The following is a 55808-nucleotide window of genomic DNA, read 5'->3' on the forward strand; positions in this document are numbered from 1 at the left end:
GAGAAAAAAATCGAAGACGGCAAAATTCTCGACGATGCGGCTGGGCGTGACCGATTTGGGGATCACGACCAGTCCATTGTCGATATGCCAGCGAATGATGACCTGGGCCGGCGTCCGTCCATGCTTGGATGCGACGCGCCCGATCACGGGGTCTTCCAAAAGCTGGCCTTGCCCAAGCGGGCTCCAGCATTCCGTGAGGATCCCGCGTTCCTTGTGGGCGTCGCGCATTCTCCTTTGCTGGAACCGGGGATGGAGCTCGATCTGGTTGAGAACCGGTCGCTCACCCGTTTCGGAAATGATCCGGTCGAGGTGCTCGACGTCAAAGTTGGAAACGCCGATCGAACGCGTGAGACCTTCCTCTTTCGCCTTGATGAGCGCCCGCCAGGTATCGAGATAGAGACCGCGAAAAGGCGAAGGCCAGTGAATGAGATAAAGATCCACGTAGTCCGTTCCGAGGCGCTTCAAGCTCTCGTCCAGGCTCCGCAAAGTGCTGTCGTAGCCCTGGTCGTCATTCCAGACCTTGGTGGTGAGAAACACATCCTCGCGAGGAACACCCGAAGAGCGGAGGCCTTCGCCAACGCCCTCTTCATTCTCATAGAGCTTGGCCGTGTCGATGTGGCGATAACCTGCTTCGAGCGCAGTCCTGACGGCGGTCACCGCCACGTCATTGGGCGTTCTCCAGACGCCGAGCCCGATTTGGGGAATAGATCGGCCGTCACTAAAAGTGAGATGAGGCTGGTTCATCAGCAGGTCCTCAATTCGAAGATGAGATGGATTTGAGAGTCAAATGAGACCCTGCGTAGATAGGTCCCCCACTCCCCATTTAAAGGACCAATCGCTTGCACACAAAAAGCCCACAGAGAAACCTTGCCTATTTTGCGCGCAAGCTATAGTCCGCCCGGGAAATGAGCTGACGGCCCGGAAACAGCGTGGACCAGCAGTCGCTTGTCGCCGGATTTCAACAGAGCTACGGTTCGAATTCCTTCTCCAGCAGTCCAACCCATGGATGGCCCCATGAAAAAGTCCCTCGTTCTAAGCGCCTTCGCCCTCTCCCTGTCCGCCGGTGCTGCATCCGCACAAACCCTCACGATTTCCTGGTGGGGCTATAATGGCGAGAAGCTGGACGCGAATGTCATCCAGCCCTTCAAGGAGATCTGCAACTGCGACATCGTGTTCGAGACGGGCAACAACGCTGACCGCCTGAACAAGCTCAAGGCGCGCGGCGGCAAGGGCGTCGACGTGATCTTCCTTACCGACAGCTATTCGCAGATCGGTATCGAGGACGGTGTCTTCCAGAAGATCGACCGCTCCAAGATCCCGAACATCGAAAAGCTCTATGACATTGCCAAGGCTCCGCAGGGAGACTACGGCCCGGCCTACACAATCGGTCGCGTCGGCATCGTCTATGACAGCGAAAAGGTAGAGCCGCTGACCTCATGGAACGATCTTTGGCGCGAAGACCTGAAGAGCCAGATTTCGCTCCCCGGCATCACGACGACCGCCGGTCCGATGGTCGTCGTGGAAGCAGGCAAGCACGCCGGGGTGGATGCTTATGAAAACGCCGATGAGGCTTTCAAGGCGATCGAAGCCCTGAAGGAAAATACGGTGAAAAATTATAATACCGGGTCCGAGATGGTGAATCTCGTGTCCACGGGCGAAGTCACCGTGGCCGTCGCGCAGGACTTCACGCTGGCCTCGCTCAGGGAAGCCGTCCCCACCATGACCTGGGCGGAACTCGAGGACGGCGACATCGCAACGCTGAACACGGTCAACATCCCGGCCGGATCCGAAAATGTCGAGCTCGCGCACCAGTTCATCAATTTCCTTCTGTCGACCGAAGTGCAGCAGAAGGAGGCCGAACAAGGGGTGGATGCGCCAGTCAACACTGAAGTGAAGCTGACGGACGAGCAGGCCGCCCTCTGGACCTATGGCCAGGAGGTCGTCTCCTCGCTCAATCGAATGGATTACGCGAAGATGAACGCGGTCAAGACCGATTGGATCGACCGCTGGAACGAGATCTTCGGCATGTGATGAAATCCCGCATCTCTCTTCTCTCCATTTCCTGGAAGAGGGATGCCAGTTCCCGCGCCGCCGACCGGCCGGCGCGGGAAGAATAAGCGCCTGAGAGATCGCATGAACCCACGATTGTTCGCCTGGGTCCTGGCCATTCCGGCGACGCTATTTGTCGCCCTCGGCCTTGGGCTTCCGGTGCTCTCCACTTTTGCTACGACTATCGGGGAAGCTGCTGGTCCGCTTCAACCCTATATCGCGTTCTTCACGTCCGGTTTTCGACGGACCGTGCTCTGGCGCACGATGGAGGTTTCCCTCATCACGACCGCTATTTCCGTCGTTGTCGGCTTTGCCACCGCCTGGGTGGTGGCCCGGGCACCCGGCCGCATCAAAAGCCTTCTGATCATCGCCGCGGTGTTCCCGCTTCTCACCTCAGTCGTCGTGCGCAGCTTCGCCTGGATGGTAATCCTGGGCAAGAACGGCATCGTCAATACGGCGCTCTTGGGTCTCGGCTTCATCGGTGAGCCCCTGTCGATGCTCTATACGGAGGGCGCGGTCATAGTCGCCATGGTCTATCTCTTCGTGCCGTTGATGATCCTGACGCTCGTTGGCGTGCTGGAAGGCATCCCGCGGGATCTGACGGATGCTGCAACATCGCTTGGTGCGACACCGGCTGCAGCTTTCCGGCAGGTCGTACTGCCGATGGCCGTGCCGGGCCTGATCGTCGGCGCAGTTCTGGTCTTCACCGGCTCCTTCACCTCCTATGCCACGCCGCAGCTTCTGGGCGGTGAGCGGCAGATGATGATGGGAACCTTCCTCTATCAGCGGGCCATGGTCACCTTCGACTGGGTCGGCGCCTCGACGATAGCGGCGGTGATGACGATCGTCACACTCGCCACGGTGCTTGTCATGTCTCGCCTTGCGCGCAAACTGAACCCGGTGACCGGATGATGAGCCGCACCCATCCCCTTCTTGTCGCCTTTGCGGGGCTGACTTTTATTTTCCTGATCGGACCGTTGATCATCATCATCGGCACCGCTCTGTCGGATACGACCTTCCTTACCTTTCCCCCGCAAGGCCTTTCGCTGCGTTGGTTCGAGAACATCTTCGAAATCTCGGCCTTCCGCACAACCATGGTCACAAGCTTCATGCTGGCCGTGGGCGGAACCGCGCTGTCCCTCCTCATCGGGGTGCCGGCGGCCTACGCCATGGCGCGCTATCGGGTGGAACTGCCCAAATTCCTGCCCAATGTCTTCGTTCTGCCGATCCTGGTGCCGGAGATCGTGCTGGGCTTCTCGCTGATGAAATCGGTGGCTACCGGTCTGGGCTTCCCGATCTTCACCAGCCTGCTGATCGGCCACGCGCTGCTCGTGCTGCCCTATTGCGTACGCGTCGTAGGCGCATCTCTCAACAGCTTCGATTTCTCGATCGAGGAGGCGGCGGTCTCTCTTGGCTGCCCGCGTTGGAAGTCCTTTTTTACAGTGGTTCTCCCCAATGTGAGAGCCGGCGTCATCGCCGCCTTCATTCTCGCCTTCATCACCTCCATCAACGATGTCTCGATCTCCATCTTTCTGACGGGCCCGGGCATCTCAACCCTGCCGATCCAGCTCCTTGCCCACATGGAACAGTTCTTCGACCCGACGATTGCGGCCGTGTCGGTGCTGCTCATGGGAGTCACCGTCGCCGTAATGGCGGTGGTGGAATGGACGCTCGGCCTGACCTTCCTGACAAAATGACCGTATCGCTGACCCTTCAGAACGTTTCCGCCCATTACGGCCCGACCAAGGTGCTGGATGACCTTTCGCTCCACGTGGGCGAAGGCGAACTGGTCTCCCTGCTCGGGGCATCGGGTTGCGGCAAGACCACGACATTGCGACTGGTCGCCGGGTTCCTGCAGCCCACGTCCGGAACGATCCGGCTGGGCGACCGGGACCTGACCCGGCTGCCTGCGCACGCCCGCAATATCGGCCTGGTCTTCCAGACCTATGCGCTCTTCCCGCACCTCTCCGTCCTCGACAATGTCGCATTCGGGCTCAAGCAGCGCGGTATGGGCACGGCCCAACGTCGCGCCAAGGCGAAGGAAATGCTGGAACGCGTGGGGCTTGCCCAGTTCGCGGAGCGTTATCCGGCGAATCTCTCGGGCGGCCAGCGGCAGCGCGTCGCCCTGGCGCGCGCCCTCGTCATCGAGCCGCCGCTTTTGATGTTCGACGAACCGCTGTCCAATCTGGACGCCAAGCTCAGGGTCGATATGCGGGTGGAAATCCGCCGGCTTCAGCGGGCGAACGGTACCACCGCCCTATATGTCACGCATGATCAGGAGGAGGCGTTCTCCATCTCCGACCGCGTGGCGATAATGAATGCGGGCCGTATCGAGCAACTCGATTCGCCGGAGGTGCTTTATTCCCGTCCCGCCAACGCCTTCGTTGCGGACTTTGTCGGCTTCGAGAACATGATCCCGATGAGGGCCATTGCTGAAGCTGGCGACGGCGTGCGTGCAGAGATGGCCGGCGGCGCCACGCTCGACCTCTATAGATCAGACTTCACGGTGCCCGGACGCGATTTCATCTTCGCCGCAAGGCCTGAGGGGCTCACGGTTGCCCGCGAAGGCAAGGGCATTTCGGCTAGGATCAGTCTCAGGACCTATCTCGGCCGGGCCTACCAGTATCGCTGCAACACGCCGGCAGGAGAAATCGTGGCGAACGGGCCGCTGTCCGATCCACTCGAGCCCGGCACGGACGTCGTCCTCGTCCCCAATCCCGCCCAGTGCTGTCTTTTGAAAGCGGAATCGAGATGATGCTGACGCTTGCGAATGCCCGCATCCTCACCATGGATGCGAGCCTCACGGAATATGCGAATGGCTGGGTGCGCATCGAAGGCGACACGATAACGGCCATTGGCGAAGGCACCCCGCCGGAAGGTGGCGAGGTGATCGATATGGGTGGCGATCTCGTCATGCCCGGCATGGTCAACAGCCACTGCCACATGACCATGACGCTCTTCCGTGGTCTGGGCGAAGACGTGGACGACCGCCTCTTCCGCTACGTTCTGCCGCTCGAACGCGAATGCGTGACGCCGCGCACGGTCGCCATCGGATCGCGCCTTGCCGCCCTGGAGATGATCCGCGCCGGCGTGACCACGGTTGCGGACATGTATTATTTCGAAACCGAGGTCGGCCGCGTCATCGACGAGAGCGGCATGCGAGGCGTGGTCGGGCAGACGCTCGCCGATTTCGATGCCCCCGATCACAAGAGCTTCGATGAAGGCTTCGCGCTGACCCAGGAACTGGTCGACATGTTCGCTGGCCATTCGCGCGTCACACCTTCGATCGCTCCGCACGCGCCCTACTCCACCGACATTCCGGTCATGCGCCGCGTGGCCGAATTCTCCGATGCCCATCCCGACATACCGGTGCAGTTGCACATGGCCGAGATGGTGAGCGAGAACGAATGGGCCGAGAAGAATTACGGTCTTCGCCCGGTTCAGGTCGTCGATAAGGCTGGGCTCTTGAAGCCGGGACTGATCGCCGCCCATTGCCTCTTCGTTACCGACGGGGACATGGACCGCATGGCGCAGCAGGATGTTCGGGTGGCCCACAATGCGCGCTCGAATGCAAAGGCCGGGCGGGGCATTTCACCGGTCGAGGCGATGCGCAAGCGCGGCATTCCAGTCGGTATCGCCACTGACGGCCCCATGAGCGGCAACACGCTCGACCTCTTCTCCCAGTTTGGCCCGGTTTCCATGTTCCAGAAGCTGCTCGGCCAGAGCCGCAAGCCTATGCCGACCGTGGACGTTGTCCGGATGGCGACGATCGAAGCGGCGCGCGTCCTAGGCCTGGACAAGAAAGTCGGCTCGCTTGAGCCGGGAAAACAGGCGGATGTGATCCGCATCAAGCTGGACGATCCCCGTGTGCTCCCGGTCTATGACATCTATTCCACGCTGGTCTTCGCCGCCATGCCTTCAGACGTGCATGACGTGATGGTGGCCGGGCGCTGGCTGATGCGCGAGCGCGAAGTTCTCTCGCTGGAAGCACCCAAGGTCATCGCCGACGCGCTACAGGTCGCCGGCGAGTTCAACGCCCGCATCGCCGAGATCGACAGGAGAAAAGCATGAGCACCGACGATATCCTGGCCCATGTGGACGCTACAATCGACGAGCGCCTGCAAAGACTGTTTCAGCTGATTCGCATTCCCTCGGTCTCCACGGATCCGACGCGTGCGGAGGATTGCCGCCGCGCGGCAGAGTGGCTGGCAAACGACCTGCGCTCGATTGGCGCGGACGCAAGCCCGCGCGTCACGAAGGGGCATCCGATGGTGGTGGGCCATCTGCCTGCTCCGGAAGGCCGCCCGCGCGTGCTCTTCTACGGCCACTATGACGTGCAGCCCGCCGATCCGCTGGAGCTGTGGGAGACGGATCCTTTCGAACCCACGCTGCGCCCTGCCCCCGATGGCGACACCCATATCGTCGCGCGCGGTGCTTCGGACGACAAGGGTGCGCTGATGACCTTCGTGGAGGCCTGCCGCGCCTGGATCGAAGTCCGCGGTGCACTCCCCGTCGGTGTGAGCTTCCTTTTCGAGGGTGAAGAGGAAAGCGGCTCGCNCNCNCNCATCCCGTTTCTGGATGAAACGGCGAAGGAGCTCGCCTGTGACGCGGTGCTCGTCTGCGATACGGATATGTGGGATGCCAAGACCCCGGCCATCACCACCATGCTGCGCGGGCTTGTCGGCCAGGAGATGACGATTACCTGTGCCGATCGCGATCTCCACTCCGGTATGTTCGGCAATGCCGCACGCAACGCGCTGACCCTCATGACCGAGATTCTGGCAAGCCTGAGGACGCCCGACGGCGGCGTTGCCATCGAAGGCTTCTACGACGGCGTGCAGGAACTGCCGGACGAAGTGCGCAAGATGTGGTCGCGCCTGCCCTTCGACGAGGAAAAATTCCTTGCCGATGTGGGCCTGTCGATCCCGGCGGGGGAGAAGGGCCGCTCCGTGCTGGAGCAGGTCTGGTCACGTCCGTCCTGCGAGATAAACGGTCTTTGGGGAGGCTACATCGAGCCGGGTTTCAAGACGGTGATCCCGGCCAAGGCCCACGCCAAAGTCTCCTTCCGCCTCGTGGCGGGCCAGGACCCGCAAAAGATCCGCGATGCCTTCCGTGCCCATGTTGAGGCTCGCCTTCCGGCCGATTGCACAGTCGAGTTCGAGGATCACGGGCTTTCGCCCGCAGTCAGCATGCCGGCGGACGGTCCTTATCTCCAGGCCACGCTTGCGGCACTGACTGAAGAATGGGGCGACGCCGCCATCGCCGGCACCGGCGGGTCGATCCCCATCGTGGGTGCGCTGAAAAAATATCTTGGCGCCGACGCCCTCCTCGTCGGCTTCGCCCGGTTCGACAACCGCATCCATTCGCCCAACGAGAAATATGACCTGTCAAGCTATCACAAGGGCATCCGCAGCTGGGTGCGTATCCTCGAAGGGCTCGCCCAGGCATGAGGGTCCTGATCGATACCGATCCAGGCATCGACGATGCCATCGCCATCCTCTTCGCGCTCGCCCACCCCGAGTTGGAAGTGGTGGGGATCACGACAGTGGCCGGCAATATCGGGATCGGAACCACGACCAGGAACGCGCTGCGTATCCTCGCGCTTGCTGGAAAAAATGTGCCGGTGCACGCCGGCGCAAAAGGACCGCTCACCCGCGAAGGGGTGGATGAGACGCGCATCCACGGCGCCGACGGACTCGGCGGCGTCGCCTTCCCGGAGCCTCGAATTGAGCCCTCCGGGACGGACGCAGTGGCTTTCCTCTCGGAAACCCTGATGGAGCGCCCCGAAGGTACTATCGACATACTCGCGTTGGGACCCCTTACCAACATTGCAGAGCTGGTCACCCGGGCGCCAGAGGCCGCCCGCCGGATGAGGCGGCTGATTGCCATGGGCGGCGCGGTGCATGAGCGTGGCAATGTCGGTCCGCGCTCGGAATTCAACATCGCGCATGATCCGGAAGCCGCAGAGATCGTTTTTGCGGCCAGCCTGCCCTTCACGCTGATCCCGCTGGACGTGACGCGCAAGGTGCGCGCCGACCATGCCTATCTCGCTCGTCTTGCGGATATCGGCACCCCGCGAGCTCATGCCGTGCGCGATCTCATAGCCGCCTATTTCGATGCGACCACCGGCGGCGAGAGCAGACCGTTGCACGATCCCTGCGTGCCCGTTCTCGCACTTCGCCCCGAGCTCTTCCGTATCGAGAGCATGAAGCTTTCGGTGAACTGCAGCGCCAGCGAGCTCGCCGGGGCGATCGAACCCGGAAAACATATGCTCGACGTCGCGATGGGAGTCGAAGCGTCGGAAGTGCTCGATCTTCTTTCAGGTGCACTTTAACGCTACACACAACCAGAAGGAGCAACAGGCACTTGCGCGCTCCTTTTGAATCGACCCGTCAGCTGCCTCGGAGCTCTCCGCGCACGATCTCGCACCAGTAGCGCACACCTGCCGGTATGGCCGCATCATTGAAGTCGTAACGGCTGTTGTGGTGCAGCGCGCCATCCTTCGCGGGTCCGTTCCCCAGCCACGCATAGCAACCCGGCACCCGGATACCGAATTCTGCAAAATCGTCGCCGGCAGTGGATGGCGGGAAATCCGTCAGCACGTTCTGAGATCCCACGGCCCTTATCGCGGCGGCCTGTGCCAGCTCCGTGGGACCCGCCGCGTTGACCACTGGCGGAATGCGCCGATTGAACCGGTATTCGGCTGTAACGCCGTGCGCAATCGCCACCCCCTCGGCGAAACGCCCGATCGCAGCCTCGAGTCGGTCACGTATTTGCGGCGTGTACGCCCGGGCCGTTCCGCCGACCTTCGCCACATCCGGTATCACATTGAGCGCGGCGAAATTTCCGGCCTCAACCGCGCAGGCGCTGACGACTGCTGATTCGAGAGGGTCGATCTCGCGAGCCACAATCATATGCAACCCGGCAAGGAACTGCCCCATGGCCGCTATCGGATCACGGCCCAGATGCGGCTTTGCCCCATGGGTGCCAATCCCTTGGAAGTTCACTGTCCAGCTGTCGGAGGAGGCGAGTTGCGGCCCCTTCACAACGGCGATCTGATCGACCGCAAGACCGGGCATATTGTGTAAGCCATAGGCCGCATCCACCGGAAAACGATCGAAGAAGCCGTCGGCCACCATCGCCTTTGCGCCGCCTCGCCCTTCCTCGGCGGGCTGGAAGACGAAATGAACCGTTCCGGAAAAGTCCCGCGAAGCGGCAAGCTCGCGAGCAGCGCCGAGCAGCATCACGGTGTGACCGTCATGCCCGCAGGCATGCATCTTGCCGGAAATGGTGGACCTCCACGGCTGCGAACCCAATTCGGGCATGGCGAGCGCATCCATGTCGGCGCGAAGCGCGATTGCGCGCCTGCCGTCGCCTGCCTTGAGCGTGCCCACCACTCCCGTCCTGCCGAGGCCGCGGGTGACTTCCAGACCGAGCACCTCCAGCTGCTGAGCCACGATGGCGCTGGTCCGTTCCTCCTCGAATCCGAGTTCCGGATGCGCATGAAGATCGCGCCGCAAGGCCACCAGTTCGCTCAAAACCTGTTCGTTCATCTGCCGCTCCGATTGCGCGGGCCGTCGCTCGGCCTATGTTGCCCCTTGTTCTGACATCAGGGGCATCGATGCAAGTCGCACCACATGAGTTCTGGCAACAACTTCATGCCGAGGATGGATTGCCCGAAGGCGTCCAGCGCGGCGGAACGGCCTTTGCCGCCGCCCTGCCCGACGGACGGCGCATCCTTCTGCCGATACGCGTCCTGCCCGGTGCAGGCGATAGGGCCGTTGCATCCCTCATCGTGAACCAGGCCAGTTTTGCCGTACTCGATGCGCTCGCCGACATGCTTGCCGATGCGCTGCGTCCTTTGGCGCCGTCCGTCATCGTCGCCGTCCCGACACTCGGTCTACCGCTTGCCGAAGGCATTGCGCGTCGTCTTGGACATGCCCGGATGGTGCCGCTCGGTACAAGCCGGAAATTCTGGTACGATGATGCCTTGTCCGAGCCACTCAATTCGATCACGACGCCTGAACAGGCGAAGCGCCTCTATATCGATCCGCGCATGCTGCCGCTGGTCAAAAACGGCAGAGTTGCCGTTGTAGACGATGTGCTTAGCAGCGGCTCCTCCATGAGATCGGCCCTTCGCGTCCTGCGGCACGCGGGTGTTGTGCCCGTCGCGATCGCGGTTGCGATGCTCCAGGGCGAAGCCTGGCGCGCGCCAATCACGGAAGAGGCAGGCGGATGCCCAGTGCTCGGCGCAATCGCCACGCCACTCCTCAAGAATGGAAGCGAAGGCTGGGAAGCCGCCTGAACTCCATCAGTGACGGACGGCGATTGCTGCCGCAGCTCCCGCCATGAAGGCGGCAGCGGTCTTGTTGAGTGCCTTCAGCGCGCGCGGAGCTTGCAGCAGGAGGCGCGCCTTTGCAGCCAGCGCAAGATAAGGAACCAGCACAATGAGAAGCACCACGACAGTGCACAGTGCCAGCATGCCATAATCGAGGAAGGTAAGGCTTCGCAGGTCCACAAGCGTGGGCGCCAGCGCCAGATAGAAGATCATCGTCTTGGGATTGCCGAGCGTGACGAGAAGGCCGGCCATGAAGCTGGAGAAGGCTCCGCCCTTTCCCCTGCGCGCCTCGATCTTTTCGGCGGAGATTCCTGAGGTCCAGAACGTCCATGCGAGCCAGGCGAGATAAGCCACTCCCAGCCATTTGACGATCAGGAACACCGTTCCGAAGGTCTGCGCGACCAGAGCAAGGCCGAGTACCACAGCCGTAAGATAAGTGAGGTCTCCGAGCACGAGGCCGAAGGCCATGAAAAGGGAGGAACGGAAGCCCGAACCGAGTGCGCGCGCAACAAGGGCCGTGACACCAGGACCCGGAATTGCCGCGGCTACGGCCAAAGCGCCGCCATAGGTGATCAGTCCCGCAAGGGTCATCGCCCGATTTCTCCTATCCGCCTGCCAAATTGATAAACGAAAAGGAGAAACAAGTCAGCGCCCGCTGCGCGCGAAAATCCTCAGCTCACCAGAGCAGAGGCTCCGCCGGCCGCCTGCACCGAGCGGCTACCCGCGTCGACCGCAGCGGCAAGGCACTCGCCGGGGGATTTGCCGTCCAACCAGGCATCGATAAATCCGGCATTGAAGGCATCGCCCGCACCGGTTGTATCGACGACGGGCACCTTGGGCGCCGACCGGCTGACGATTTCGCCCGCCATGCCCAACATCCCGCCTTCAGCCCCAAGTTTCAGCACCACCACGGGGAAGCGCCGCATGAGGATTTCCATCGCTTCGCGGGGTTCGCTGGTACCGGTCAGCACGCCTGCCTCTTCCATATTGGGCAGGAACAGATCCACGCCCTCACAACGGTCGAGGAAGGCCGGATCGCGGATGAGGGTGTCGTCCCAGCTCGGATCAAGCGACACAGAAAGGCCGTGTGCCTTCGCCCGCGGCACCAGACCGGGGATCTCCACCAGTGTCGCATATTCGGCAATGTGCAGATGGTGCGCCTCCGGCCAGGCGAGAGCCGCCTCCAGCGTCGCGGGATCGGCGGTGCCTGCGCGGCGCGAAAGAAAGGCGCGCTCCTCTCCTTCGATCATTGCGGCGGTCACCTGCGGCCCGGCATCGGGCGCATGGTCGATGAAGCGCAGATCGATTCCATGCGAGGCGAGCTGCGGCTCCATTGCTGCCGATAACGCATCGGTGCCATAGCGGGCGACAAGCGCGGTGGCTCGGCCGAGGACGGCACTATGGGCGGCCGTGATGAAGGCGCCGCCGCCAAGCGCCAGCGTCAGATCGCGCGCGAAAATCTCGCGGCCAAGCCGCGGCATGCCCGGCAACCCCGTGAAGATGAGGTCGCAATAGATGCGCCCGAGGCTGAGCACAGCCCCACGGCCCGATTTTTGCGATGTCATAGGCGGCCTAGCGCTTTTTCGGTCTTTGCGTCGAAGAGGTAGAGGGAGCCCGGCGCGGCACGCGCCGTCACCTGACTTTCCACCGCGGGCACGATGCGGCCCGGGGCAGTGGCGACAACATCCGTGCCGGCAATATCGAGATGCACGAGTGTCTCGGCACCGAGCGGCTCCACGGCCGTCACCACACCCGTGAGAGCGATGCCGCCGCCATTGCCTTCGCCTATGGTGAGATCATGCGGCCTAACGCCCACGAGCACATCGGCCGTTTGCAATTTTCCGGCGTCGATGCCCGGAACCACGGCACCGCCGACGGTCAGGCCGCCATCTTTAGCGCTGCCCGGCAGCAAATTCATCGCCGGGCTGCCGATGAAGCGCGCGGTGAAGACATCCACAGGATTGTCGTAGAGCTCGATCGGTGTGCCGACCTGCAGGATATTCCCGTCGCGCATCACCACGATGCGGTCTGCCATGGTCATGGCTTCGACCTGGTCGTGCGTCACATAAACGGTCGTGGTGCCCAGCCGCTGGTGCAGCCGCTTGATCTCGATGCGCATAGCCGAGCGGAGCTGGGCGTCGAGATTGGAGAGTGGTTCATCGAACAGGAAGGCGGCGGGGTTTCGAACCATTGCGCGGCCAATGGCGACCCGCTGGCGCTGTCCGCCGGAGAGCGCTGCAGGCCTGCGTTCGAGCAGCTCTTCGAGCCCCAATATGCGCGCGGCCTCGCGAATGCGCTTCTCCTTCTCCGCCTTGGGCAGACCGGAGGTGTAGAGGCCGAAGCCGATATTCTGGCCCACCGTCATATGCGGATAGATGGCGTAGTTCTGGAACACCATGGCGATGTTGCGCTGCTTGGGCTCGCGCTGGTTCACCACCTCGCTGCCGATCCTGAGCACACCGCCGGAAATGTCCTCCAGCCCCGCGATCATGCGCAGCGTCGTGGACTTGCCGCAGCCGGAGGGTCCGACGAAGACGACGAACTCGCCATCTTCTATGGCAAGATCGATGCCCTTGACCGCCGTCACGCGGCCGTACTGCTTTGTGAGACCTTCAAGTTCGATCCTTGCCATCAGGCCTGCTCCATGAGTGCGGCAAATTTCTCGCTGAGCTCGTGCGCGGCTCGTGTTCTCCGCTCCGCGTTGCGTTCGGCGCGCTCGGCAAAATCCCGCGCTTGCTGCCGGTAGCTTTCAAGCGCAGCGGCAAGCGGCTCCGGCGCCGGTCCGCCGAAGCGCGTGCGCACGGCCACGAAATGCTCCGGCGAAACGAGTTCGGCGAAGGTCTCGGCATCCATCAAGGTCTTGCGCCCGGTGGACTTCTCGAAAGCTTCGATGAAGGCCGGATAGCCGTCGGTCGCAAGATCGCCATCGGCCGCAACCACGGCCCGGGCCACCGCTGCCGCGATCTCGTGCCCTTCACGGAAGGAGAGTCCTTCCCGCCGCACCAAGCTGTCCGCAAGCTCGGTGATCGTGATACAGGAGCGGCGGATATTCGCTGCCACGCGTTTCGGATCGATGCGGATCTGCGACACGAGCGCTGCAAGCAGGTCGAGCACACGATAGGCGCTGTCGAAAGCCTGGTAGCCCATGCCCTGTGTCTCGCCTTCCGAGTCGTTCATGTCGGTGAAAGGCGTATTGTGCATCACGTCCAGCATGGCGCGGGCACGCCCAAAGGTCTGGCTCGCAAGGTGCCTCAGATGCTCGATCGGCACCGGATTGCGCTTCTGCGGCATGATCGAGGAGATCTGCACCAGAGCGTTCGGTACGTAGACCTGGCCGACCTCGAAACTTGTCCAGAACTGCAGGTCCTGGATGGGACGGCCCAGATGCAGGAACATCAACTCCATCGCACCATAGGTGGCCGTGGTGTAGTCAACGGCTGCGATGCAGCTATAGGAATTCTGAAGCGGGGCGGAAAAGCCCAAAAGCTCCGCCACACGCATGCGGTCGATAGGAAACCCGGAGGTGGTGATTGCCGCGGCTCCCATGGGCGATAGATCAACGATCTCGCGCGCCGCATGAACCCGTTCGATGTCGCGGATCAGAACCTCGATCACCGCCGAAAGGTAATGCCCGAAGGTCGTAGGTTGCGCCGGCTGGCCATGGGTATAGGCGACGATGAGCGTGTCCTTCTCGCGCTCGGCCGCTGCGATTAGCGCCCCCAGAAGTCCCTGCGCCTTATGCAAGAGGATATCGATGCGCTCCTTCAGCCCGAGCTTGAAAAGCGTGTGGTCGATGTCATTGCGCGAGCGTGCGGTGTGCAGCCGCCCCGCAAGATCGGGCCCGAGCCGGGCCTTCAGCTCCTTCTCGATGAGGAAGAAGAAATCCTCCACCTCGCCCGTATAGGTAAGCTTGGAGACATCCACGTCGCGATCGATCGCCTCGAGTGCTTCCGCGACTGCCGCCGCCTGTTCCTTGTTCAGGATGCCGGTTTCGGCGAGCATCACAAGATGCGCCCGGTCGATGGCTCGAAAGCCTTCGACGTGGTGAGCCTTGGCGCCGTCGAACAGCGGCCTCAGCACCGTCTCCTTGTAGACGGGATCGGGAAAGATGCTCGTGTCTGTCTTGCGCGGATCGTCCATGGTCATCCTTTCAGCCCCGCCAGCATCACGCCGCGCACGATGAAACGCTGCAGGACGAGGAACACGATGAGGGTTGGAATGGTCGCCAGGGCCGCACCCGTCATGATCATCTCCCACTGGATCGACTGCTCCACGGCGAAGCTCGAAAGGCCGACAGGCAGTGTGTAGTTCTCGGGGCTGGTCACGACGATGAGCGGCCAGAAAAAGGCGGTCCAATTGCCAAGGAAGGTGAAGATGGCGAGCGCGGAGAGCGCCGGCGTCACCATGGGCATGGCGATTTTCCACCAGATGGTGAACTCGTTTAGGCCATCCACCCGTGCCGCTTCGAGAAAATCGTTCGGCACGGTCTCGAAGAACTGCTTCATGAGGAAGGTGCCGAAGGCCGTCATCATACCGGGGAACATGATGCCCCAATAGGTATCCAGCCATCCGAGCTGGCTCGACATCAGATACCAGGGGATGACCAGCATTTCCGTGGGGATCATCAGCGTCGAGAGGATGGCGAGGAAGACCAGGTACCGCCCGCGGAACTCGAACTTCGCCAGCGTGTAGCCGACGAGACTGTCGAAGAACACGTTTGAAACGGTAACCGTCGTCGCCACGACGAGCGAGTTGATGAACCAGCGCAGAAAGCGGCCGTCTGAGAGCACCCGGATATAGTTGTCGAGCGTCGGAGCGGCCGGGATAAGCCTCAAATCATAGACCTGGCCGGCCGACTTGAGGGAAGTCGAGAACATATAGAGGAGCGGCGTGATGGTGATCAGGCCGCCGATGAACAACAATGTCCAGGCGATGATGCGGCCCGGCCGGATCTTGCTGCTGTTGGCGGCGAGTTCCACGGTGGATGCAGCGGCGGTCATGTGCGCTCCCTCAGGACCCAGAGCTGGATGAGCGAGACGACGAGCAGGATGGTGAAGAGCACCACGGTCTGCGCCGCCGCATATCCCATGTCATAGGAGGAGAAGGCCGTCTGGAAGATCATCAGCACCAGCGGCTTGGTGGTGTTGAGCGGCCCGCCGGGATCGTTGGTCGTCATATTGTAGACCTGATCGAAAATGCGCAGGAAGCCGATCGAGGAGAAGACGACGAGGAACACGGTCGTGGGCTTCAAGAGCGGCAGCGTGATTTTGCGCAGGATCGCCCATTCGCCCAGGCCGTCGATGCGTGCCGCCTCGTAATAGGTGGAGGGGATGGCGCGCAGGCCCGCCATGAAGATGATGATCTGAAAGCCCAGCCCTGCCCAGATCGCCGTCACCATAATGGAAGGCAGCGCCTGATCCACCGAGCGGAGGAAGGGCTGCTGCGGGAGGCCGAAGAGCTGCAGCGCATCGTTGATCACACCGATCGGCACGGGCTGATAGAAAAATCGCCACACCCAGGCCATGGCTGCCGCCGTGGTGAGGAAGGGCAGGAAATAGAGCGCCCGGATGAATCCATGCATGAAGCGCACGCGGTCGAGATAGAATGCGATCACGAAGGAGAGCACGAGGCTCACCGGCGTGCCGATGATGAGATAGGTGAATGTGTTGCGGAACACCTGCCAGAACAGGGGATCCGCAAACAGCCTCCTATAGTTCTCAAGCCCGATGAACGTCGCCGGGCGCAGAAGGTCCCAATCCGTGAAAGACAGCCAGAAGGCCTGGACGGTGGGATAGAAGCGGATGCCGACATAAAAGACGATCGGCAGGGCAAGGAAACCCCACGCCCATATCACGCGCTTGGTGCGGATCGAAAAGCGATCCCAGAGCCCGGCATTGCCGGCCGGGCTCTCCTGCCCTGCGATCGATGCCATGACGGCCGCTCCGCTTCTTACTTGTTGTAGAACCGGTCGAGAATGGCCTGCTCTTCCTGCGCGGCCTGAGCGAGGGAATCCTTTGGATCCTGCCCCTGCAGAAGAACACGGTTCGCCATGTCTATCGCGACCTGCCGCTGCGCCTGTTCATCGACGAAAATCGTCGTGTGGGCATATTCCAGCCCTTTGAGGAACGGCCCGTAGATGGGGTCGGCAAGGTTCTTTTCGGTCAGAGCCGCTTCTTTTCGCGCCGGCAGCTCGCCCACAACGTCGAGCCAGATCGCCATCGCCTCCGGCGAGGAGATGTAGGCCAGGAATTTCTGAGCCGCTTCAAGCTCCTCGCCTTCGGCGGTCGCGCCGATGGCGTTGGCGAAGTAGCTTGCATAGTTGGAACGGACGCCATCCGCATTGGCCGGCAGCTCTGTCACGCCCCATTCGAACGGATTGCTCTCGAAAGCTCCAAGCCGGAAGGTGCCGTCGATGGTCATCGCCGCCAATCCCGCCCGGAAGGCTGCCTGGCCTTCATCCATGAAGCCGGCCTGGCCGACCTTATGCACAGTCTGCAGATCTGTGATGAACTTGAGCGCCGAGAGCCCCGCCTCGTCGTTATAGGTGACCTGCTTGTTGTCGTCCGAATAGGGCTGGCCGCCATTTTGGCGAATGAGCACCTCGCGCCACCACTGGTGATCCTGACCTTCCCAGGAAACGGTGATGCCCTCGGAAGTAATGTTGCCGCCGCTGTCATGCTTGACCGTCGCCTTCGCGGCCTCGACCAGCTCGTCAAGCGTCTGAGGCGGCTTGTTCGGGTCGAGCCCGGCTTCCTCGAAGAGCTGCTTGTTGTAGAAGAGTGCGAGCGAGCGCACTGCCGTCGGCAGGCCGTAATAGGAATCGCCGCGCTTCATCGCCGAGACGATCGGGAAGAACTCGCTTTCGATCTTTTCGGTGGGGAAGACCGCCGGATCGAGCGGCTTGATCAGACCACCGGCAACGAAATTGTCCAGCCAGCCGTAGAAGAGCTGCACCACGTCCGGTCCCTGCCCCGCCACCTTCGAGGCGACGACGCGCGTCTGGTAATCGGCATAAGGGAAGGTCACATGCTTGACCGTGATGTCCGGATTGGCCTCCTCGAATTTCTCGATGAGCTGATCCATCGCTTTGACGCGCGTGTCGAACACATACTGCCAATATTCGATTTCCACAGCCTGGGCAGAACCCATGGCCAAGAAGCTGATGCCGGCAACAAGCCCGGCCATTCCAATCCTGTTACGCATGTGAGCCTCCAGTTTTCTGCCATGGCGCGTGCCCTGGCTGTTCCCCAGGAGCGGCTACAAGCCCTCCCTCTTTCAAAACTCATCGCAGCTTTCCACTGTTGTCAATAAAATAATTTACTTGAGTTATTCCCGAGGCAAAAATAGCTTTTCCCGGTAAGGTGCTCCGCACCGGGAGGACTCGTGACGAAGCAAAAGGAACTTCAGCGAAGAGCGGTCGCGATCGGTAGCAATCCCGAGCGGAATCGTGCGCATAATCGCCGTGTCGTTCTGGAAGTCGTGCGCCTTCACGGTCATGTGGGCCGCACCGAGATCGCCCGCCATGCGCGGCTGACGGCGCAGGCCGTCTCCAACATCGTCGATGAGTTGATCGCTGACGGGCTTCTGATCGAACTGGGCCGGCTTCGAAATGGGCGCGGCCAGCCTCCGATCCAATTTGCCGTCAATCCGGACGGTCCGCTGACGGCGGGCGTCGAGGTGGCGGCCGATCATATCGTCACGGTATTGCTCGATCTCTCCGGCCGCGTGAGGGCCGAGGCATTCGCCCCGCTTGATCGCACGGATCCCGAGCATGTCCCGCAGCGCATAGCCGAGGAAATCCAGAGCCTGCGCGGTAGGCTGGGCGTCGCTGCGCCTCGCCTGCTCGGCGTGGGCGTGGTGATGCCCGGTCCGTTCGAGATCGAAGGCATGAGCTCGGTCGGCCCGGCCACCCTTCCCGGCTGGGCCGGCATAGATCCGGTGCCCCTTATCGCCGAAGCGACGGGGGAAGCCGTAACCCTCGACAATGACGCGACCGCCGCGGCCGTCGGCGAGCGCCTTTACGGGGCGGGAAGGCAGATCGGCAATTTCTGCTATCTCTATTTCGGCGTTGGCCTTGGTTTGGGCGTCATCCAGGAAGGCAGGCCGCTGCGCGGTGCCTTTGGGAATGCCGGTGAAATTGGCCATGTGGTGCTCGCGCCTCGCAACAGGCAGGCGACTTACGGGCCGGAGGCCGCGCTCGAATCCGTTGCTTCAGTCCTCGCCCTGCGCGAACGCCTCTCCGCTGCCGGATTAAGTGCCACCACGATCGAGGCGATGCAGGCCCTTTACCACGATCACAACCCCATCTTGATGGATTGGATTGCCGAGGCGGCCGACCACCTAGCCCCGACGGTAGCAATGCTGGAAAACATCTTCGATCCGGAAATCGTTATTTTCGGCGGCGGTCTGCCCGATGTCATTCTGGATGCCGTCATCGCCGCCCTCGAGCCTCTGCCCGTCTCCGTCGCCACGCGCCGGAACCGTGCCCTGCCGCGTGTGATCAGAGGCCAGACAGGTCAGCTCACCGCCGCGCTCGGCGCGGCGGCCCTGCCCTTGCTCGATACCGTCTCTCCACATCTAAGCGTCGCGCCCGCTCCGCGTGCGGCGAACTCAGACTCTACTCTGGAAGGAAGCCATGCTGACTGACCATGAGCGCCTTGCACGCAACAAGGCACGTCCGGCCCTTGTCGAACTGCACAGAGCCCTTTCCCGCCTTACCTCGACGCTGACGGTCATGAATACCGGAGCGCATCCGGATGACGAGCATAATGGCATGCTCGCCGTTATGCGCTTTGCCTATGGCATGCGCGTCATCGTCGCGTGTTCGACGCGCGGCGAAGGAGGCCAGAACGGGCTCGGCCCTGAACGGACCGGCGCGCTCGGCGTGCTCCGCACTCGCGAATTGGAAGAGGCCGCGCGTATAATCGACGCCGACGTGGTCTGGCTCGGCCATGGCCCTGACGATCCGGTGCATGATTTCGGGTTCTCCAAGAACGGGAAGGACACGCTCGCTCGCTGGGGGCGCGAACGCATCATAGAGCGTCTGGTACGCGCCTACCGCACCGAGCGGCCGGATATCGTAATCCCGACCTTTCTCGATGTGCCCGGCCAGCACGGCCACCACCGCGCGATGACCGAAGCCGCGGAAGAGGCGGTCAGACTTGCTGCCGATCCGAATGCCTTCCCTGAACATATGGCCGATGGGCTCACGCCCTGGCAGGTCGGGAAGTTCTACCTGCCCGCATGGTCCGGCGGTGGCGGCACCTATGACGATGAAGTGCCTCCTCCCAATGCAACGGTGACCGTCCGCGCACCGGGTTTTGATCCGGCGACCGGGGCGTCTTACGCGGAGATCGGCGAATGGTCCCGCGCGTATCACGCCTCGCAGGGCATGGGGTTCTGGGAGGAGGAGTGGCAGGCGGAGTGGCCGCTGCACTTGAAACTCGGCCAAAACGATACGGAAAATGACATTCGCGACCGCCTCCCCGCGACCCTTGCCGATCTTGCCGCCGGCTTGGACAGGCAGGTCGCCGCTCTGCTCGAGGCCGCTCATGGCTGCATTGAAACGGCCCTTTCCGCCTTCCCGCAACGAAAGGAAATCATCGAGGCGCTTACCGCCGCCTCCAGCCATATCGAACTGGCCCAGAACCGGCTCTCGCCGGGAGAAAAAGAGCGATTCGGCCACCGTCTCGAAAGAAAGCTCACGGAGATCGATGCTGCGCTTGCCACTGCGGCGGGAATCACGGCAACGGCATGGATCGAGCCCGCAACGCTGACGCCGGGCGGAACTGCGCTTCTGCGCATCCATAGCAGCTCGAACGAGGCAGGTTCTCCCGTTAAAATAATCCCCGTCCTGCCGGCATGGGCTTCCGAGGAGGAAGTCACTCGGGAGAAGTCGGTCACAACATTCCGCCTCAAAATATCAAAGGACGCTCCGGTTGCGAACCTCTACCCGCCGGCTTTCTCGAGCCTGCTCGGAGGCTGCTCGATCCGCGCCAAGCTCAGTGCGGAGATTGGAGGGCGCAAGGCGGAGATCTTCGTCGATCCGGAGGAACCGGTAGCCGTCGTCCCGGCCCACTCCGTTGCTTTGTCTCCTCAAGCGCTGGTGGTTTCGACCGGTTCGTTTCCGGGACCTGTCCATATCGACGCCCGTATCGAAGGACCAAAGGCGGAACTCAACCTGTCCAGCGTTTCCGGCGTCGATGTCCGACCCGAAGACGAGGGCTTCGAGGTCACCGTGTCTCCCGACATTCGGCCGGGACGATACACGCTACCCGCCATGGTGGAAGGCGCGCAGGCCTATCGCCAGACGCCGATCGCTTATCCACATATCGGCCGGGTCCGCTTCATTGAGCCGCAAAACCTCGACATTCTGGTGCTTGATCTGAAGCTGCCTAAAGGTGCGCGCGTCGGCTATGTGGGCGGAGGTGCCGACCATGTTGGGACCTGGCTCCGGCGCATGGGGATTGATGTCACCATGCTCGACCCCGCGGCACTGGGAGGCGACCTCTCCGGCTTCACCACGATCGTGGTCGGCATCTTCACCTTCGGCCTGCGACCGGATCTGGCGGCTGCAACGGAGCGGTTGCACGAATGGGTGGAGGCTGGCGGCCATCTGGTGACGCTTTACCATCGGCCCTCCGATGGTTGGTCGCCGGTCAAGACGCCGCCGCGCCGTATCGTGATCGGCTCGCCCTCACTGCGCTGGCGGGTAACCGATCCTGCTTCGCCGGTCGAACTGCTCGCGCCGGATCATCCGCTGCTTACGGGGCCGAACAGGATCACGGCCGAGGATTTCGCGGGCTGGGACAAGGAGCGCGGGCTCTACTTCGCTTCCTCGTGGGATGATGCCTACGAACCGCTGCTGGCCATGCACGATGCGGGCGAGGCACCGCTCAAGGGCGCGCTCATCTCGGCCCGCATCGGCAAGGGCAGACACACCCATACCAGCCTCGTGCTGCATCACCAGCTCGGCAAGCTCGTTCCCGGCGCGTTTCGATTGATGGCAAATCTGGTGCAGCCGGCTTGAGCATCATGTCCACGGGAGAAGGGGCGAGCAACCGTATTGCCGTCGCATGGCTCCTGACGGACATGGCGCTCATTTCCGCGATGAGCGCCCTCGTCAAGATCGAGGGCGCCACCTATCCGGCAGTCCAGCTCGTCTTCATCCGATCGCTGATCGGGCTGGTGACCATCCTCCCGCTCGCCCTGTGTTACCGGCGCGAGATCCTGGGCACGCGCCGGCTCGGCCGCCACCTCTTTCGCGTCGGCTGCAACGCGATGGCGCTCACCAGCAATTTCATCGCACTCACCGCGCTGCCTCTGGCCTTCGTTACCGCAGTCGGCTTCACCCGCCCCTTTGTCGTGATGATCTTCGCCGTGCTCCTCCTGGGTGAGACGGTAAAGGCCATCCGCTGGATAGGAACGGCGGTCGGCTTTATCGGCGTGCTCATCATGGTGGCGCCTGGAAGTGTCGTCATGAATGCCGGCCTGATCGCCCTTTTCGCTTCCATCCTCTTCGGATCGCTGGCTTCAGTGCAGATCCGCGCGCTGAAGGACGAGAACACCGGGGTTCTGATGGTGTTCTATTCGGTAGGCCTGAGCGTGGTAACCGCTCTGCCCGCTGGCCTCTCCTGGAAGCCGGTTGCGTCTGCCGACTGGCCGACACTGCTCGCCATCGGAATCCTCGCCCAGATCGGCCAATACTGCTACCTGCGCGCCTACCAGTCCGCGCCGGCCAATTTTCTGGCACCGCTCAGCTATCTCTCGCTCGTATTCGCAACCGCCACCGGCTATTTCATCTTTGACGAAATACCCCAGTGGAGCACGATCCTCGGGGTGGCGATCATCCTCGTATCCTTGCACCTGACGAACCGGCTGGAGCGGCGGCTTTGAAGCCTCTCAGCCTTCCTGCCGGGAGATCCGTATCACCGCCCCGCCCTCTCCGTCCGTGAGCGCATAGAGTTGGCCATCGGGGCCAAAGAGCACGTCCCTGATGCGTGCGCCCATATCGATGCGCTCTTCGCCGACTGCTCTTTCGCCATCCAGATCGAGGCGGACGATCGCCTGGGAAGAAAGACCCGCGAGCAACAGGTCGCCCCGCCAATCCGGGAAGGCGTCACTGGTCACGAAGGCAATGCCTGACGGCGAGATTACGGGATTCCAGGAATAGACCGCGTCGACAAAATCCGGCTGGGTCGACGGATCGGGGATGGCTTCACCCGAATAGTGGCGACCATGGCTGACGAGGGGCCATCCATAATTCTGGCCTGCCCTGGAGATGTTGACCTCGTCGCCGCCGCGCGGGCCAAGCTCTGAAATCCACAGCTCGCCGGTCTCCGGATGGATGGCAGCACCTTGGACATTGCGGTGCCCATAGGACCAGATCTCGTCTGCACCCTCTCGCCCGACAAAGGGGTTGTCCTGAGGGATCGAACCATCGGGATTGATGCGCACGACCTTGCCCAGATGGTTCGTCACGTTCTGCGCTTCCTGCATATGGTTGAAGCGGTCGCCCATGGTGACGAACAGGTGGCCGTCAGGCGAAAACGCAAGCCTTGAACCGAAATGGTTTCCGCCAGACACTGCCGGCTCCTGCCGGAAAATGACCTCGAAATCCTCGAGCGCCGTGGCATCCTCGTTGAGTCGGCCCCTGCCTGCCGAAGTTCCGGCCCCGTCTCCACGCCCTTCGGAGAAGGAAAGATAAACGAGGCGATTCTGCTCAAATTGCGGGTCCAGCGCCACATCGAGCAGACCACCCTGCCCCTGTGCAACGACTTCCGGCGTGCCCCGGATCGGATCCGAAACCTCTCCTTCCAGGCTTACCCTGCGAAGGGTTCCGCTGCGCTCCGTCACCAGCATGGAGCCGTCGGGCATGAATGCGGCGCCCCAGGGGCCGGAGAGTCCGTCGGCGATTGTCTCTACGCGAAGCGGGCCGCTCTCGCTGTCCAGGCTTGAGCGCACGCCTTGTGCCCACGCGCAGGAGGTGAGCAAAGGAACGGTAAGGGCAATCAGGAGGGGGATCGTCTTGCGTGACATACGGCGTATCCTCTCTTCGGCAGTATGCGGAACCTTCAAAGCGAACGCAGGGTTCCCATGGTAGGCGACGATCACGATAAGGCAAGGGCGGAGGAGAGAGCCCCCCCCGTCCGTCAGAGAGCGGGGCGTTGTGGGATCTGTTCGTAAGGCCTATGCGCCCGCCGCACGCCGGTATTTCGCGACGACTTGGCCGACCATGAGTCGTACGGTCGCGTTCGTCAGGTTGCCGCCGGAGGGAAGCGTGTCGACGGAGCGGCCGGTAGCCTGCGCGAGCAAGCCAGGCTCGGGAGAATGCGTGGCAAGGTTCGCGCGCAGTCTGGCAAGAGCCTGCTGGATGGACGGGCGCGGCCAGTAATAGCGGATGCGGTCCGACAGGCCGTAGAGCATCATTCGTTCCTCGCCGCTACCGGGATTTACATAAGCCCGCCAATAGCGCGGATCGCTTCTCATCTCCTCGATTACGACTTCGATCAGACGGGAGGGCTCGGGAACGCCAAGCTCCGCCTCGACCCACGCCAAGGCAAAGATGGCCTGCCGGTACGCGAAAGTGAGTTCCGGCCCGACTTTGAGGACGGCGAAATGCGTGCCGACAAGGGCGGAAAGTGCATCTTCGCTCTGATAGTCCGTGGAATGTGCCTCGAACGCGAGGTGAGGAAGGCCGCCAATGGATGAGGAAAGCGCCACGGCTTTTGCCGGGTCGAAGGGAAAAACCTGGTCGTTGCCGAAATCGACACCCGGTTGCACGACGAGCCCGATGACACGCCCGAAAGCCTCTTCAAGGCCGCGCGCGGCGAAAGCCTGCCGGTGAAGCTCTAGCGTATGTCGCGCGGCTTGCGGCTCGGTCACGGCAAGGCCCTCCAGCGTCTCCGTCTCGCCGCCGGGTATCGGGACTTCGGTTCCGATCACGTAGGAGAGCGACCTTCCCGCTGCCGCTTTCTCCGAAATCGTGCAGAGATCGGCAGCGCGGGCAGCCATGGTTTCCTCCTTCAGCAGGCCATCGTCGGCACAGGCCATGGAGGCGTCGAGATGAATCTTTGTGAAGCCCGCGCGTACATAGGCGTCCACCATGGCGCCGGCCTTTTCCATCGCGCTCTCGGCAGGCTCGTCCTTCCATGGATTGGGGCCGAGATGATCGCTGCCCAGGATGATGCGGTCCGGATCGATTTGCTCCTGCCCCGCAAGGTCTTCCACGAAGGCGCGGAAGCCGGCAGGCGTCATGCCCGTATAGCCACCGTGCTGATTGACTTGATTAGAGGTCGCCTCGATCAGCACCGGCGCGTCATCTTCCCTGTAGGTCGAGAGAATAGCCCGAAGGGTCTCCGGATGCGCAGTGCACCAGGACGGAATAGCGCGCTGCTTTCCTGCCCGGTTGTCCGCAACGATTTCTTCGAGGGCGCTCATCCACTCTCCAACAGTGCCTGGATTTCCGCCAGGCTGGAATTCCCCTCCATGGGACCGAGCTTGCCCACCGCGAGGGCGCCCGCCGCGTTAGCATAGGCGAGCGCGTCGCTCAGGCTTCGCCCGCCGGCAAAAAGCGTGACAAACGTGGCACAGAAGCAATCGCCCGCTCCGGTCGGGTCGACAATCTCTACCGGATGCGCAGGAAGCACAATCATTTCGCCTCCGCGAGCGGCACCGATGCACCCCTTTTCACCGCGTTTCAGAACGACGGCCTGCTTACCTTCTGCAAGAAGCCGTCCGGCATAGGCCGGAAAATCCTGGCCGAGAAACAGGAATTCAGCATCCGTCTCGCTTGGCAGGACGAAGCTTGCGAGCGCCATCAGTTCACGCACCGCATCGACATAGCCGCTCTCGATCAGGAGTTCGCTGCGAATATTGGGGTCAAGCGAAATGGCAGTGCCATGGAGCGCCAGGGCACGGCAGATGGCGAGCGTCACTCTGCGCATGGCCGGGTCGGCCAGCGCCGAGCCGGAAACATGAAAGACCTCGACTCCGAACGCTTCCAGTGCGGCCAGGCATTCTTCCGCTTCCGGCAAGCGCGCCGCCGCGGAATGGGCGATGTTGAACACGAAATCGCGGCTGCCATCATTATTATAGGCGACGAAGGCCGACCCGGTCGGGATGCCGGACATTGTCCTGATCAGCCGCCCGTCGACGCCGGCGGAGGAAAGGCGCTCCCTGATGACGGTGCCGAAAGGATCGTCACCGACTGCGCCGGCAAAAATCGTGCTGGCACCCGCGCGGGCAGCCTGATCTATGAAGATTCCGGGGGCTCCGGAGGGAAACGGGCCGCGATAGTCGGTGGGCTGAAGGTGTCTCGTGTTCTTTTCGGCAGCGACGAACTCCACGAGGAGCTCGCCGATCGCGCCGATGCGCACCGGTTCCCGACTGCGCAGTTCTTCACTCTTGTCTTCTTGTTCTTGCACCTAAAGTCACTTCTTTCTCAAGTTAAGTTTCTCAAGTTAAGCGTTTTCAATTGGCAGCGGCCAGTGGCATCCGCGCCCGCCAGATTGCCGTTGCTGGTCGAGGTCAACCCGCGGCCCGAAGCGTATACAAGAAGCTTTGCGGAGGCAGGCCGCCTCTCGCGTCCGACGGCTTCCGAGTCCCGATGATCTGGCTCCGTCGGCCGAAGCTTGCGCAAGCGGATCGCGGTGGGGCTGAGCGAAACGGCATTCAACCCAATCCCGCCTGCCGTAGACCTTAATCGTCGGCGCGCCAAGATCGTCGCCCCTCTTTTCCGTCTTGTCCAACCCTCTTTCCCTGGACAAAAGAAGGCTGCGGCAAGGCGACAGGGCCCCCTGTGACGCGGGTCCATCTTGCCGGGTTGAGCGTGGCCCGTAACCAACCTTCACCGACCGCCCACCATCAGCTTCACCACCTCGTCATGGGTGGTTTCGGAGATGCGGCGCTCCCCCGCCATAACGCCGCGCCGCAGCACGATGATCCGGTCGGCGACGGCGAAGATGTCCTGCAGATTGTGCGAGATGAAGATTACGCCGCGGCCTTCCGCCTTGAGCTGGTGGATAAGAGCGATCACCTTGCGCTGTTCCGGCACACCGAGCGCTGCGGTCGGCTCGTCCATGATAAGAATCTGCGCGTCCCAATAGACGGCGCGCCCGATCGCCACCGCCTGCCGCTGCCCGCCGGAAAAGTTGGAGACCGGCGCTTCGAGGCGGCTCACATGGAAATCGAGCCGCGCCATGGTGGCGCGTGCAGCGTCGGCCATTGCCTTGCGGTCCAGTATCGGGACGAAGCCGAAGAGCCTCTTCATGGGCTCGCGGCCCAAGAAGATATTGGCACCGATCGAAAGATTATCGGCGAGCGCCAGGTCCTGGTAGATCGTTTCGATGCCCCTGTCGCGCGCCTCCTGCGGGGTGGTGAAGGTGACCGGCTGGCCATTCAGGAAGATTTCGCCGGAGCTTGGCCGGAAGACGCCGGAGATGGTCTTGATCAGAGTGGTCTTGCCCGCGCCATTGTCTCCGGCAAGCGCGACCACTTCGCCCCGGTGCACGGACATGGAGAGGTCGTTCAGGGCGCGGATGGCGCCGAAATGCTTGGAGAGGTTGCGGACTTCGAGGATGGGCGGTTCCTGCGCGGCGCTACTCATCGACCCGCCCTCCGCTGAAGCGGCGCTGCGCCTGGTCGATCAGCACGGAGATGATGATGACCACGCCGACGCTGATGAATTGCCAGAACGGCTCCACATTGATGAAAACGAGCCCGTATTGGATGACGGCGATGACGAGCGCGCCGGCGACCGTGCCGAAGATCGTGCCGGACCCGCCGAAAAGGCTCGCCCCGCCGATCACCACCGCCGCGACGCTGTCGAGGAGCAGCGGCTCACCGGCTTGGGCAGCGCCTGCATTGAACCGGGCGGAATAAAGCACGCCCGCAAGTCCCGCGCAGATGCCCGAGAGGACATAAAGGCGCGTCAGATGCGACTTGATGTTGATGCCCGCGCGGCGCGCCGCCTGCACATTGGCGCCGATCGCGTAATTGTGCTGGCCGAACCTCGTCTGTGTGAGGAGGTAGTGCATGAGGAGCACGAAGACGATCGTGACGATGACGATATAGGGTACGCCATGGAAGCGGCCATTGCCGAGCGTGGAGAAGAAGGAATTGCCCTGTACGGGCACCACGGTTCCGCCGGCGAGGAGAAAGGCGACGCCGCGCGCGACGCCGAACATGCCGAGCGTACCGATGAAGGGCGGCACGCGCAGCCGCGCCACCAGCAGCCCGTTGATGAGGCCGGGTACGCCGGCAATGGCGACGCCCGCAAGCGCGCCGGCGAGCACGGCAAGCGGCATGCCGAGCGAAGGGGTTGTCCAGTTCACCACATGGGCGGCGACGACAGCCGCAAGCCCCATGATGAAGCCGAGCGAAAGATCGATGCCGCCGGAGATGATGACGAAGGTCTGGCCGCTCGCAAGCAGGAGGGGCGCCACGGCAAAGATCGCGATCGACTGCAGGTTATAGGGATTGAGGATGAAAGTGCCGTCGAAATCGTAGCGGGCCCATATCTCGAAGGCGAGGACGAGTGCTGCGAGAAACAGCCATGCCCTCAGATCGGCAATCCGCTGCACGAGCGTCTTAGCCCGCTCGGAATGATCGGCCGGCGGCGCGACGTGATCGCGGGGGGCAGCCTGAGGGCCGGTTTTCTGGACGTCTTCTGTGGAACTCATGCCGTCTTCCGGTCTGGCGTGTCAGCGAGCCGGGGCCCGGCAAGCCGGGCCGCCCATTGCCATGATCAATCGGAATAGACGTATTTGGCTATTTCCGGATCTGAGACGTTCGACTTGTCGATCACTGTGAAGCCAGTGCCGATCAGCGTGGGGATGGACTGGCCCGTGAGGTGTGCGAAGGCCGAAACCACGCCGAAATAGCCGATCTCCGCCGGATGCTGCGCGATCGCCACATCCACAAGGCCGGAATTGATATTGTCGACGATGGATTTCGGCGCATCGAAGGCCACGACCTTGATGTTGCCGCTCTGGCCCGCCTGCTGCACGCCGTTTGCCGCGCCGAGCGCGGAGAAGAGATTGGCGCCGAACACCCCCTTCAGGTCGGAATTGCGCGCAAACATCGCCTGAAGCTGAGAAGCGGCGTTGTTGGCATCGTTCTGGTTGAACTGCGTCTCCAGCACCTCGATGTTGGGGTATTTCTCCTTCATCTCCAGCTTGAAGCCTTCCTCGCGCTGGTCGGTGGTGGAGATGCCGGGCTTTACGTTCGAGACATAGACTTTGCCCTCCCCGCCGATCGCCTCTCCCAAGGCGCGAGCAGCCATGCGGCCGCCAAGGATGTTGTCGGAGGCGATATAGGCGAGCGGGAAATCGGCCTCGCCGCCACCCGTCTGGTACTGACCGTTGCCGATGAAAGTGTCGACCGTGATGATCGGGATGCCGGCGTCATGCGCCTTGCGCAATGGTTCGATGAGCTGATTGGTGTCCGTCGGGGCGATCAGGATCGCGTCTGGGTTGCGCGCGATCACGGCATCGAGCACCGGGACCTGCAGCGTCGGGTTGAACTCGGGCGCGCCCTGGAACATCAGCTCGACGCCCAGCGCGTCGGCGGCAGCCTGCGCCCCCTTGTGCATGGTGATGTAGAAGGCGTCCGTGGTGAGCCCCGGAATAAGGGCGATTGTGAATTTCTTGTCCTGCGCGACGGCAGGAACCGAAATCCCCGTGCCGAGCGCTATCGTGCCAATGACGGCTGCCTTGAGAATGGAACGACGTTGCATGGGTTTCCTCCCTCCATGGTGCTCTGCCGAAGGTTCCGCGAACCGGGCCTCCCGCCCGGCACCTGGCGCGACCGCGTAAAGCGCGAGCACACCAAGCAGCGACTTCGGCTTCTGACGCGAAGATCGCGCCGGCCAGGTCAATGTAGCCGGTTCAATCTCCTCCTCTCTTATAACTGTCGCCTCCGGCCGCCCACAGTGCCCCTTTTGGCTAGGCAGGCGAGCGGCGTCGGCAGAATTTGGCGCCCGGCTCCGCCGGGCTGTCAATGGCTTTCTGCGCGCCAGTCATAACTTCATATGCAGAATCTTCGCTGCGGATCGCAGCCAGCGCAAGCCCAGAACGGAAATGGCTTTGCGGAAGCACTGTGTGTGGATTTCAATAACTTGCACTAGCCTCATGCGACCCAATGGAAGCATGCCCCTCCGTGTCAGACCACTCGTTCGGAACCTGGCTTTTCCGAGGCCGTTACCTGTTGGTTTCCAATGGGTGGATAAGGGCATGAAGCAGGATGCCAGCTCCGATCTGCATCCCGAGGGCGCGCCGGTCCGGTGGGCCTTCTTTTTTCGCCTTTTTCTTCTGGCCGCAGCCGTCATCGCCGCAGGATTGCTGGTATGGAAGCTTTCCAACCTGTTGCTGCTCGCCTTCGGCTCCATCCTCGTGGCTGTGCTGGTGAGGTCCTTCTCCGCCCTTATCGAACGATACACACCGCTTCGTTCCGGAACGTCCCTTGCGGCGGCGACCATCGCGATCGCCGCATTCATGGCCGGGTTCGCCATCCTGCTCGGCTCGCAGATACAAACCCAGTTTGCCCAGCTGTTCGAGCGGGCGCCGGATCTGATCCATGCCCTTGAAGACCGCTTCGGCGTGGAAAATCTGGAGGACAAGCTTGTCGAACAGATCCAGCAATCCATCGAACGCACATCCCTGATATCGAATGTCGCCGGCCTCTCCACGACGCTTTTCGGCAGCCTCGCCAATCTCCTGCTTGTCATGGTAGCCGGCATCTATCTCGCTGCCGATCCCAGAAGCTACCGTCGCGGCTTCTTCCTCCTGTTCCCAAGGCGCGCGCGCCGCGAAGCCGCCGAAACGCTGGATGTCCTCTACAACGCCCTGCGTCTGTGGCTGCTCGGTCAGCTCCTAAGCATGTTCCTCGTGGGAGCGGCTTCTGCCGCAGGGCTATGGCTGCTCGGCATTCCTTCCGCCCTGGCTCTAGGGGTGATCGCAGGGCTTCTAGAGTTCGTGCCGGTGATAGGCCCGATCCTCGGCGCTGTGCCTGCGGTAGCACTGGCGCTGGCGGAAAGTCCCGTCACCGCCGCATGGGTGGCACTGCTTTATCTCGTCATCCAGCAGTTGGAAGGCAATCTGATCATGCCGCTCATCCAGCACCGGATGGTGCGGCTTCCCCCCGCGCTGACCATCTTCGCCATAATCGGTTTTGGCCTGCTGTTCGGGCCGCTCGGCATTCTCTTCGCGACGCCGCTGCTGGTCGTCGTCTTCGTCACCGTAAAAAAGCTGTGGGTTCGAGACACATTGGACGAAGACACCAAATTGCCGGGAGAGACAGAGTAAAGATTTGGCAGCTACGTCTCTGCTTCGACCCTCTAGAATCAGGCCCGATAGTCCAAGCCGATATCCAGCACGGGCGAGCTATGGGTGATCCAGCCAACGGAGATAAGGTCGACGCCTGAGGCAGCGATGGCGGGTGCAGTTCCTCGCGTAACCCGGCCTGAAGCTTCCGTGATGGCGCGGCCGCCGGTGATCTCCACCGCTCGGGCAAGCTGCTCGGGCGACATGTTGTCGAGCAAGACCGCGTCGGCTCCGAGGGAAAGCACTTCCTGGAGTTGGGCAAGCGTGTCCACCTCCACCTCGATCTTGACCATATGGCCCGCATGCGCCCGCGCCCGCTCTATTGCCGGACGGATGCCACCGGCAATGGCGATGTGGTTGTCCTTGATAAGAATAGCATCGTCCAGCCCGAAACGATGGTTCGATCCGCCGCCGGCCCGCACTGCGTATTTTTCGAGCGCGCGAAGCCCGGGCGTCGTCTTGCGCGTGCAGACGATCTGCGCCTTGTGGCCCTTGATGACCTCGACGATCGAGGCAGTCGCCGTGGCAATGCCGCTCAAGTGGCAGAGGAAATTGAGCGCCGTGCGCTCGGCCGTCAGCAGGCCCCGTGCCGGGCCGCTGACGCTGGCGATCACATCGCCCGGAAGAACCGCACTGCCGTCCGGTCTCTCGACCTTGACCGAGATCGCCGGATCGATGAGGCGGAAGGCGAGTGCCGCGACGTCAAGCCCTGCGACCACGCCCCGCTGCCGGGCGGTGAGCGTCAGTTCGGCATCGAGGCCGGCCGGCACGACGGCATCCGTCGTGAGATCGCCGGCACGGCCGAGATCCTCCAACAGCGTGGCGCGCACCAGCGACTCAAACATGACCGTGGGAAGCGGAGGAGTGTTCATTATGCGCTCCGTGCAAAAGGCAGGGACGTTTCAGAAGCTAGATTTCGTGCAGCCTCGAAGGCTTGCTCGAGCGTGAGGCGCGCATGCAGTGCGCGCTCGCTCCGCCCCGGGAAGTCGGAGCGGAAATGCGCGCCCCGGCTTTCCTCGCGCGAAAGGGCGGAGACAGCCATCATCAGGGCAACCGCCGCGGGATCGGAGGCGGGGCCATCGCCTTCTGCAAGAGGCAGAAGCGCTGAAACCGCAGCTCGCATACCATCCCCGTCCCGGACCACGCCCAATGGGCGGGAGATGATCGGGCGCACGGTCGAGGCATCGACTTTCCCCGGCGTGGGGAAGAAGACCGGCCTGGGGTGCGTATGATCGACGGTGCCTGCAATGCTCTCCGCAACCCAACGACCGCAGATGGCGGCCTCGATGAGCGAATTGCTGGCGAGACGGTTGGCGCCATGCAGCCCTGTGGCAGCTGCTTCGCCGCAGGCCCAGAGGCCGGAAACGGAGCTGCGTCCTTCGCCGTCCACTGCGATGCCGCCCATATGATAATGGACGGCGGGCCGGATCGGGATCGGCTCCCCCGCAGGATCGATGCGCACGGCCTTGCAGGAAGCGTCGATGCCTGGAAAACGCCGAGCGAAGCGGGTTCCGAGCGCCTTCCGCGCGTCGAGATAGACGCGATGCCCTTCCGCGAGATGCCGCGCGACAGCACGCGCCACTACGTCGCGCGGTGCAAGCTCCGCACCTGGAGTGCCTTGAAGAATGCGGCGACCGGTCTCGTCGATCAAGATCGCGCCCTCCCCACGCACGGCCTCACTGATGAGGCTCATAGGGCGGGCGGGGCCATCCAGCGCGGTTGGATGGAACTGCACGAACTCCAGGTCACGAAGTTCGGCGCCGGCACGGGCAGCAAGCGCCAGACCCTGGCCGATAGAGCCCAGTGGGGTCGTGGTGTCAGTGTACAAGCCGCCTATGCTGCCGGTGGCGATGACGACGCGGCCGGTGGAAAGAAGCACGGCACCGGCGGGGCCGGTGGCGATGATACCGGAAACGCCGATCTCATCCGTGAGGAGCCGCCGCGCCTCAAAACCTTCCAGGACGGTAATGGAAGGGGTGCGGCGCACGGCCTCCACAAGCGCGCGCATGATCTCGCGCCCGGTGGCGTCCCCACCCGCATGGACAATGCGGCGGCGGCTGTGGGCGGCTTCCAGCCCGAGGAGCAATGTGTCATCCGCCGTCACGTCGAACCGCACGCCGAAGCGCATCAGGTCTTCGACTGCCTGCGGAGCCGCGCGGACGATCCTGCCCACGATCTGCGGATCGCAGAGACCGTCCCCGGCCGCCAGCGTATCAGCCAGATGAAGCTCGGGATCGTCGTCCGGGCCTATGGCTGCAGCGATCCCGCCCTGGGCCCAGCCGCTCGATGCCTCCCGCCCGAGAGGCGCCTTGGAGAGCACCACCACGGGTTCGGGCGAAAGGTGAAGCGCGGTTGCAAGCCCGGCCAGGCCGGCACCGATGACCACGGGCCGGCCGGCGAGATCGCGAAGATCGGTGCCCTTCATCTGACCGCAAGCATCCGCTCGACCGCAAGCCGCGCCCGCTCCGCCACTTCCGCATCGACCGTCACTGCGTGGCGATTCTCTTCCAATGCCTTGCGGATGTTGCCGAGTGTGATGCGCTTCATATGCGGGCAGAGATTGCAGGGCCGGACGAACTCGACATCTGGATGGGCCACGGCGACATTGTCGCTCATGGAGCATTCAGTCATCAGCACAACGCGTTGCGGCTTCTCCCGGCCCACATAATCCGACATTGCGGCGGTAGAGCCGGAAAAGTCAGACACCGTGATCACTTCCGGCGGACACTCGGGATGCGCGAGTACAACCACGCCGGGGTTGGCCTCCCGCAATTCGTGGATATCCGCTGCGGTGAAGCGCTCATGCACCTCGCAATGACCTTTCCAGGCGATGATCTCGACATCGGTTTCCGCCGCGACATTCTTCGCGAGGTATTCGTCCGGGATCATGATCACGCGGGGTACGCCGAGCGATTCCACGACCGCGCGCGCATTGCCCGAGGTACAGCAGATGTCGGACTCCGCCTTCACCGCCGCCGACGTGTTGACGTAAGTGATGACCGGAACGCCCGGATAGTGCCGGCGCATCAGGCGCACTTCTTCCGCCGTGATCGAATCGGCGAGCGAGCATCCCGCGCCCATGTCCGGGATCAGAACCGTTTTCCCCGGATTGAGGAGCTTTGCGGTCTCGGCCATGAAATGGACGCCAGCAAGCACGATGACATCGGCATCCGTGTTGACCGCTTCGCGGGCGAGCGCCAGGCTGTCGCCGACGATATCGGCAACGCAGTGGAAGATTTCCGGCGTCTGGTAGTTGTGCGCGAGAACGACGGCGTTGCGACGGCGCTTGAGGTCTAGAATGGCCTCTATATCCTCCGTAAATGCGGGCCACTCGACCGGCGGGATCACCCGCTTCACCTTTTCGTAGAGCGCGTCCGTACGGTGGGGAATATCGAGCATGAGCGGGCCTCCGTTATGCTCCTAATGAGCATATGGTACATATGCTTACTCTGAGCATAAGCCCTGTCAAGCCCGTATGACGGGTAATTTTGTGCCCGCGGCGGTGCGTTCCATCAGCACGGCCGGGCGGAAGCGGAAGAGCTTTGCAGGGCGCCCACCCGTTTCGGAGCTGGTTTCGCCCGTCTCCTCCACGAGTTCCTGCTGCTCAATCAGGCGGCGGAAATTCTGCTTGTGCACCAAGCGGCCCGAAAGCGCTTCGACGGCCTGTTGCAACTGCAGGAGCGTGAAGACGGGAGGCATGAGTTCGAACACCACCGGCCGGTATTTGATCTTGGTGCGCAGCCGCGCAATGCCCGTGGCAAGGATGCGGCGGTGGTCCGCGATCATGGAGCGGCCGGGAATGGGAGCGGTCGCGTCCTCTCCCCTCTTCCTGAGCGCTTCCTCGACCAAGCCTGCCTCATAGAGCAATTCGTAGCGCTGCAGCACCAATTCCTCATTCCACGAGCGGCCGTCGAGCCCGAAGGCGATCGCCGCCCGCTGGCACCGGTCCTCGCGCGGCTCTCCTTCGACCTCCTCCGCCCAGGCTGCGAGCCTCGGCAGGATCAGACTCTCGACGATTTCCGGCGCCCCGTCGCGATGATCCTCCCAGGGAAAATAGTCGTACCAGCTGCGCCAATCGCGCGGGGCTTGCCCTTCCCTCCGCTCGTCATGCGTCAAGCCGAGATAGCTGATCGAGATGGCGCGGGTAAGCTCGTCGGCCAGACGGTCACGATCGGCGAAGGTGTAGAGTTGCTCGATATAGCCCAGGCGATGTCCGGTCTGCTGCTCCACCCAGTCGCGCAGCCCCGCCTGGAGCGAGCGATGTCCGAGTTCAAACGGGCCCGAAGGCAAGGCGCGCCCCTGCTGGATGGTGAGCGCGCACGGCCGATTGCCGATGACTGCGGCGACGACCGCGATCAGATCGACCTTCACTTCGTGGCGCTGGTGGGGATCCTGCGTGGCGTTCATTGGCTCTGTTGGGTCCTGCTCCGTCCGAACGAGTCAATAACCAGCATGTAGCAGCAGAACGGGCCCGGCGGAACACCGACCTGGATGCGGGAACGATCAGAGCCTGTGCACCGCAAATTTTTCTTCGCAACTGCACAAAACTATGCGAAATGAGCCGGCACCAGCAGTTGCCTCTGGAGGATGATGTCATGAGCGCAACCGGAGGAACGAGATCGATAACACCGCCGGAGATCAGGGCAGCCAAGGGCAAAACGCCCATTGTCTGTCTCACCGCCTATACGACACCGATCGCCCGGCTCCTCGACCCGCACTGCGATTTGGTCCTCGTGGGTGACAGCGTCGGCATGGTGCTGCACGGGCTTCCTTCCACGCTTGGCGTGACGCTCGACATGATGATCATGCACGGAAAGGCGGTGCGCCGCGGGCTGGAAAAGGCGCTGATGGTGGTCGATATGCCCTTCGGCTCCTACGAGGAGGGCCCGGAACAGGCCTTTCGCAATGGCGCTCGCGTCATGGCCGAGACCGGCTGCGCAGCTATCAAGCTCGAGGGCGGCGAGAGCATGGCGGAAACGATCCGCTTCCTGGTCGCGCGTGGCGTGCCGGTGATGGCCCATGTCGGCTTGACGCCGCAGGCGGTGAACGCCTTCGGCGGCTACCAGGTCCAGGGCCGCGGGGCGGATGCCGAGCGGGTGCTGCGCGACGCGCGCGCGGTCGCCGAAGCGGGTGCTTTTTCGGTGGTGCTGGAGAAAGTGCCGGAAGAGCTTGCCGTCAGGATTACCAAGGAGATCCCGATCCCGACCATCGGCATCGGTGCTTCGTCCGCCTGCGATGGGCAGGTGCTGGTGGTGGACGACGTGTTGGGCATGTTCACCGATTTCCGCCCGAAATTCGTCAAGCGATATGCGGAGTTGGCGGAAGCGGCGGACGCCGCGGTGTCCGCTTATGCCCGTGATGTGCGGGAACGCCGCTTCCCGGGGCCGGAACACGTCTTCGGCAGCGCCCCGAAGCCGGTGAAAGGGGGCGAGGCGGCATGAGCGTCCCGATCGTCCGCACCGTGAGGGAGTTGCGTGCCGAGGTGTCTGCCTGGCGAAGGCAGGGGTTTCGCGTAGGCGTGGTGCCGACCATGGGGGCGCTGCACGAGGGGCATTTGAGCCTGGTACGAACCGCCCTGGGCAGGGCCGACCGCGTGATCGTCACATTATTCGTCAATCCGAAGCAGTTCAACAACGCCGCCGACCTCGCAGCCTATCCGCGCACTGAGGAGGCAGACGCAGGGAAGCTAGCACCGCTCGGCGCCCACATGCTCTACGCGCCCGACGTGGCGGAGATGTATCCGGACGGGTTTTCCACCACGGTTTCCGTCAGCGGTGTGAGCGAAGGCCTTTGCGGCGCATTCCGGCCGGGCCATTTCGATGGTATGGCGACAGTGGTGACGAAACTGTTCCTGCAGACTGGTTCCGACCTCGCCTTCTTCGGCGAGAAGGATCTCCAGCAGCTCCACGTGGTGCGGCGGCTGGCCCGCGATCTCGACATACCGATCGAGATCGTCGCCTGTCCGACGGTGCGCGAGGAGGACGGGCTCGCCCTTTCCTCCCGCAATGTTCGCCTTTCGACCGAGCACCGCCTGATCGCTCCGCGGCTCGCCAAAATCCTCTTTGCGACGGCCGGCCGCCTGACAGAAGGCGCGTCCATCGACGAAACCCTTCTCGAAGCGCGCAATGCGATTCTCGAGGCCGGCTATCAGCAGGTCGAATATCTCGAATTGCGCGCAAACGAGGATCTTGCACCGCTTTCCAAACTTGACAGGCCGGGACGGCTGCTCGTCGCAGCATGGCTTGGCGGCGTCCGCCTCATCGATAACGTGCCGGTAGCTCCTGCGCGGTAGGAGAACTTACGCGCAAACGACGTGTAAATCATTGGACCCACTTACTTTTTTTTCGTAACGCTTTGCGGTGCTCGAGCGGCACGGCATGGAGATCGAGCAATGGCTTGACAAGCGTAGGCGCTCCTCGCAAGATCACGGCCATCACCAGGGGGGCCCGGACAACGGGCTGAGATACCGCTGGCTTCAAGCAGCGCGGTGACCCTTCGAACCTGATCCAGTTCATACTGGCGTAGGGACGGTGCGACGGCTTTCCGGCCCGCAGACCAAAGGAATGCAGTTTCAGCGGAAAGCTTCTCTCCCCTCCTTCGGCAAGAACTGGGTCTCCAACGCGAATGCAGAGAGACTCGCCATGGATGCCCGGAACAACCCCAAACCCGAAATCACCACGGGTCCCCTCCCCGCCTCCCGTAAAATCCACAAGCCCGGCACGCTCTTCCCGGAGATCCGAGTGCCCATGCGAGAGATCGCTGTGCATCCGACGGCGGGCGAACCGCCGGTGACGGTCTATGATTCTTCCGGGCCCTATACGGATACAAGCCTCACCATCGATATCGAACAGGGCTTGCCGCGCCTGCGCGAGGCCTGGATCGAAGCGCGCGGCGACGTGGAGCGCTATGACGGCCGCGTGGTGAAACCGGAGGACAACGGCTTCGTTTCGGGCGACAGGCTGACGCCGGAGTTTCCCGTGCGAAACCGGCCGCTCAAAGCCAAGGATGGCAAGGCCGTCACCCAGCTTGCCTATGCGCGGGCTGGCATAATAACGCCGGAGATGGAGTTCATCGCCATCCGCGAAAATCTCGGGCGCGAGAAGCTGAAAGAGAAGCTTGCGCGCGACGGCGAAAGTTTCGGCGCGGCAGTGCCGGATTACGTGACACCCGAATTCGTGCGTGACGAGGTGGCGCGCGGGCGGGCGATCATCCCGGCCAACATCAACCACCCCGAATCCGAGCCGATGATCATCGGCCGCAACTTTTTGACCAAGATCAACGCCAATATCGGCAATTCCGCCGTCACCTCCTCCATGGCCGAGGAGGTGGAGAAGCTGGTCTGGGCGACGCGCTGGGGAGCGGACACGGTGATGGACCTTTCGACCGGCCGCAACATCCACAATATCCGGGAATGGATCATCCGTAACTCGCCTGTGCCCATCGGCACCGTGCCGATCTACCAGGCGCTGGAAAAGGTTGGTGGCATCGCCGAGGAGCTGACGTGGGACGTGTTCCGCGACACGCTCATCGAGCAGGCCGAGCAGGGCGTCGACTATTTTACGATCCACGCCGGCGTGCGGCTGCACTACGTGCCGCTGACGGTGAACCGCGTGACGGGCATCGTCTCGCGCGGCGGCTCGATCATGGCCAAGTGGTGCCTCGCCCACCACAAGGAAAGCTTTCTCTACGAGCATTTCGAGGAGATCTGCGACATCTGCCGCGCCTACGACGTCTCCTTCTCGCTGGGCGACGGCCTGCGCCCCGGCTCGATCGCCGACGCCAATGACGCGGCGCAGTTTGCCGAGTTGGAGACACTGGGCGAGCTTACAAAGATCGCCTGGGGCAAGGATTGCCAGGTGATGATCGAGGGGCCGGGCCATGTTCCCATGCACAAGATCAAGGAGAACATGGACAAGCAGCTCGAGATCTGCGGCGAGGCGCCGTTCTACACGCTCGGCCCGCTCACGACGGATATCGCGCCCGGCTACGACCACATCACCTCGGCGATCGGCGCAGCAATGATCGGCTGGTTCGGCACGGCCATGCTCTGCTACGTCACGCCCAAGGAACATCTGGGCCTGCCCGACCGGGACGACGTGAAGACCGGCGTCATCACCTACAAGATCGCGGCGCACGCGGCGGACCTCGCCAAGGGCCATCCGGCGGCCAAGGTGCGCGACGACGCACTTTCGCGCGCCCGTTTCGAGTTCAGATGGGAGGACCAGTTCAACCTCTCGCTGGATCCCGAGACGGCACGCGCGCTGCACGACGAGACCCTGCCCAAGGAAGCGCACAAGGTGGCGCATTTCTGCTCCATGTGCGGCCCCAAATTCTGCTCCATGCGAATCTCGCACGACATCCGCGCCGAGGCGCAGAAGGAGGGCATGGCAGCGATGGCGGAGAAATTCCGTGAGGGCGGGGATTTGTATGTACCGGTGGAGGCGGGTGAATGAGGCGCGGGATATAAGGGATAGCCGTGATAACCCCCTCTCTTGCAAATTCTACTGACTTAGCTTCGCTAAGCCCAAGAATTTGCTTTCTCCCCCACCAAGGGGGAGATAGCCGCCCTGCAGCTGCACCACTGCCAATCTTCAGCTTGGGCGACTGGCAGCAAGGCTGGTGCGGGCCCCTATCTCTCCCCTTGCGGGAGAGAAAGCGATTTCGACCTGTTAGCCGAAGGCTAAGTGTTAGAAATCGCAAGAGAGGGGGTCCGGGCCCAGTCGCTCGCCCGCAACTCCGCGCGGGAGAGCCCTGATGCGCATCCTCGTCAAAGGTGCGGGCGTTGCGGGGCTGGCGGCGGCTCATGAGTTGGCGGTGCGCGGTGCGGATGTTACCGTGATCGAGAAGAGCGCCGCGGTCGGCGGCGGAGCTTCCTGGCTCGCCGGCGGGATGCTAGCGCCATATTGCGAGCGGGAGAGCGCGGAGGCGGATGTGATCCACCTCGGAAGAGGCTCGGCCCGCTGGTGGGAAGAGACCCTTCCCGGTCTCGTCGCGTTCAACGGCACATTGGTGGTCGCGCCGCCTCGAGACGCGGCGGAGCTTCGCCGCTTTGCCGCGCGGACGGAAGGCCACGCGCTTTTATCCGCGGAAGAGATCGAGGCACTGGAACGGGATTTCGCGGGACGATTTCGCAGCGGACTTTTCTTTGCCTCGGAAGCGCATCTTGACCCGCGCAAGGCGTTGAAGCGGCTTCACGCCAAGCTCGAGGCTCTGGGCGTGCACTTCCTCTTCGGCTGCACCGAGACCCTTCAAACTTTCGACCGTATAGTGGACTGCACCGGTTTCGCCGCGGCGGAGGCGCTCCCGGAACTTCGCGGTGTGCGCGGCGAGATGCTTTATCTCGAAACGCGGGAGGTGGTGCTTTCCCGGCCCGTGCGGCTGATCCATCCGCGCTTTCCCGTCTATGTGGTGCCGCGCGGCGGCGGCCGCTTCATGGTCGGCGCGACAATGGTGGAGAGTGCGGACAGCGGACCGGTCACGGCGCGCTCGATGATGGAACTGCTCAATGCCGCCTACACAGTGCATCCCGCCTTCGGCGAGGCGCGTATTCTCGAAGCGGCGGCGGGCGTCCGACCAGCCTTTCCCGACAACCTGCCGAAGATCGAGACGAGTGGGGACACGCTCTTCATCAACGGCTTCCACCGCCATGGTTTTCTGCTGGCGCCGGCGCTGGCGCGCCAGGCCGCCGACCTGATCATCTTGAACGAGGCAAGCAATGAAGCTCATCGTGAACGGGCAAGCGCTTGAGACAACGGCGCGAACGCTTTCCGAGTTGATGGCTGAACTGGGCCACGCCGGGAACTGGTTCGCGACTGCGGTCAATTCCGAATTTGTGCCGGGCAGCGAGCGCGAAAGGGCCCGGCTTTCCGAAGGCGACCGAGTGGAAATCCTCACGCCAAGGCAGGGAGGGTGACCATGCCGCTCACCGTCTACGGCACCGAACTGTCCTCGCGCCTGCTTCTTGGCACGGCGCAATACCCCTCGCCTGCCATTCTCGCGGAAGCGGTGAAAGCGTCGGGCGCGGGTGTGGTGACCGTTTCCCTGCGGCGCGAAGGCCTAGATGGCGGATCGGGCGGCGGCTTCTGGTCGCTGATCCGGCAGCTTGGCGTGCGCGTGCTGCCCAACACGGCGGGTTGCCACACCGTCAAGGAAGCCGTGACCACGGCCAGGATGGCGCGCGAGGTGTTCGGCACGAACTGGATCAAGCTCGAGGTGATCGGCCATCACGATACGCTGCAGCCGGATGTTTTCGGCCTCGTGGAGGCAGCGCGCATCCTTGCAGACGACGGCTTTGCCGTCTTTCCCTACACGACCGAGGATCTGGTGGTGGGCGAGCGGCTGATTGAGGCGGGTTGCGAGGTGCTGATGCCCTGGTGTGCCCCCATCGGCTCCGCCAAGGGGCCGGTCAATATCGACGCGCTCAGGGCTTACCGCGCCCATTTCGCGGACACGCCGCTGATCGTCGATGCCGGACTCGGGCGGCCCTCCCATGCGGCAGCGGTGATGGAGTTGGGCTTCGACGGAGTGCTGCTCAACACCGCCGTGGCCAAGGCCGGCGATCCGGTCATGATGGCTGCAGCCTTCGCGCAGGCGGTGGAAGCAGGCTGCGGCGCGTTCGAAGCAGGCCCGCTCGAGCCGCGCGATATGGCCGTGCCTTCCACCCCCATCATCGGCAAAGCGGTGTTCTCATGACGCTTGATCCCTTCTATCTCATCGTGGACTCCTCGGCATGGATCGAGCGGCTGGTGCCGATCGGCGTAAAGCTCGTGCAGCTGCGCATCAAGGAGATGAACGAGGCAGAGCTACGGGCGGAAATCCGACGCGCGAGGAAGATCTGCGCGCGGCATGGCTGCCAGCTCATCGTCAACGATTACTGGCGGCTCGCCATCGAGGAGGACTGCGATTTCGTCCATCTCGGCCAAGAGGATTTAGCCACTGCCGATCTCGCCGTCATCAAGCGGGCCGGGCTGAGGCTGGGCCTAAGCACGCATGATGACGCCGAGCTTGCGACGGCGCTGGCGGCCGAGCCAGACTACATCGCGCTCGGGCCGATCTACCCGACCATCCTCAAGAAAATGAAATGGGCGCCGCAGGGTCTCGAGCGGATTGCCGAATGGAAGCGGCGCGTCGCCCCGCTGCCGCTCGTCGTCATCGGCGGGCTGACGCCGGAGCGCATCCCCGGCGTGTTCGAGCGGGACGCGGATTCGGCCGCTGTGGTGACAGATATATTGCGCAATTCGGACCCGGAAGCGCGCACGCGCGAATGGATCGCCGCAACCACACCATGGCGGCAGAAGAGCAGAGCATGAGAACCGAGCCGCGCGTCCTCGTCATCGCGGGCTCCGATTCTTCGGGAGGCGCCGGCATCGCTCGTGACGTAGCGGTTTTGACGGGGCTCGGCGTTCACGCCTCTATCGCCATCACGGCAGTGACCGCGCAAACGCATGAACGCGTCGCGGCGGTGGGGCCCATGACACCCGCGCTGGTCTCCGCGCAAATGGAAGCCGCGCTGGAGGCAGGCCCGGTCGGCGCGATCAAGATCGGTATGCTGGCGACGAGAGGCACGGTGGAGGCTGTTGCCGCGGTGTTGAGGAAGCACGATCGTATCCCGGTGGTGCTCGATCCGGTGCTCGTCTCCTCCTCCGGAGGACGGTTGCTGGAGCGCGATGCCGTGGCGGCGCTGAAGCTGGATCTGCTGCCGCTCTGCCGGCTCGTCACGCCCAATTGGCCGGAACTCGCCGCGCTTACCGATCAAGAACCTGCGCGAAATGAGAAGGAGGCGCTCGCTCAGGGCGACCTGCTGCTTGCAAGCGGATGCGGCGCGTTGCTCGTCAAGGGCGGCCACGCGCCGGATGGGGAGAAATCAGTCGATATCCTGCTGGGGCGCGGCCACGTGCCAGTGCGCTTCGAGGCGCCCCGCCTTGACGTAAGCATGCGCGGCACCGGTTGCGCGCTTGCCAGCTCCATTGCCGGCGGCGTGGCCCGAGGGCTTCCCCTGGAAGACAGCATAGTATTTGGCAAGCAGAACGTATATCATATTCTAGACGCTGCATCGCGCACACACCATCAACAAGGCGATCTAACGCATAAACGCGCACCACAAGCGTGACATAAACGTATAGCCAGGCGGGAAAGACCTGTGAAAAGGCATTACGCCTTTTCACAGGGACGGTTTCAGAGCGTTAGAACTTGTAGGACAAGCCGATCCGCACCGTATGAGATTGCGAACTCAAATCAGCGGATCCGATGTTGAGGTCATACGATTTCTTGCCGAAGTCCATGAACTGGTACTCGACCTTGCCGATCCAGTTGTCGGTAATCGCATAATCAACACCCGCGCCAAGCGTATATCCAAGGCGCGTTTTGCTGTCCTCCTTAAGCTTGTCGCCATCCTTTGTGGATAGCTTCAGGTGCTCCAAGGCCACACCGCCGGTAACATAAGGCATGAAGCGGTCCACGGCATAGCCGAGTCTGGCGCGCAGCGAACCAAAGCCTTTCGCTTCTCCTACAGCCGCGTATTCTCTCAATATCTCATCCGTATCCGCCTTACCGAAATGGAACTGCGCATCGCCTTCCGCTCCGATGACCCAGTTATCGATCTGGTAATTGTAGCCGATGTAACCGCCGACGAATCCGCCCTTGGCAGTGGCCTTAGCGCGTCCAAAGCCTGCAGCTTCTGCCTGATCATTCGGCGCGAAGTCGAGGCTAAATCCCTTGAAGCCGCCGTCCACACCAAGATAAATACCGCTCCAGTCATAGGAAGCGGCGGGAGCGACCGCGGGCGGCACGGGAACCGGGTCTTCCCGGCGGACGATCGCGTCAGCAGCAAAGGCCGATCCGCTGAGCATGGAGATAAACGAAAGGGCTACAATAAATCGCATTGGTTACCTCTTATTAATGATGTTTACGGCGTGCGCCTATAAACATCCAATTATCCAAACACAACCCCACGCGGCGATTTAATGCTGCCGTACCCCGCCGGCTCCGGAGGTGGTCTGGTCGTTGTCTTGGTCAGCGTGTGGCGGGGGCCTGGTCATGGACGAGGCCATGTTCCAGGCGTTGGCCGTTCCCAAGAATGGTGTTGTCGACAATTTGGATACGCTGTAGGTTGACTTGCGGATCGGACAGAGTATCGACAAAGCCTTTGACCTCACCATACCGGATACGGTTCAACGGCGAGGATCGTGGTCGGCGTCGTTCGAGAGCACTCAGTTCGGAAAGCGCAGCATAGAGGCATTGGCATCAATGGCTACCAAAAGCATGGCGGCTGGGAAATCGAAGGACGGAGCAAAGGAGGCACCGGCGGAGATCCGGGTGCGCGGGCAAGGCGCGCGCAGCGTTTACGAGCGGCTCCGTCAGTCGATTCTCGACCTGTCGCTGCCTCCCGGCAGCCCGCTCGATGAAGCAACGCTGTCGGAGCAGTTCGCGATGTCACGTACGCCGATCCGCGAGGCATTGCTGCGGCTCGTCGCGGACGGTCTTGCCAGAAGCCTGCCCAACCGGAACACCATCGTCGCCCCGATCGATTTCCAGCAGTTGCCCACTTATTTCGAAGCGCTGACGCTGATGTATCGCGTCACCACCCGTTCGGCGGCGATGCATCGCAGACCGGAGCACATCCTGGTCATCCGCGGCTTGGAAGCGGCCTATGCCGAGGCTGTCTCGCGCAGAGACGTGCTCGCGATGATCCAGACCAACCGCGACTTCCACATGGCCATCGCGGAGGCGGGCGGCAACAGCTATTTCAGCGGTCTGTTCGGCCGCCTTCTCGACGAAGGCCGGCGCATCCTGCGCATCTATTATTCCTCGTTCGACGACCGGCTGCCGCACCAATATGTGGAAGAGCACAGCGAGATGGTCGCGGCCATAGAAGAGGGTGATGCCGATCTTGCCGACAGGCTCGCCACCGCGCATGCTGCCCAGATCGTGCGGCAGATCCAGAACTATATCGCCCGCGACACGGCGATATCCCTGTCAGTCAACTTGGACCGTTCGTGACCATGAAGATCGCGGTCATCGGCGCCGGCATCATAGGCGCCACCATCGCCACGCGCCTTATCAGCACCGACCACGAAGTGACCATCTTCGAGCCTGATCCGGACGGTCTGCCAACCTCTTCCGGGAACGCCTCGCTGATCGCCCTTCCTGAGATCGCGCCCATTGCAAGCCCCGGCATCCTGACCGCTGTTCCGAAGTGGTTGCTCGATCCCCTGGGTCCGTTGACACTGCGCTGGAAAGACGTTCCGGCGCTCACGCCCTGGCTGCTGGCCTTCCTTGCGTCCGCCACACCGGCGCGCGGGATGAGGGCCCGCACGGCACTGACCTTCCTGATGCGTAGCGCCCTCAAGGACCACCAGGAACTCGGCCAACAGGCAGGCCTTACCGGGCACCTGCGCCAGACCGGCTATATCTCCGTGCATGATACCGGCGCGAGTGTGGATGCGGCGCTGCGGGAAGCTGCGGTGGTGAAGACGGCGCTCGGCTATGATTTCACTCGGCTGACGCCCGGGGAAGCGCGGCAAATGGTACCGCAACTCGAAGGTCCGTTTGCGGGTGCCGTGCACCAGCCGGTCTACTGGACGGCAACCGATCCGCTCGCCATCTTGAGACATTATCAGGCTTATGCCACGGGCAAGGGGCGGCTGATCCCCGCACGGGCGGAACGCTTGAGGCAGACGGAGGCCGGCGTGGAAGTGCAGGCATCATCCGGCAGCGAGACCTTCGACAAGGTGGTGGTGGCGGCCGGCGTCTGGTCGCGTGAGCTGGTGCGGCGCCTCGGCGCAAAGGTGCTGCTCGAGACAGAACGCGGCTATAACACCACTTTCACCGATCTTGGCTGGAACCTGCCCATGCCGCTCGGCTTTGCGGACCACGGTTTCGTTGCGACGCCATTGGTCGGCGGCCTGCGGGTTGGCGGGGCGGTGGAACTGGCCAAGCCGGAGACAAGCCCGAATTTTGCCAGGGCCAAGGCCATGCGCACCAAGATGCGGCGCTATGTGCCCTCGCTGCCAGAGGAAGGCGGCGCCGAGTGGATGGGGCGGCGCCCCTCCACGCCGGATTCGCTTCCCGTTATCAGCCGGCATCCGGGCGACGACCGCATCGTTTATGCATTCGGCCACGGCCATCTCGGACTGACACTCAGCGCCGTCACGGCACGTTTGGTTGAAAACCTGCTTAAACCCGGCAGCGCAGATCCCACCCTCAGCCCCTTCAGCATCAACCGCTTTCAATAGGTTCGGAATGGCCAAGAAAAGCTTCTTCTGCGTAGACGCCCACACCTGTGGCAACCCCGTGCGTGTTGTGACGGGCGGCGGTCCAGATCTCAAGGGCGAAACGATGAATGCCAGGCGGGAGCATTTCGTCGCCGAATATGACTGGATCCGCACCGGCCTCATGTTCGAGCCGCGCGGACACGATGTGATGAGCGGCTCGATCCTCTATCCCGCGCTCCGCGAGGACGTGGACGGCTCAATCCTCTTTATCGAGACCTCCGGCTGCCTGCCCATGTGCGGCCACGGTACGATCGGCACGGTGACGGTGATGATCGAGGAAGGGCTGGTGACACCGAAGGTGCCTGGCAGATTGAGGCTTGAAGTGCCGGCCGGCATCATCGAGGCCGAATACGAAATGGACGATGCCGGACACGTGACGAAGGTGAAGATCACCAACGTCCCGTCCTTCCTCTACGCCAGAAACCTTGAGATCGACCTGCCGGGCATTGGCCCGCTCAAATTCGACGTGGCCTATGGCGGCAATTTCTATGCGATTTTCGAACAACAGCCGGGCTTCAGCGACATGAGCCAGTTCTCGGCCTTCGATATCCAGCAGCTCTCCCCTGTGGCCCGCCGCCTGATCAACGACAAGTACACCTTCCAGCATCCGGAATACCCGACCATCAAGGGCTTGCGCCACGTCATGTGGACCGGCGCGCCGAAGCATCCGGAGGCCGATGCGCGCAATGCCGTCTTCTATGGCGAGAAGGCCATCGACCGCTCCCCCTGCGGCACCGGCACCTCCGCCCGCATGGCGCAGAAGGCGGGCAAGGGCGAACTCACGGTGGGCGACAGCTTCGTCCATGAGAGCATCATCGGCAGCCTGTTCTGGGGCAAGGTGGAGGCTGCAACCAGGGTGGGCGAGTACGACGCAATCGTGCCTTCCATCGCCGGTCAGGCGTGGATCACCGGCTACAACACCATTTTCCTGGACGACCGCGATCCGTTCGTAAAGGGGTTCACGGTGGAGTAAGGGGCGGCACAACCCTTCATCACGGAAGCCGAAGCGAAGCTTATCCGGGGCCATAGCAAAACGCGGCCGTTCCTCCGCAGAAGACGCAGCCGCGCTGAACTCTGGCAACGAGGACGGGGCCGTGCTCGATGATCCGGTGAGCCGATGAGGCCCCGGATAGCGCCTCCGGCGCTTCCGGGATGAAGTTCTGGGCTTAGCCCTTCACCGCAACGACCTGGACTTCCACCAGGACATCCGGGGCTGCCATGCGGGATTCGACGCAGGCGCGCGCGGGCGTATTGCCGGGCGATACCCACTTGTCCCAAACGGAATTCATCTCGTCGAAGTCCGCGATATCGCGGAGCCAGATATTCGCTTTAAGCAAATTCGACTTGTCCGTCCCCGCCTTTGCCAAAAGCTCGTCGATGCGCTGGAGCACCTGCGTTGTCTGGTCGGCGACGGACGTACCACCGCGCCGCTCGGCGACGATGCCGGCGAGGTATACGGTATCGCCATGGATGACGACCTGGCTCATGCGGGGACCAACTTCGATACGCTCAATCGACATTTCTGCTCCGTGCTCCTGATCAATGGTCATGTAAAAGCAGGGGCTTTTTTTGTGGCCCCGCAACCCTTGTTGCCTTCGATCTTCCTCTTATGCAAGCGGAGACCGTCGCACGGCGTAAAAGCTTGAGCCCGCAAAGTCGCCGATCATTACGACCACGGATCAGGGGCACTCCACGGAGCAGCGGCCAAATCTGCCGGGATTTGGCAACGCTTCTCCGCAGCGGTCATCTCCACTTCAGCCTCGTGAAGGCCGTAGCGGCCGATCGCGCCGAGATACCGGTCTGTCTCATCACGCGGCTTGTCGAGGAGGGAAACGAGGCGCAACGACATCCACGCGAAAACGCAAGCCCAGGCTGCCCTGAGAAACGCATCGGCTCCGGTTTCAGCGGCGCCACGATCTGTCCTAAGACGCGAAAAATGTTCTGCTAGCGCCTCCAAGCGGCTCAATACATCCAGCGCCAGATTTGCCGCCTCGCGATCCGCGGCACGCGCCGCCTCCTGGCGTATCCTATCGGCGAGTATGCGAAGCCCCCGGCCCTCGTCTTTCCACAGCCGGCGGTGTAGGAGATCCAACGCCTGCATGCCCGTCGTTCCTTCGAAAATCGAGAGGATACGGGAATCCCGCAGCAGCCTTTCCGCTGGCCATTCCTTCGTATAACCGGCACCGCCCAAAATCTGGATTGCCGCACTTGCCGTCTCGAAGCCGATCTCCGCGCCGAAATTCTTGGCCAGCGGCAAAAGCCATGCCGAAAGGGCCTCCAGGTCTCGGCCCTCCGCCTCGTTTCCGGTGAAGTTCGCCAGGTCGATGATGGCTGCCAGTTCCAGCACAAAGGCATGAAGAGCCTGGGTCCGGCAGGCCATGACAGTCAGTTGCCGACGGACATCGCAATGTTCGATGATCGGAATGGGCGCTCTTTCCGGAGCACCGCCTTGCCGGCGTTCGCAGGCATAGCGCTCGGCTATGTCCAGGGCGGCGAGTGCCGTCGCGGTGCCCTGCCCGGCCGTCAAAAGCCGCATTCGCTCGATCATCAGAAAAAGTTGTGGCAGGCCGCGGTTCAGCTCGCCAAGAAGGATGGCTTCGGCCTGCTCGAAGTTCAGCACGCAGGTGGGAGAACCATGAAGGCCGAGTTTCTCCTCGATGCGTTCCACGGCAATGCCGGAGCGCCGATATCCGCCGCTGTCGTCGGGAAGACTATCCGGGACGAGGAAAAGGCTCAGCCCCCTCGTACCAAGCTCGGCAGGACCGGTCCGGGCGAGGAGGAGATGACCGATGCGGCTTGTGACGTCATGGTCGCCGAAGGAGATCCAGCATTTCTGTCCTGAGATGCGCCAGCGTCCGTCCGGCCCTCTATCTGCGCGTGTGCGGATACGGCCGACATCCGAACCGGCATCAGGCTCCGAGATGCAGATCGTCGCGCTCCATTCACCCGCGCCAAGGCGCGGTAACCACTCGCTTCGCGCCTCTTCATCGCCAAAAGCGTCGAGGACGAATACCGCAGAACGGGTGGACCCCGCGAGCATGGCGAATGCGGGGCATGCGCAGTCAAAAAGCATCTGGGCAGCGGTGTGCAGTGCCAGGGGAAGATCCTGACCGGCAGCCTCGGCGGGCAGGTCGAGCCCCAACCAACCCTCATCGCAGAGTGCATGCCAGGCTTCTTTGTAGCCTTGCGGCGCCACTACCCGTCCATTCACCAGCCGGCAACCCTCCCGGTCCGCGATCTGCGCGAGCGGTGCTATCCGATTTTCGGAAAATTGAGCGGCGCCCTCGATCACCATCCGGATCAGACCTGTGTCGAGTTCTTCCCTGCGCGAAAGAAGCTCGGACCAGGAAGGTGACACCTCAAGTAATCGCGCGGTTATGTCTGCCTGTCTCGCAAAGCTCATGGGCTATCTCCCCGCCAATCCTCTTAAGTGTCGTTGATCAAGTCGGGCCTGCAGCCTGCGTTTTCCGCAACTGCTTCACGCAGCGCGGAAATGAAATCGCGCTGAAGCACCGTCGGCTCCCAATTGCCGCGCCGCGTCATCCCGATCGGCCGGTCCGAATGCGGCAGATCGAAGGGGATGACGCCGAGCAAGCGGGCTTTTTCGTCATACTCGATCTGCTGGCGTGAGAGGATCGTGAGACGATCCGTCTGGAGGAGAATGCCGCGGATGGCGACCAGCGAGCCGGTGACAATGGTGCCGTGCGAAGACCATCCTCCCGGGAAAGCTTCGGCCAAACTCTCGAAGATTGCGCGGGTGGGCGTGCCCTGTCGTGGTAGGATCCAGGGGTAACGCGCCAGATCATGGTATGTCACCCGCGAGCGTTGCCGCAGCGGATGATCGGCCCGCGCGATGACCGACAATCCATCGCTGAACAGCGTTTCCTGCACCAGCCTGTTGTCGAGAGTGCGACGCCGGAGCGCGCCGACCAGAAGATCGATCTTGCCGGAGAGGAGCGCCATGACGAGGCTTTCGTAATCGCCGTCAAGCAGTTCGATGCTTGCGTGAGGACGGCGGCTTGAAAGCTTCGCAATCGCCGCCGGGATGATCTTCGTGCGCACCAGGGGCAGCGTTCCGATGACAACCCGTCCGTCGAACGTACCCTCCATCTCCCTCACCTCCTCGCGGGCGCTGTCGAATTCCCGCAGGATGAGGTGGGCGTGGCTTGCAAGCATAGTGCCTGCAGGCGTCAGCCGGAGGGAACGATATGCACCTTCAAAGAGCTGGACGCCGACGATCCGCTCCAGCTGACGCGAAGCCCGCTGAACCGAAGGTTCGGCCTGCCCCAGCGTCCGGGCGGCGCCCTGGAAGGAACCCATATCCGCGAAAGCCGCGAGTGCGCGAAGCTGGGTGACGGTGGCATGCACCTCGAGCAGGTCCATGGCAAGGCCTTTGCCGATACGGGACTGACGCGCCAGATTGGTGCTGGCAAGGCGCAGGAGCTCGAGGCTCCGCCGGGCCCGGCGCGCGACGAGCAGGCCTCTTTCGGTTGGGGAAACCCTTGCCCCCTGCCGATTGAGGAGCAGTCCGCCGAAAAGGGCTTCCAGCTTGGAGATCGCCTGCGATGCGGCGGGTTGAGAGATGTGAACCGCTTCGGCTGCCCTGGAAAGCGAGGAAAGGTCGACAGCGGCTTCGAAAAGCCGGATATGGCGCAGGTTCGGATAGAGCGGCATGCCGCCTTCTAAACCAGCAGACCTGATATCCAAAAGCGCCCCGCTCACTCCGGCGCCACCATCGTCAGGGAAAAGTCAGGCCGTCAGACAATTTCCGGGCGGTCCTCAAGACCCCGGCTGACTGGACATTGCCGCTTTCATCAAGAGTGGCGATGACCGTAAACTCGCCGGTCGGATGTTCGACGGACATCGACTTGGCGCGCCCCTCGGGAACTTCGGCGTATTTCGCCGCCGGGCCTTCCTGCAGTAGGCAGGCGGTCGCAACGGTAACGGCACCCAGGACGCCGATCGCCTCGTGGACACGATGCGGGATGAAGCTTCGGGTCGAGATGACGCCGCCATGTCGCGACGGGCTTACCAGTGTCATCTTTGGCACGGACTTTTCCGCCACGTTACCGAGATGCATCAGCGGACCAGCCTTGAGGCGGATCGATTCAAGCCGGGTCTTCAGCCCCGTATTTGCCTCAAGCTCCTTTGGCGCTTCCTGGCCGGAGATGCCAAAATCAGCCGCATCGAGAATGACGCAGGGCATGCCGTTATCGATCAGCGTTACGTCGACACCGTCGATCACATCGACGGCATTGCCGGAGGGCAGCAGCGCTCCGCAGGAAGAGCCTGCCGTGTCCTGGAACACGATGGGGATAGGAGCGGCCGTACCAGGCACCCCATCGATGCGAGCCTCGCCGGCATAGTTCACCTTGCCATCCGGTGTGTCCACCGTGGCGATGGCGATCTGGCCGGTGTTCTCCATGAAGATACGGACGTCGGTCTTGTTTCCGGTTACCGGCACCAGCCCTCGCTCGATGGCAAACGGGCCTACGCCGGCGAGAATGTTGCCGCAGTTCTGGGAGTCGGTCACGATGGGCTGATCGACGAAGACCTGCAGGAAGAGATAATCCACATCCACACCTTCGCGCTCGGAAGGCTTCACCACGGCCACTTTCGAGGTGAGCGGGTTTGCGCCGCCAAGTCCATCGATCTGGCGCGGATCAGGTGAGCCCATAATACGGAGCAGCAGCGCGTCGCGCTCACGCCGATCCTGCGGCAGGTCGGAGGCGAGGAAATAACCGCCCTTGGAGGTTCCTCCCCGCATCCACATGGCGCGGATGCCCTCAGACATATTTGAGGCCCTTCTCCTTCAATCTTTCACGCATATCGTAGAGATCGAGGCCGAGTTCGCCAGCCGCAAGCCGCCGGCGCTTGGCCTCCTCATTGGCGACGCGCGCCTCGGCGGCCTTGAGCACTTCACCAGCCCTTTCCCGCGAAACGACGCAGACGCCGTCGTCGTCAGCGACGATCACGTCTCCCGGATTGACAAGCGCGCCTGCGCAGACGACTGGCACATTGACGGAGCCAAGCGTTTCCTTGACGGTTCCCTGCGCCGATACATAGTGCGACCAGACGGGAAAGCCCATCCTGGTTAGATCGGCAATGTCCCGCACACCGGCATCGATGACGAGCCCCCGGCAGCCGCGGGCCATGGCCGACGTGGCAAGGAGGTCGCCGAAATAGCCGGCATCCGACGGCGATGTGGGCGCAAGAACGAGCACGTCACCTTCCCTGATCTGCTCGATGGCCACATGCAGCATCCAGTTGTCGCCGGGCGGTGCAGAAATTGTGACGGCAGAGCCTGCAATCCGAGCCCCGGAATAGATCGGCCGCATATAGGAGGCGAGAAGCCCGGTGCGCTCTTGCGCCTCGTTGACGGTCGCCACCCCGCATTCCGCCAGCCCGGCGATAACCGCCGGATGGGCACGCGCGATATTCTGAACCACCACACCCATCAGAGCTCATCCACCGTACGAGGGAAGATCGATTGGAACGCCTCGGCATATTTCGCTTCGCGCCCGCCGGCCTGCCCGCCGGAATTGCGGCGGAACTGGTTGGCCCGGTTTTCCGCGACATTGGTGTAATATTGCCAGAGATGCTGCTGGCCCTCCATGCATTCGATCGCGGCGCGCTTCTGGTCCCACACCTCGGTGATGTCGAGGATCGTGTCGGGTTTCCAATTGCACTGCTCGGTCTGGTGCGGCTCATAGAGATAAAGCTGCGGAGCCCCTAGAATCTTCTCGCCCGGATTGTGCCCCCAGGCCTGCGCGATCATCCGGCACTCGATCGCCATTCTGGTCGCGTAGGGATGATCGGTGTTGTACGGATCCTCTAGAGAGTGCGAGAGCATAAAGGCGGGCTGCACTTTGCGGATGACGTCGACCAGCCGGTATTTCGCCTCCCGGTCCATCTCCAGCGGATAGTCGCCGAGATCGAAGAACTGGATGTCGTGGACGCCGAGCGCCTTGGCCGCGCCTTCTGCCTCTTCACGGCGGGCGGCCTTCACGCCTTCGAGGGTGGCGCCGGGGGCTTTCCACAGCTTGGCACTCTCACCGCGCTCGCCGAAGGAAAGGCAGACCACCGTGACATCGTAACCCTTCCTCTGGTGAAGGGCGATGGCGCCGCCACAACGCCACACGAAATCCGCCGAATGGGCGCTGATGATCAGGGCCGTCTTGTTGCTCATGCCGCTTCTCCTCAAGATTTCTGCGCCGGATCGACCGGCGGCGTGCCGTGCGTATGAAAGGTCTCGATCGTCTTCATGCCCCAGGCCTGCCCCTTCTTCCGCTCGGCCTCGGTCCAGGTGATGGGCTGCCAGTCGGGCCTCAGGATCAGCCGCGCACCGGCATTGGCCACCTCGACGCGATTTCCCGCCGGCTCATAGGCATAGAGGAAGAAGGTCTGCTGGATTGCATGCTTGTGCGGACCGGACTCGATGAAGACCCCATTTTCGAGGTAGATATCCGCTGCGCGCAGCACGTCATCGCGGCTGTCCACCGCATAGGTGAGATGGTGGAAGCGGCCCGAGGCGCCGTAATGGTCCTCCGTGCAAGCCAGATCATAGCTCTTGTTGTTGACCGTGAACCAGCAGCCGGCAAGACGGCCATTGTCGAGCACCACCTGCTCGGTGACGCGGCTGCCGAGCGCCTCGATCATGAAGTCGCGGATTTGCGATACGTCGCTCGCAAGCAGGTTCACATGGTCGATGCGGCGCACGCAAACGCCTCGCCCATGGAAGCGCTGCGCCACGTTCTTCAGCGCCGGCCGCTCCTCAGGCGGCGCAACATAGAGATTGGTGTCGTAATAGAGTTCGAAGATGTGCCCGTCGGGGCTCTTGAAGCGGTAGGCGCGGCCGTGACCGAGATCGCCATCCACCCAGCCGATCCCGAGCCCCATCTTCTCGATCACCGCGACGCGGCGCTCCAGCGCCTCGGGCGAGGAGGTGCGGTAACCGACATGCCCCATCCCGGTCGTGTCCGACCGGGTGAGCTTCAGACTATGGTACTCGTAGTCGTCCCAGCCGCGGAGATGGGCGGAATTTTCATCTCGACCGCTCTCCGTCATGCCATAGACGTTGACGAAGAAATTGAGGCTCTCCTCGAACTTGTTCGTCAGAAGCTCGACATGGCCCAGATGGGCGACATCGAAGCATGGCTCCGCCATGGTCTCCTCCTATTTCGTCAATGGATCGATCCGCTGCGCCTGGAAGGTGTCGGCGAGCCTCACGAGTTCGACGTTCTCAACAACACCGTTGATATGAAAGGGGTCCTGTTCAGCGAAGGCCCGCGCCCTTTCGTAAGTTTCAGCCTCCAGGATACCGAAGTTTCCGATGCCGCTGCCGGTCTCGCGTTCCCAAAGTGCGCTGCCGGTCAGCACCTTCGCCAAGCCGCGCCCACCAGTGGCGACATGCTCGCGGTGCTTTGGCCTGAGTTCGTCGCGCAATTCGGAAACCCCTTCCCGGTGCCTGCAGATCATGAGGAAATACACGAAACCTGCCTCCTCAACCCCGGTTTTCCAGCACCACCATTCCCGCCCCGGTCGTGGAAGCCGGCGCATAATAGTGCTTGTGAACGGTTTCGACGCGCTCATCCATCGCACCGCGCATGACCAGCCACATGATAAGCTCCGCGCCTTCGCTGCCGAATGTGCGGATGTAATCCTCGCGCATCATCTCACGATATTTCTGCGGATCGTTGCCGATCTCCTCGATCCAGGCCTGGTCGGCATCGCGATTGATGAAACCGGCCCGCGAGCCCTGCAGTTGATGCGACAGACCACCCGTCCCCATGATGACGAAGCGCTCATCGGTCGGCCAGCTTTCGATCGCCGCGCGCAGAACCTTGCCGAGCTGCCACATGCGCTGCGGCGTCGGGATCGGATACTGAATGGTGTTCACAAAGACCGGTACCACCTTTACCGGCCATGCTTCCGGGCGGCCGAAGAAGAGCTCCATCGGCACTTGCATGCCGTGGTCGACGTCGATCTCACGGCAGACAAGCGGGTCGAAGTGGTTCTCGACCAGCGTATCGACGAAGTGCCACGAGAAGTCCTCCGCGCCTTCGAAAACGGGAACGTCGCGCGGCCCCCAGCCTTCATCGATGGGCCTGTAGCTCGAAGCACAGCCGACAGCCAGGGTCGGGACCTTGTCGAGGAAAAACGCATTGCCATGATCGTTGAAGATCACGACGGCGACATCCGGCCGGCGATCGCGCATCCATTGCTGCGCCGGCACATACCCGTCGAAAAAGGGCTTCCAATCGGGCGTGTCGCGCAACCCTCGGTCAAGAGCGACGCCGATCGAGGGGACGTGCGAGGTGCCCAAGCCGCCGATGATCTTAGCCATTGAGCTTCTTTCCAAGTCTCTCGGTGAGGAATTCAGTGTGATCCATGCCGGCCTGCGCGGCCCCGATCTGCGTTATCGGCACCGGGTCGACGGCGGAAATCTTGAGAATGAAGAAGAGATTGCCGCCAAGGCGGACCATCTCGCGCCAATCGCGCGATTTGACGGCAGCCTTTTCCTCGGCCGTCAGTCCATAGGAATCGAGAAATGCCTCCTCATTCGCCTTGAAGGCCTCCCGGTTCCTTTGATCGCTGAGCGCCATCGCCATCTTGTTGATGCGGTAGCCGGCGATATTCCGCTTCCGGTCGAGAAGCGGTGTTTCGGGAATGGTGCCCGTACCGTCGGCTGGCGCACTCACTGCGGAATCCATCTAATACTCCGTTAATTCACGCTCGAATCCAGTTTTCCAGCGCCGCTCCGACAGCCTCCGGCCGCTCGATGGGCGCAAAATGCCCCGCATCCTCGATCACCTCCAATCGGGCGTG

The 55808-nt window shown here is 62.6% G+C and carries 54 protein-coding genes and 1 riboswitch (2 of these 55 running past the window's edge); of the genes, 23 read left to right on the forward strand and 31 right to left on the reverse strand.

The features are described from left to right. Nucleotides 1-744: the 5' portion of an aldo/keto reductase gene (locus CHEJ32_RS0119065; protein WP_371179814.1), read on the reverse strand. The gene continues 84 nt to the left of window position 1, outside the view; 744 of the gene's 828 nt are visible here — the first part of the coding sequence; it begins with the start codon at nt 742-744; the stop codon falls past the left edge of the window. 270 nt (nt 745-1014) lie between these two features. On the opposite strand from CHEJ32_RS0119065, the gene CHEJ32_RS0119070 reads away from it, so the two are divergent. From CHEJ32_RS0119070 to CHEJ32_RS0119100, 7 genes are all read left to right on the forward strand, one after another. Next, nucleotides 1015-2031 (forward strand): PotD/PotF family extracellular solute-binding protein, encoded by a 1017-nt coding sequence (locus CHEJ32_RS0119070; RefSeq protein WP_028035219.1) that lies wholly within the window; start codon nt 1015-1017, stop codon nt 2029-2031. Nucleotides 2032-2133: 102 nt separating this feature from the next. After that, complete coding sequence (locus CHEJ32_RS0119075) at nt 2134-2961, forward strand: ABC transporter permease (protein ID WP_028035220.1); 828 nt, start codon at nt 2134-2136, stop codon at nt 2959-2961. Continuing rightward, nucleotides 2958-3746 (forward strand): ABC transporter permease, encoded by a 789-nt coding sequence (locus tag CHEJ32_RS0119080; RefSeq protein ID WP_028035221.1) that lies wholly within the window; start codon nt 2958-2960, stop codon nt 3744-3746. Before CHEJ32_RS0119075 ends, CHEJ32_RS0119080 begins: the two co-directional genes overlap by 4 nt. Then, on the forward strand, nt 3743-4804 hold the full coding sequence (locus CHEJ32_RS0119085) for an ABC transporter ATP-binding protein (RefSeq protein WP_028035295.1): 1062 nt from the start codon (nt 3743-3745) through the stop codon (nt 4802-4804). The genes CHEJ32_RS0119080 and CHEJ32_RS0119085 overlap by 4 nt, the downstream gene beginning before the upstream one ends. Then, on the forward strand, nt 4801-6120 hold the full coding sequence (locus CHEJ32_RS0119090) for an amidohydrolase family protein (protein ID WP_051469764.1): 1320 nt from the start codon (nt 4801-4803) through the stop codon (nt 6118-6120). Before CHEJ32_RS0119085 ends, CHEJ32_RS0119090 begins: the two co-directional genes overlap by 4 nt. Beyond that, nucleotides 6117-7499 carry a dipeptidase gene (locus CHEJ32_RS0119095; RefSeq protein ID WP_028035223.1) on the forward strand — a complete coding sequence of 461 codons (1383 nt, stop codon included), beginning with the start codon at nt 6117-6119 and terminating at the stop codon, nt 7497-7499. Before CHEJ32_RS0119090 ends, CHEJ32_RS0119095 begins: the two co-directional genes overlap by 4 nt. Beyond that, nucleotides 7496-8383, forward strand: coding sequence for a nucleoside hydrolase (locus CHEJ32_RS0119100; protein WP_028035224.1), 888 nt, complete (start codon nt 7496-7498; stop codon nt 8381-8383). Before CHEJ32_RS0119095 ends, CHEJ32_RS0119100 begins: the two co-directional genes overlap by 4 nt. 58 nt (nt 8384-8441) lie before the next feature. On the opposite strand, the gene CHEJ32_RS0119105 is transcribed toward CHEJ32_RS0119100, so the two are convergent. Beyond that, complete coding sequence (locus CHEJ32_RS0119105; protein WP_028035225.1) at nt 8442-9602, reverse strand: M20 aminoacylase family protein; 1161 nt, start codon at nt 9600-9602, stop codon at nt 8442-8444. Between the two features lie 68 nt (nt 9603-9670). Between CHEJ32_RS0119105 and CHEJ32_RS0119110 the strand changes: the two genes are divergently transcribed. Next, nucleotides 9671-10354, forward strand: coding sequence for a phosphoribosyltransferase (locus tag CHEJ32_RS0119110; RefSeq protein WP_028035226.1), 684 nt, complete (start codon nt 9671-9673; stop codon nt 10352-10354). Between the two features lie 6 nt (nt 10355-10360). Here CHEJ32_RS0119110 and CHEJ32_RS0119115 read toward each other — a convergent pair whose 3' ends face one another. From CHEJ32_RS0119115 to CHEJ32_RS0119145, 7 genes are all read right to left on the reverse strand, one after another. Next, nucleotides 10361-10978 (reverse strand): LysE family translocator, encoded by a 618-nt coding sequence (locus tag CHEJ32_RS0119115; protein WP_028035227.1) that lies wholly within the window; start codon nt 10976-10978, stop codon nt 10361-10363. 80 nt (nt 10979-11058) lie between these two features. After that, the gene (locus CHEJ32_RS0119120) at nt 11059-11952 is read right to left on the reverse strand and encodes a carbohydrate kinase family protein (protein ID WP_028035228.1); all 894 of its coding nucleotides are present in this window, start codon (nt 11950-11952) and stop codon (nt 11059-11061) included. Beyond that, entirely contained in the window at nt 11949-13019 is a 1071-nt protein-coding gene (locus CHEJ32_RS0119125) for an ABC transporter ATP-binding protein (RefSeq protein WP_028035229.1), read from the reverse strand. The genes CHEJ32_RS0119120 and CHEJ32_RS0119125 overlap by 4 nt, the downstream gene beginning before the upstream one ends. Beyond that, nucleotides 13019-14533: an argininosuccinate lyase gene (gene argH / locus CHEJ32_RS0119130; protein WP_028035230.1), complete on the reverse strand. Its 1515-nt coding sequence runs from the start codon at nt 14531-14533 to the stop codon at nt 13019-13021. Before argH ends, CHEJ32_RS0119125 begins: the two co-directional genes overlap by 1 nt. Then, nucleotides 14530-15387 carry a carbohydrate ABC transporter permease gene (locus tag CHEJ32_RS0119135; protein WP_051469765.1) on the reverse strand — a complete coding sequence of 286 codons (858 nt, stop codon included), beginning with the start codon at nt 15385-15387 and terminating at the stop codon, nt 14530-14532. The genes argH and CHEJ32_RS0119135 overlap by 4 nt, the downstream gene beginning before the upstream one ends. Next, on the reverse strand, nt 15384-16319 hold the full coding sequence (locus CHEJ32_RS0119140; protein WP_028035232.1) for a carbohydrate ABC transporter permease: 936 nt from the start codon (nt 16317-16319) through the stop codon (nt 15384-15386). The genes CHEJ32_RS0119135 and CHEJ32_RS0119140 overlap by 4 nt, the downstream gene beginning before the upstream one ends. A gap of 17 nt (nt 16320-16336) precedes the next feature. Next, entirely contained in the window at nt 16337-17590 is a 1254-nt protein-coding gene (locus CHEJ32_RS0119145) for an extracellular solute-binding protein (protein ID WP_028035233.1), read from the reverse strand. 180 nt (nt 17591-17770) lie between these two features. Between CHEJ32_RS0119145 and CHEJ32_RS0119150 the strand changes: the two genes are divergently transcribed. Genes CHEJ32_RS0119150 through CHEJ32_RS0119160 form a run of 3 tightly spaced genes read left to right on the forward strand, consistent with a single transcriptional unit; the run spans nt 17771 to nt 22282 of the window. Continuing rightward, the gene (locus CHEJ32_RS0119150) at nt 17771-19033 is read left to right on the forward strand and encodes an ROK family transcriptional regulator (RefSeq protein ID WP_028035296.1); all 1263 of its coding nucleotides are present in this window, start codon (nt 17771-17773) and stop codon (nt 19031-19033) included. Beyond that, entirely contained in the window at nt 19023-21416 is a 2394-nt protein-coding gene (locus CHEJ32_RS0119155) for a PIG-L family deacetylase (protein WP_028035234.1), read from the forward strand. The genes CHEJ32_RS0119150 and CHEJ32_RS0119155 overlap by 11 nt, the downstream gene beginning before the upstream one ends. A gap of 5 nt (nt 21417-21421) precedes the next feature. Then, a complete protein-coding gene (locus CHEJ32_RS0119160) occupies nt 21422-22282 on the forward strand; it encodes a DMT family transporter (protein ID WP_028035235.1) in 861 nt (286 codons plus the stop codon). Nucleotides 22283-22288: 6 nt separating this feature from the next. On the opposite strand, the gene CHEJ32_RS0119165 is transcribed toward CHEJ32_RS0119160, so the two are convergent. The 6 genes from CHEJ32_RS0119165 to CHEJ32_RS0119190 form a co-directional block, all read right to left on the reverse strand. Next, complete coding sequence (locus tag CHEJ32_RS0119165; protein ID WP_028035236.1) at nt 22289-23425, reverse strand: PQQ-dependent sugar dehydrogenase; 1137 nt, start codon at nt 23423-23425, stop codon at nt 22289-22291. 150 nt (nt 23426-23575) lie between these two features. Further along, a complete protein-coding gene (locus tag CHEJ32_RS0119170; RefSeq protein ID WP_028035237.1) occupies nt 23576-24826 on the reverse strand; it encodes a class II D-tagatose-bisphosphate aldolase, non-catalytic subunit in 1251 nt (416 codons plus the stop codon). After that, nucleotides 24823-25812 (reverse strand): sugar kinase, encoded by a 990-nt coding sequence (locus CHEJ32_RS0119175; RefSeq protein ID WP_084032861.1) that lies wholly within the window; start codon nt 25810-25812, stop codon nt 24823-24825. Before CHEJ32_RS0119175 ends, CHEJ32_RS0119170 begins: the two co-directional genes overlap by 4 nt. 422 nt (nt 25813-26234) lie before the next feature. Beyond that, nucleotides 26235-26993 carry an ATP-binding cassette domain-containing protein gene (locus CHEJ32_RS0119180; protein ID WP_028035239.1) on the reverse strand — a complete coding sequence of 253 codons (759 nt, stop codon included), beginning with the start codon at nt 26991-26993 and terminating at the stop codon, nt 26235-26237. Beyond that, nucleotides 26986-28068: a ribose ABC transporter gene (locus CHEJ32_RS0119185; RefSeq protein WP_028035240.1), complete on the reverse strand. Its 1083-nt coding sequence runs from the start codon at nt 28066-28068 to the stop codon at nt 26986-26988. Before CHEJ32_RS0119185 ends, CHEJ32_RS0119180 begins: the two co-directional genes overlap by 8 nt. Nucleotides 28069-28133: 65 nt before the next feature. Beyond that, the gene (locus CHEJ32_RS0119190; RefSeq protein WP_028035241.1) at nt 28134-29123 is read right to left on the reverse strand and encodes an ABC transporter substrate-binding protein; all 990 of its coding nucleotides are present in this window, start codon (nt 29121-29123) and stop codon (nt 28134-28136) included. Between the two features lie 496 nt (nt 29124-29619). On the opposite strand from CHEJ32_RS0119190, the gene CHEJ32_RS0119200 reads away from it, so the two are divergent. Then, complete coding sequence (locus CHEJ32_RS0119200) at nt 29620-30690, forward strand: AI-2E family transporter (protein WP_051469766.1); 1071 nt, start codon at nt 29620-29622, stop codon at nt 30688-30690. A gap of 38 nt (nt 30691-30728) precedes the next feature. Here the strand turns inward: CHEJ32_RS0119200 and nadC are convergent, their stop codons facing one another. From nadC to CHEJ32_RS0119220, 4 genes are all read right to left on the reverse strand, one after another. Then, entirely contained in the window at nt 30729-31580 is an 852-nt protein-coding gene (gene nadC, locus CHEJ32_RS0119205) for a carboxylating nicotinate-nucleotide diphosphorylase (RefSeq protein WP_028035243.1), read from the reverse strand. Continuing rightward, complete coding sequence (locus tag CHEJ32_RS0119210; RefSeq protein WP_028035244.1) at nt 31580-33133, reverse strand: L-aspartate oxidase; 1554 nt, start codon at nt 33131-33133, stop codon at nt 31580-31582. Before CHEJ32_RS0119210 ends, nadC begins: the two co-directional genes overlap by 1 nt. Continuing rightward, on the reverse strand, nt 33130-34107 hold the full coding sequence (gene nadA / locus CHEJ32_RS0119215) for a quinolinate synthase NadA (RefSeq protein WP_028035245.1): 978 nt from the start codon (nt 34105-34107) through the stop codon (nt 33130-33132). Before nadA ends, CHEJ32_RS0119210 begins: the two co-directional genes overlap by 4 nt. A 66-nt stretch (nt 34108-34173) precedes the next feature. Beyond that, on the reverse strand, nt 34174-35115 hold the full coding sequence (locus tag CHEJ32_RS0119220) for a membrane protein (protein WP_028035246.1): 942 nt from the start codon (nt 35113-35115) through the stop codon (nt 34174-34176). A 188-nt stretch (nt 35116-35303) separates the two neighbouring features. On the opposite strand from CHEJ32_RS0119220, the gene panB reads away from it, so the two are divergent. The 8 genes from panB to CHEJ32_RS25330 all read left to right on the forward strand — a co-directional run bounded on the left by panB (nt 35304) and on the right by CHEJ32_RS25330 (nt 42817). Further along, nucleotides 35304-36149, forward strand: a complete 846-nt coding sequence (gene panB / locus CHEJ32_RS0119225; protein ID WP_028035247.1) for a 3-methyl-2-oxobutanoate hydroxymethyltransferase — start codon at nt 35304-35306, stop codon at nt 36147-36149. Next, complete coding sequence (gene panC, locus CHEJ32_RS0119230) at nt 36146-37000, forward strand: pantoate--beta-alanine ligase (RefSeq protein WP_028035248.1); 855 nt, start codon at nt 36146-36148, stop codon at nt 36998-37000. Before panB ends, panC begins: the two co-directional genes overlap by 4 nt. Nucleotides 37001-37136: 136 nt before the next feature. Next, nucleotides 37137-37254, forward strand: a riboswitch (TPP riboswitch). A gap of 95 nt (nt 37255-37349) precedes the next feature. Next, nucleotides 37350-39161 (forward strand): phosphomethylpyrimidine synthase ThiC, encoded by a 1812-nt coding sequence (gene thiC, locus CHEJ32_RS0119235; protein WP_028035249.1) that lies wholly within the window; start codon nt 37350-37352, stop codon nt 39159-39161. Nucleotides 39162-39462: 301 nt separating this feature from the next. After that, nucleotides 39463-40455 (forward strand): glycine oxidase ThiO, encoded by a 993-nt coding sequence (gene thiO, locus CHEJ32_RS0119240; protein ID WP_028035250.1) that lies wholly within the window; start codon nt 39463-39465, stop codon nt 40453-40455. After that, nucleotides 40424-40621 carry a sulfur carrier protein ThiS gene (thiS, locus tag CHEJ32_RS0119245; protein WP_028035251.1) on the forward strand — a complete coding sequence of 66 codons (198 nt, stop codon included), beginning with the start codon at nt 40424-40426 and terminating at the stop codon, nt 40619-40621. The genes thiO and thiS overlap by 32 nt, the downstream gene beginning before the upstream one ends. A gap of 2 nt (nt 40622-40623) precedes the next feature. Beyond that, complete coding sequence (locus tag CHEJ32_RS0119250; protein WP_028035252.1) at nt 40624-41400, forward strand: thiazole synthase; 777 nt, start codon at nt 40624-40626, stop codon at nt 41398-41400. Next, a complete protein-coding gene (locus CHEJ32_RS0119255; protein ID WP_028035253.1) occupies nt 41397-42017 on the forward strand; it encodes a thiamine phosphate synthase in 621 nt (206 codons plus the stop codon). Before CHEJ32_RS0119250 ends, CHEJ32_RS0119255 begins: the two co-directional genes overlap by 4 nt. Further along, nucleotides 42014-42817 carry a hydroxymethylpyrimidine/phosphomethylpyrimidine kinase gene (locus CHEJ32_RS25330; protein ID WP_084032865.1) on the forward strand — a complete coding sequence of 268 codons (804 nt, stop codon included), beginning with the start codon at nt 42014-42016 and terminating at the stop codon, nt 42815-42817. Before CHEJ32_RS0119255 ends, CHEJ32_RS25330 begins: the two co-directional genes overlap by 4 nt. Before the next feature lie 73 nt (nt 42818-42890). Here CHEJ32_RS25330 and CHEJ32_RS0119265 read toward each other — a convergent pair whose 3' ends face one another. Further along, nucleotides 42891-43589 (reverse strand): outer membrane protein, encoded by a 699-nt coding sequence (locus CHEJ32_RS0119265; RefSeq protein WP_028035254.1) that lies wholly within the window; start codon nt 43587-43589, stop codon nt 42891-42893. 379 nt (nt 43590-43968) lie between these two features. Between CHEJ32_RS0119265 and CHEJ32_RS0119270 the strand changes: the two genes are divergently transcribed. Genes CHEJ32_RS0119270 through CHEJ32_RS0119280 form a run of 3 tightly spaced genes read left to right on the forward strand, consistent with a single transcriptional unit; the run spans nt 43969 to nt 46953 of the window. Further along, a complete protein-coding gene (locus tag CHEJ32_RS0119270; protein WP_051469773.1) occupies nt 43969-44706 on the forward strand; it encodes a GntR family transcriptional regulator in 738 nt (245 codons plus the stop codon). Between the two features lie 2 nt (nt 44707-44708). After that, nucleotides 44709-45941, forward strand: a complete 1233-nt coding sequence (locus tag CHEJ32_RS0119275) for an FAD-binding oxidoreductase (RefSeq protein WP_034658782.1) — start codon at nt 44709-44711, stop codon at nt 45939-45941. Between the two features lie 7 nt (nt 45942-45948). After that, the gene (locus CHEJ32_RS0119280; RefSeq protein WP_028035257.1) at nt 45949-46953 is read left to right on the forward strand and encodes a 4-hydroxyproline epimerase; all 1005 of its coding nucleotides are present in this window, start codon (nt 45949-45951) and stop codon (nt 46951-46953) included. A gap of 193 nt (nt 46954-47146) precedes the next feature. Here CHEJ32_RS0119280 and CHEJ32_RS0119285 read toward each other — a convergent pair whose 3' ends face one another. From CHEJ32_RS0119285 to CHEJ32_RS0119335, 11 genes are all read right to left on the reverse strand, one after another. After that, nucleotides 47147-47500, reverse strand: a complete 354-nt coding sequence (locus CHEJ32_RS0119285; protein ID WP_028035258.1) for a RidA family protein — start codon at nt 47498-47500, stop codon at nt 47147-47149. A 146-nt stretch (nt 47501-47646) separates the two neighbouring features. Then, nucleotides 47647-49383, reverse strand: coding sequence for an acyl-CoA dehydrogenase family protein (locus CHEJ32_RS0119290; RefSeq protein ID WP_028035259.1), 1737 nt, complete (start codon nt 49381-49383; stop codon nt 47647-47649). A 23-nt stretch (nt 49384-49406) separates the two neighbouring features. Then, nucleotides 49407-50654, reverse strand: coding sequence for a LysR family transcriptional regulator (locus tag CHEJ32_RS25335; RefSeq protein ID WP_051469768.1), 1248 nt, complete (start codon nt 50652-50654; stop codon nt 49407-49409). Nucleotides 50655-50718: 64 nt separating this feature from the next. Further along, complete coding sequence (locus CHEJ32_RS0119300) at nt 50719-51774, reverse strand: 4-oxalomesaconate tautomerase (RefSeq protein ID WP_034658783.1); 1056 nt, start codon at nt 51772-51774, stop codon at nt 50719-50721. Continuing rightward, nucleotides 51767-52438, reverse strand: coding sequence for a 4-carboxy-4-hydroxy-2-oxoadipate aldolase/oxaloacetate decarboxylase (locus CHEJ32_RS0119305; protein ID WP_028035261.1), 672 nt, complete (start codon nt 52436-52438; stop codon nt 51767-51769). Before CHEJ32_RS0119305 ends, CHEJ32_RS0119300 begins: the two co-directional genes overlap by 8 nt. Then, nucleotides 52438-53169: a PIG-L deacetylase family protein gene (locus CHEJ32_RS0119310; protein WP_028035262.1), complete on the reverse strand. Its 732-nt coding sequence runs from the start codon at nt 53167-53169 to the stop codon at nt 52438-52440. Before CHEJ32_RS0119310 ends, CHEJ32_RS0119305 begins: the two co-directional genes overlap by 1 nt. An 11-nt stretch (nt 53170-53180) precedes the next feature. Continuing rightward, the gene (locus CHEJ32_RS0119315) at nt 53181-54146 is read right to left on the reverse strand and encodes a catechol 2,3-dioxygenase (RefSeq protein WP_028035263.1); all 966 of its coding nucleotides are present in this window, start codon (nt 54144-54146) and stop codon (nt 53181-53183) included. A gap of 9 nt (nt 54147-54155) precedes the next feature. Beyond that, complete coding sequence (locus tag CHEJ32_RS0119320) at nt 54156-54470, reverse strand: YciI family protein (protein ID WP_028035264.1); 315 nt, start codon at nt 54468-54470, stop codon at nt 54156-54158. Between the two features lie 13 nt (nt 54471-54483). Continuing rightward, a complete protein-coding gene (locus CHEJ32_RS0119325) occupies nt 54484-55326 on the reverse strand; it encodes a class III extradiol dioxygenase family protein (RefSeq protein ID WP_028035265.1) in 843 nt (280 codons plus the stop codon). Further along, the gene (locus CHEJ32_RS0119330) at nt 55319-55693 is read right to left on the reverse strand and encodes an extradiol ring-cleavage dioxygenase (protein ID WP_051469769.1); all 375 of its coding nucleotides are present in this window, start codon (nt 55691-55693) and stop codon (nt 55319-55321) included. The genes CHEJ32_RS0119325 and CHEJ32_RS0119330 overlap by 8 nt, the downstream gene beginning before the upstream one ends. Before the next feature lie 16 nt (nt 55694-55709). Next, nucleotides 55710-55808 carry the end of an alpha/beta fold hydrolase gene (locus tag CHEJ32_RS0119335; protein WP_028035267.1) on the reverse strand. It continues 597 nt past the right edge of the window, so the window shows 99 of its 696 coding nt (coding positions 598-696); the start codon falls outside the window, past its right edge; its stop codon occupies nt 55710-55712.

Source organism: Chelativorans sp. J32, assembly GCF_000518985.1.
GTDB lineage: Bacteria > Pseudomonadota > Alphaproteobacteria > Rhizobiales > Rhizobiaceae > Chelativorans.

Coding starts and splice junctions, on each gene's coding strand:
- CHEJ32_RS0119070 (WP_028035219.1), top strand. CDS start 1,015: ATGAAAAAGTCCCTCGTTCTAAGCGCCTTCGCCCTCTCCCTGTCCGCC.
- CHEJ32_RS0119075 (WP_028035220.1), top strand. CDS start 2,134: ATGAACCCACGATTGTTCGCCTGGGTCCTGGCCATTCCGGCGACGCTA.
- CHEJ32_RS0119080 (WP_028035221.1), top strand. CDS start 2,958: ATGATGAGCCGCACCCATCCCCTTCTTGTCGCCTTTGCGGGGCTGACT.
- CHEJ32_RS0119085 (WP_028035295.1), top strand. CDS start 3,743: ATGACCGTATCGCTGACCCTTCAGAACGTTTCCGCCCATTACGGCCCG.
- CHEJ32_RS0119090 (WP_051469764.1), top strand. CDS start 4,801: ATGATGCTGACGCTTGCGAATGCCCGCATCCTCACCATGGATGCGAGC.
- CHEJ32_RS0119100 (WP_028035224.1), top strand. CDS start 7,496: ATGAGGGTCCTGATCGATACCGATCCAGGCATCGACGATGCCATCGCC.
- CHEJ32_RS0119105 (WP_028035225.1), bottom strand. CDS start 9,602: ATGAACGAACAGGTTTTGAGCGAACTGGTGGCCTTGCGGCGCGATCTT.
- CHEJ32_RS0119110 (WP_028035226.1), top strand. CDS start 9,671: ATGCAAGTCGCACCACATGAGTTCTGGCAACAACTTCATGCCGAGGAT.
- CHEJ32_RS0119115 (WP_028035227.1), bottom strand. CDS start 10,978: ATGACCCTTGCGGGACTGATCACCTATGGCGGCGCTTTGGCCGTAGCC.
- CHEJ32_RS0119120 (WP_028035228.1), bottom strand. CDS start 11,952: ATGACATCGCAAAAATCGGGCCGTGGGGCTGTGCTCAGCCTCGGGCGC.
- CHEJ32_RS0119125 (WP_028035229.1), bottom strand. CDS start 13,019: ATGGCAAGGATCGAACTTGAAGGTCTCACAAAGCAGTACGGCCGCGTG.
- argH (WP_028035230.1), bottom strand. CDS start 14,533: ATGACCATGGACGATCCGCGCAAGACAGACACGAGCATCTTTCCCGAT.
- CHEJ32_RS0119135 (WP_051469765.1), bottom strand. CDS start 15,387: ATGACCGCCGCTGCATCCACCGTGGAACTCGCCGCCAACAGCAGCAAG.
- CHEJ32_RS0119140 (WP_028035232.1), bottom strand. CDS start 16,319: ATGGCATCGATCGCAGGGCAGGAGAGCCCGGCCGGCAATGCCGGGCTC.
- CHEJ32_RS0119145 (WP_028035233.1), bottom strand. CDS start 17,590: ATGCGTAACAGGATTGGAATGGCCGGGCTTGTTGCCGGCATCAGCTTC.
- CHEJ32_RS0119155 (WP_028035234.1), top strand. CDS start 19,023: ATGCTGACTGACCATGAGCGCCTTGCACGCAACAAGGCACGTCCGGCC.
- CHEJ32_RS0119160 (WP_028035235.1), top strand. CDS start 21,422: ATGTCCACGGGAGAAGGGGCGAGCAACCGTATTGCCGTCGCATGGCTC.
- CHEJ32_RS0119165 (WP_028035236.1), bottom strand. CDS start 23,425: ATGTCACGCAAGACGATCCCCCTCCTGATTGCCCTTACCGTTCCTTTG.
- CHEJ32_RS0119170 (WP_028035237.1), bottom strand. CDS start 24,826: ATGAGCGCCCTCGAAGAAATCGTTGCGGACAACCGGGCAGGAAAGCAG.
- CHEJ32_RS0119180 (WP_028035239.1), bottom strand. CDS start 26,993: ATGAGTAGCGCCGCGCAGGAACCGCCCATCCTCGAAGTCCGCAACCTC.
- CHEJ32_RS0119185 (WP_028035240.1), bottom strand. CDS start 28,068: ATGAGTTCCACAGAAGACGTCCAGAAAACCGGCCCTCAGGCTGCCCCC.
- CHEJ32_RS0119190 (WP_028035241.1), bottom strand. CDS start 29,123: ATGCAACGTCGTTCCATTCTCAAGGCAGCCGTCATTGGCACGATAGCG.
- CHEJ32_RS0119200 (WP_051469766.1), top strand. CDS start 29,620: ATGAAGCAGGATGCCAGCTCCGATCTGCATCCCGAGGGCGCGCCGGTC.
- nadC (WP_028035243.1), bottom strand. CDS start 31,580: ATGAACACTCCTCCGCTTCCCACGGTCATGTTTGAGTCGCTGGTGCGC.
- CHEJ32_RS0119210 (WP_028035244.1), bottom strand. CDS start 33,133: ATGAAGGGCACCGATCTTCGCGATCTCGCCGGCCGGCCCGTGGTCATC.
- nadA (WP_028035245.1), bottom strand. CDS start 34,107: ATGCTCGATATTCCCCACCGTACGGACGCGCTCTACGAAAAGGTGAAG.
- CHEJ32_RS0119220 (WP_028035246.1), bottom strand. CDS start 35,115: ATGAACGCCACGCAGGATCCCCACCAGCGCCACGAAGTGAAGGTCGAT.
- panB (WP_028035247.1), top strand. CDS start 35,304: ATGAGCGCAACCGGAGGAACGAGATCGATAACACCGCCGGAGATCAGG.
- panC (WP_028035248.1), top strand. CDS start 36,146: ATGAGCGTCCCGATCGTCCGCACCGTGAGGGAGTTGCGTGCCGAGGTG.
- thiC (WP_028035249.1), top strand. CDS start 37,350: ATGGATGCCCGGAACAACCCCAAACCCGAAATCACCACGGGTCCCCTC.
- thiO (WP_028035250.1), top strand. CDS start 39,463: ATGCGCATCCTCGTCAAAGGTGCGGGCGTTGCGGGGCTGGCGGCGGCT.
- thiS (WP_028035251.1), top strand. CDS start 40,424: ATGAAGCTCATCGTGAACGGGCAAGCGCTTGAGACAACGGCGCGAACG.
- CHEJ32_RS0119250 (WP_028035252.1), top strand. CDS start 40,624: ATGCCGCTCACCGTCTACGGCACCGAACTGTCCTCGCGCCTGCTTCTT.
- CHEJ32_RS0119255 (WP_028035253.1), top strand. CDS start 41,397: ATGACGCTTGATCCCTTCTATCTCATCGTGGACTCCTCGGCATGGATC.
- CHEJ32_RS25330 (WP_084032865.1), top strand. CDS start 42,014: ATGAGAACCGAGCCGCGCGTCCTCGTCATCGCGGGCTCCGATTCTTCG.
- CHEJ32_RS0119265 (WP_028035254.1), bottom strand. CDS start 43,589: ATGCGATTTATTGTAGCCCTTTCGTTTATCTCCATGCTCAGCGGATCG.
- CHEJ32_RS0119270 (WP_051469773.1), top strand. CDS start 43,969: ATGGCGGCTGGGAAATCGAAGGACGGAGCAAAGGAGGCACCGGCGGAG.
- CHEJ32_RS0119275 (WP_034658782.1), top strand. CDS start 44,709: ATGAAGATCGCGGTCATCGGCGCCGGCATCATAGGCGCCACCATCGCC.
- CHEJ32_RS0119280 (WP_028035257.1), top strand. CDS start 45,949: ATGGCCAAGAAAAGCTTCTTCTGCGTAGACGCCCACACCTGTGGCAAC.
- CHEJ32_RS0119285 (WP_028035258.1), bottom strand. CDS start 47,500: ATGTCGATTGAGCGTATCGAAGTTGGTCCCCGCATGAGCCAGGTCGTC.
- CHEJ32_RS0119290 (WP_028035259.1), bottom strand. CDS start 49,383: ATGAGCTTTGCGAGACAGGCAGACATAACCGCGCGATTACTTGAGGTG.
- CHEJ32_RS25335 (WP_051469768.1), bottom strand. CDS start 50,654: ATGCCGCTCTATCCGAACCTGCGCCATATCCGGCTTTTCGAAGCCGCT.
- CHEJ32_RS0119300 (WP_034658783.1), bottom strand. CDS start 51,774: ATGTCTGAGGGCATCCGCGCCATGTGGATGCGGGGAGGAACCTCCAAG.
- CHEJ32_RS0119305 (WP_028035261.1), bottom strand. CDS start 52,438: ATGGGTGTGGTGGTTCAGAATATCGCGCGTGCCCATCCGGCGGTTATC.
- CHEJ32_RS0119310 (WP_028035262.1), bottom strand. CDS start 53,169: ATGAGCAACAAGACGGCCCTGATCATCAGCGCCCATTCGGCGGATTTC.
- CHEJ32_RS0119315 (WP_028035263.1), bottom strand. CDS start 54,146: ATGGCGGAGCCATGCTTCGATGTCGCCCATCTGGGCCATGTCGAGCTT.
- CHEJ32_RS0119325 (WP_028035265.1), bottom strand. CDS start 55,326: ATGGCTAAGATCATCGGCGGCTTGGGCACCTCGCACGTCCCCTCGATC.
- CHEJ32_RS0119330 (WP_051469769.1), bottom strand. CDS start 55,693: ATGGATTCCGCAGTGAGTGCGCCAGCCGACGGTACGGGCACCATTCCC.